Origin of the sequence: Streptomyces sp. NPDC005402, from assembly GCF_040606575.1 — a bacterium.
Classification (GTDB): domain Bacteria; phylum Actinomycetota; class Actinomycetes; order Streptomycetales; family Streptomycetaceae; genus Streptomyces.
Window position 1 is genome coordinate 1 of the sequence record NZ_JBEXFB010000008.1, and the last position, 54,638, is coordinate 54,638.

Annotated in this window: 52 protein-coding genes and 2 pseudogenes (1 of these 54 running past the window's edge); 30 read left to right on the forward strand and 24 right to left on the reverse strand. The window is 71.1% G+C overall.

From position 1 onward, the window contains the following. Positions 1–89: 89 nt before the first annotated feature. Positions 90–1,730, reverse strand: coding sequence for a phosphoglucomutase (alpha-D-glucose-1,6-bisphosphate-dependent) (gene pgm / locus ABZT02_RS17095; protein ID WP_356018658.1), 1,641 nt, complete (start codon positions 1,728–1,730; stop codon positions 90–92). 418 nt (positions 1,731–2,148) lie between these two features. Further along, complete coding sequence (locus ABZT02_RS17100) at positions 2,149–2,559, reverse strand: ATP-binding protein (RefSeq protein WP_356018659.1); 411 nt, start codon at positions 2,557–2,559, stop codon at positions 2,149–2,151. 240 nt (positions 2,560–2,799) lie between these two features. Between ABZT02_RS17100 and ABZT02_RS17105 the strand changes: the two genes are divergently transcribed. Next, positions 2,800–3,174, forward strand: coding sequence for an STAS domain-containing protein (locus ABZT02_RS17105; protein ID WP_356018660.1), 375 nt, complete (start codon positions 2,800–2,802; stop codon positions 3,172–3,174). A gap of 172 nt (positions 3,175–3,346) precedes the next feature. Here ABZT02_RS17105 and ABZT02_RS17110 read toward each other — a convergent pair whose 3' ends face one another. After that, on the reverse strand, positions 3,347–4,540 hold the full coding sequence (locus tag ABZT02_RS17110; RefSeq protein WP_356018662.1) for a PP2C family protein-serine/threonine phosphatase: 1,194 nt from the start codon (positions 4,538–4,540) through the stop codon (positions 3,347–3,349). Between the two features lie 156 nt (positions 4,541–4,696). Between ABZT02_RS17110 and ABZT02_RS17115 the strand changes: the two genes are divergently transcribed. Further along, positions 4,697–5,458 (forward strand): ZIP family zinc transporter, encoded by a 762-nt coding sequence (locus ABZT02_RS17115; protein WP_356018663.1) that lies wholly within the window; start codon positions 4,697–4,699, stop codon positions 5,456–5,458. Positions 5,459–5,471: 13 nt separating this feature from the next. Here the strand turns inward: ABZT02_RS17115 and ABZT02_RS17120 are convergent, their stop codons facing one another. Beyond that, the gene (locus ABZT02_RS17120) at positions 5,472–6,851 is read right to left on the reverse strand and encodes a glycoside hydrolase family 43 protein (protein WP_356018664.1); all 1,380 of its coding nucleotides are present in this window, start codon (positions 6,849–6,851) and stop codon (positions 5,472–5,474) included. Between the two features lie 251 nt (positions 6,852–7,102). Here ABZT02_RS17120 and ABZT02_RS17125 point away from each other — a divergent pair, with 251 nt between their 5' ends. The 3 genes from ABZT02_RS17125 (at position 7,103) to ABZT02_RS17135 (ending at position 10,383) form a co-directional block, all read left to right on the forward strand. Further along, on the forward strand, positions 7,103–8,527 hold the full coding sequence (locus tag ABZT02_RS17125) for an amidase (protein ID WP_356018665.1): 1,425 nt from the start codon (positions 7,103–7,105) through the stop codon (positions 8,525–8,527). 25 nt (positions 8,528–8,552) lie between these two features. Continuing rightward, complete coding sequence (locus tag ABZT02_RS17130) at positions 8,553–8,771, forward strand: hypothetical protein (RefSeq protein WP_356018666.1); 219 nt, start codon at positions 8,553–8,555, stop codon at positions 8,769–8,771. A gap of 133 nt (positions 8,772–8,904) precedes the next feature. Next, positions 8,905–10,383, forward strand: coding sequence for an SPFH domain-containing protein (locus ABZT02_RS17135; protein ID WP_356018668.1), 1,479 nt, complete (start codon positions 8,905–8,907; stop codon positions 10,381–10,383). Positions 10,384–10,435: 52 nt separating this feature from the next. Here the strand turns inward: ABZT02_RS17135 and ABZT02_RS17140 are convergent, their stop codons facing one another. Continuing rightward, a complete protein-coding gene (locus tag ABZT02_RS17140) occupies positions 10,436–10,852 on the reverse strand; it encodes a hypothetical protein (protein WP_356018670.1) in 417 nt (138 codons plus the stop codon). Positions 10,853–10,902: 50 nt separating this feature from the next. Here ABZT02_RS17140 and ABZT02_RS17145 point away from each other — a divergent pair, with 50 nt between their 5' ends. After that, positions 10,903–11,349, forward strand: a complete 447-nt coding sequence (locus ABZT02_RS17145) for a type II toxin-antitoxin system PemK/MazF family toxin (protein WP_031058547.1) — start codon at positions 10,903–10,905, stop codon at positions 11,347–11,349. Between the two features lie 3 nt (positions 11,350–11,352). On the opposite strand, the gene ABZT02_RS17150 is transcribed toward ABZT02_RS17145, so the two are convergent. Beyond that, positions 11,353–12,180, reverse strand: coding sequence for a TIGR02452 family protein (locus tag ABZT02_RS17150; RefSeq protein WP_356018671.1), 828 nt, complete (start codon positions 12,178–12,180; stop codon positions 11,353–11,355). A gap of 290 nt (positions 12,181–12,470) precedes the next feature. On the opposite strand from ABZT02_RS17150, the gene egtA reads away from it, so the two are divergent. Genes egtA through egtD form a run of 4 tightly spaced genes read left to right on the forward strand, consistent with a single transcriptional unit; the run spans position 12,471 to position 16,850 of the window. After that, the gene (gene egtA, locus ABZT02_RS17155; protein WP_356018673.1) at positions 12,471–13,760 is read left to right on the forward strand and encodes an ergothioneine biosynthesis glutamate--cysteine ligase EgtA; all 1,290 of its coding nucleotides are present in this window, start codon (positions 12,471–12,473) and stop codon (positions 13,758–13,760) included. Continuing rightward, positions 13,757–15,112 carry an ergothioneine biosynthesis protein EgtB gene (egtB, locus tag ABZT02_RS17160; protein WP_356018674.1) on the forward strand — a complete coding sequence of 452 codons (1,356 nt, stop codon included), beginning with the start codon at positions 13,757–13,759 and terminating at the stop codon, positions 15,110–15,112. Before egtA ends, egtB begins: the two co-directional genes overlap by 4 nt. After that, positions 15,112–15,891 (forward strand): ergothioneine biosynthesis protein EgtC, encoded by a 780-nt coding sequence (gene egtC, locus ABZT02_RS17165; RefSeq protein WP_356018675.1) that lies wholly within the window; start codon positions 15,112–15,114, stop codon positions 15,889–15,891. Before egtB ends, egtC begins: the two co-directional genes overlap by 1 nt. Then, a complete protein-coding gene (gene egtD, locus ABZT02_RS17170; RefSeq protein ID WP_356018676.1) occupies positions 15,888–16,850 on the forward strand; it encodes an L-histidine N(alpha)-methyltransferase in 963 nt (320 codons plus the stop codon). The genes egtC and egtD overlap by 4 nt, the downstream gene beginning before the upstream one ends. A 54-nt stretch (positions 16,851–16,904) precedes the next feature. On the opposite strand, the gene ABZT02_RS17175 is transcribed toward egtD, so the two are convergent. Further along, a complete protein-coding gene (locus ABZT02_RS17175) occupies positions 16,905–18,086 on the reverse strand; it encodes a MalY/PatB family protein (RefSeq protein WP_356019001.1) in 1,182 nt (393 codons plus the stop codon). Positions 18,087–18,177: 91 nt separating this feature from the next. Between ABZT02_RS17175 and ABZT02_RS17180 the strand changes: the two genes are divergently transcribed. Continuing rightward, positions 18,178–18,393 (forward strand): dodecin, encoded by a 216-nt coding sequence (locus ABZT02_RS17180; protein ID WP_037902226.1) that lies wholly within the window; start codon positions 18,178–18,180, stop codon positions 18,391–18,393. Between the two features lie 63 nt (positions 18,394–18,456). On the opposite strand, the gene ABZT02_RS17185 is transcribed toward ABZT02_RS17180, so the two are convergent. After that, a complete protein-coding gene (locus tag ABZT02_RS17185; RefSeq protein ID WP_356018678.1) occupies positions 18,457–18,945 on the reverse strand; it encodes a hypothetical protein in 489 nt (162 codons plus the stop codon). An 85-nt stretch (positions 18,946–19,030) separates the two neighbouring features. On the opposite strand from ABZT02_RS17185, the gene ABZT02_RS17190 reads away from it, so the two are divergent. The 5 genes and pseudogenes from ABZT02_RS17190 to ABZT02_RS17210 all read left to right on the forward strand — a co-directional run. Then, on the forward strand, positions 19,031–20,236 hold the full coding sequence (locus ABZT02_RS17190) for a right-handed parallel beta-helix repeat-containing protein (protein WP_356018679.1): 1,206 nt from the start codon (positions 19,031–19,033) through the stop codon (positions 20,234–20,236). 55 nt (positions 20,237–20,291) lie between these two features. Next, positions 20,292–20,702, forward strand: a complete 411-nt coding sequence (locus ABZT02_RS17195) for a (2Fe-2S) ferredoxin domain-containing protein (protein WP_356018680.1) — start codon at positions 20,292–20,294, stop codon at positions 20,700–20,702. Between the two features lie 72 nt (positions 20,703–20,774). Continuing rightward, positions 20,775–20,945, forward strand: coding sequence for a 50S ribosomal protein L32 (rpmF, locus tag ABZT02_RS17200; protein WP_356018682.1), 171 nt, complete (start codon positions 20,775–20,777; stop codon positions 20,943–20,945). 7 nt (positions 20,946–20,952) lie between these two features. Next, a pseudogene (locus ABZT02_RS17205) lies at positions 20,953–21,045 on the forward strand (GTP-binding protein); the annotation flags it as partial. Between the two features lie 3 nt (positions 21,046–21,048). After that, a pseudogene (locus ABZT02_RS17210) lies at positions 21,049–21,492 on the forward strand (GTP-binding protein); the annotation flags it as partial. Here the strand turns inward: ABZT02_RS17210 and ABZT02_RS17215 are convergent. Continuing rightward, on the reverse strand, positions 21,474–22,145 hold the full coding sequence (locus ABZT02_RS17215) for a nucleotidyltransferase domain-containing protein (RefSeq protein WP_356018683.1): 672 nt from the start codon (positions 22,143–22,145) through the stop codon (positions 21,474–21,476). The pseudogene ABZT02_RS17210 and the gene ABZT02_RS17215 sit on opposite strands and share 19 nt — an antisense overlap. Before the next feature lie 84 nt (positions 22,146–22,229). On the opposite strand from ABZT02_RS17215, the gene ABZT02_RS17220 reads away from it, so the two are divergent. Together ABZT02_RS17220 and ABZT02_RS17225 are read left to right on the forward strand one after the other, a co-directional pair. Continuing rightward, complete coding sequence (locus tag ABZT02_RS17220; protein ID WP_356018684.1) at positions 22,230–23,228, forward strand: LLM class flavin-dependent oxidoreductase; 999 nt, start codon at positions 22,230–22,232, stop codon at positions 23,226–23,228. A gap of 10 nt (positions 23,229–23,238) precedes the next feature. Beyond that, on the forward strand, positions 23,239–25,587 hold the full coding sequence (locus ABZT02_RS17225; protein ID WP_356018685.1) for an excinuclease ABC subunit UvrA: 2,349 nt from the start codon (positions 23,239–23,241) through the stop codon (positions 25,585–25,587). 497 nt (positions 25,588–26,084) lie between these two features. On the opposite strand, the gene ABZT02_RS17230 is transcribed toward ABZT02_RS17225, so the two are convergent. The 5 genes from ABZT02_RS17230 to ABZT02_RS17250 all read right to left on the reverse strand — a co-directional run bounded on the left by ABZT02_RS17230 (position 26,085) and on the right by ABZT02_RS17250 (position 31,346). Beyond that, on the reverse strand, positions 26,085–26,945 hold the full coding sequence (locus ABZT02_RS17230) for a lysophospholipid acyltransferase family protein (protein ID WP_356018686.1): 861 nt from the start codon (positions 26,943–26,945) through the stop codon (positions 26,085–26,087). Beyond that, positions 26,945–27,715, reverse strand: a complete 771-nt coding sequence (locus ABZT02_RS17235) for a GNAT family N-acyltransferase (RefSeq protein WP_356018688.1) — start codon at positions 27,713–27,715, stop codon at positions 26,945–26,947. The genes ABZT02_RS17230 and ABZT02_RS17235 overlap by 1 nt, the downstream gene beginning before the upstream one ends. Before the next feature lie 270 nt (positions 27,716–27,985). Next, positions 27,986–28,735: a succinate dehydrogenase/fumarate reductase iron-sulfur subunit gene (locus ABZT02_RS17240; RefSeq protein WP_356018689.1), complete on the reverse strand. Its 750-nt coding sequence runs from the start codon at positions 28,733–28,735 to the stop codon at positions 27,986–27,988. Then, complete coding sequence (locus ABZT02_RS17245) at positions 28,732–30,678, reverse strand: fumarate reductase/succinate dehydrogenase flavoprotein subunit (RefSeq protein ID WP_356018690.1); 1,947 nt, start codon at positions 30,676–30,678, stop codon at positions 28,732–28,734. The genes ABZT02_RS17240 and ABZT02_RS17245 overlap by 4 nt, the downstream gene beginning before the upstream one ends. Before the next feature lie 2 nt (positions 30,679–30,680). Then, the gene (locus ABZT02_RS17250) at positions 30,681–31,346 is read right to left on the reverse strand and encodes a succinate dehydrogenase (RefSeq protein WP_356018691.1); all 666 of its coding nucleotides are present in this window, start codon (positions 31,344–31,346) and stop codon (positions 30,681–30,683) included. 120 nt (positions 31,347–31,466) lie between these two features. Between ABZT02_RS17250 and ABZT02_RS17255 the strand changes: the two genes are divergently transcribed. Further along, entirely contained in the window at positions 31,467–32,354 is an 888-nt protein-coding gene (locus ABZT02_RS17255) for a LysR substrate-binding domain-containing protein (RefSeq protein WP_356018692.1), read from the forward strand. 217 nt (positions 32,355–32,571) lie between these two features. Here ABZT02_RS17255 and ABZT02_RS17260 read toward each other — a convergent pair whose 3' ends face one another. The 3 genes from ABZT02_RS17260 to ABZT02_RS17270 all read right to left on the reverse strand — a co-directional run bounded on the left by ABZT02_RS17260 (position 32,572) and on the right by ABZT02_RS17270 (position 36,787). Further along, positions 32,572–34,716 (reverse strand): EAL domain-containing protein, encoded by a 2,145-nt coding sequence (locus ABZT02_RS17260; protein WP_356018694.1) that lies wholly within the window; start codon positions 34,714–34,716, stop codon positions 32,572–32,574. Next, positions 34,713–35,534, reverse strand: a complete 822-nt coding sequence (locus ABZT02_RS17265) for an SAM-dependent methyltransferase (protein ID WP_356018695.1) — start codon at positions 35,532–35,534, stop codon at positions 34,713–34,715. Before ABZT02_RS17265 ends, ABZT02_RS17260 begins: the two co-directional genes overlap by 4 nt. A 284-nt stretch (positions 35,535–35,818) precedes the next feature. After that, complete coding sequence (locus tag ABZT02_RS17270) at positions 35,819–36,787, reverse strand: SCO0930 family lipoprotein (RefSeq protein WP_356018697.1); 969 nt, start codon at positions 36,785–36,787, stop codon at positions 35,819–35,821. A gap of 786 nt (positions 36,788–37,573) precedes the next feature. Between ABZT02_RS17270 and ABZT02_RS17275 the strand changes: the two genes are divergently transcribed. The 3 genes from ABZT02_RS17275 (at position 37,574) to ABZT02_RS17285 (ending at position 39,225) form a co-directional block, all read left to right on the forward strand. Further along, positions 37,574–37,705: a hypothetical protein gene (locus ABZT02_RS17275; RefSeq protein WP_356018698.1), complete on the forward strand. Its 132-nt coding sequence runs from the start codon at positions 37,574–37,576 to the stop codon at positions 37,703–37,705. 21 nt (positions 37,706–37,726) lie between these two features. After that, positions 37,727–38,491 (forward strand): DUF4239 domain-containing protein, encoded by a 765-nt coding sequence (locus tag ABZT02_RS17280; protein WP_356018699.1) that lies wholly within the window; start codon positions 37,727–37,729, stop codon positions 38,489–38,491. 200 nt (positions 38,492–38,691) lie between these two features. Continuing rightward, positions 38,692–39,225 (forward strand): hypothetical protein, encoded by a 534-nt coding sequence (locus tag ABZT02_RS17285; RefSeq protein ID WP_356018700.1) that lies wholly within the window; start codon positions 38,692–38,694, stop codon positions 39,223–39,225. A 105-nt stretch (positions 39,226–39,330) separates the two neighbouring features. Here ABZT02_RS17285 and ABZT02_RS17290 read toward each other — a convergent pair whose 3' ends face one another. Continuing rightward, positions 39,331–39,822, reverse strand: a complete 492-nt coding sequence (locus ABZT02_RS17290; protein WP_356018701.1) for a hypothetical protein — start codon at positions 39,820–39,822, stop codon at positions 39,331–39,333. Between the two features lie 333 nt (positions 39,823–40,155). Here ABZT02_RS17290 and ABZT02_RS17295 point away from each other — a divergent pair, with 333 nt between their 5' ends. Beyond that, positions 40,156–40,827: a class F sortase gene (locus tag ABZT02_RS17295; RefSeq protein ID WP_356018702.1), complete on the forward strand. Its 672-nt coding sequence runs from the start codon at positions 40,156–40,158 to the stop codon at positions 40,825–40,827. Between the two features lie 30 nt (positions 40,828–40,857). On the opposite strand, the gene ABZT02_RS17300 is transcribed toward ABZT02_RS17295, so the two are convergent. Beyond that, the gene (locus ABZT02_RS17300; protein WP_356018704.1) at positions 40,858–41,727 is read right to left on the reverse strand and encodes a polysaccharide deacetylase family protein; all 870 of its coding nucleotides are present in this window, start codon (positions 41,725–41,727) and stop codon (positions 40,858–40,860) included. A gap of 316 nt (positions 41,728–42,043) precedes the next feature. Between ABZT02_RS17300 and ABZT02_RS17305 the strand changes: the two genes are divergently transcribed. Both ABZT02_RS17305 and ABZT02_RS17310 read left to right on the forward strand, forming a co-directional pair. Beyond that, the gene (locus tag ABZT02_RS17305; protein ID WP_355733540.1) at positions 42,044–42,505 is read left to right on the forward strand and encodes a universal stress protein; all 462 of its coding nucleotides are present in this window, start codon (positions 42,044–42,046) and stop codon (positions 42,503–42,505) included. Positions 42,506–42,621: 116 nt separating this feature from the next. Further along, positions 42,622–44,034 carry an amino acid permease gene (locus ABZT02_RS17310; protein WP_356018705.1) on the forward strand — a complete coding sequence of 471 codons (1,413 nt, stop codon included), beginning with the start codon at positions 42,622–42,624 and terminating at the stop codon, positions 44,032–44,034. Here ABZT02_RS17310 and ABZT02_RS17315 read toward each other — a convergent pair. Next, on the reverse strand, positions 44,031–44,834 hold the full coding sequence (locus ABZT02_RS17315; protein ID WP_356018706.1) for an alpha/beta hydrolase: 804 nt from the start codon (positions 44,832–44,834) through the stop codon (positions 44,031–44,033). The two genes, ABZT02_RS17310 and ABZT02_RS17315, sit on opposite strands and share 4 nt — an antisense overlap. Before the next feature lie 72 nt (positions 44,835–44,906). Here ABZT02_RS17315 and ABZT02_RS17320 point away from each other — a divergent pair, with 72 nt between their 5' ends. After that, on the forward strand, positions 44,907–45,389 hold the full coding sequence (locus ABZT02_RS17320) for a MarR family transcriptional regulator (protein ID WP_356018708.1): 483 nt from the start codon (positions 44,907–44,909) through the stop codon (positions 45,387–45,389). Between the two features lies 1 nt (position 45,390). On the opposite strand, the gene ABZT02_RS17325 is transcribed toward ABZT02_RS17320, so the two are convergent. Then, positions 45,391–46,539, reverse strand: a complete 1,149-nt coding sequence (locus tag ABZT02_RS17325) for a CapA family protein (protein WP_356018709.1) — start codon at positions 46,537–46,539, stop codon at positions 45,391–45,393. Between the two features lie 243 nt (positions 46,540–46,782). Here ABZT02_RS17325 and ABZT02_RS17330 point away from each other — a divergent pair, with 243 nt between their 5' ends. The 3 genes from ABZT02_RS17330 (at position 46,783) to ABZT02_RS17340 (ending at position 48,970) form a co-directional block, all read left to right on the forward strand. Continuing rightward, positions 46,783–47,328, forward strand: a complete 546-nt coding sequence (locus tag ABZT02_RS17330; protein ID WP_356018710.1) for a sigma-70 family RNA polymerase sigma factor — start codon at positions 46,783–46,785, stop codon at positions 47,326–47,328. 312 nt (positions 47,329–47,640) lie between these two features. Beyond that, positions 47,641–48,156, forward strand: coding sequence for a hypothetical protein (locus ABZT02_RS17335; protein WP_356018711.1), 516 nt, complete (start codon positions 47,641–47,643; stop codon positions 48,154–48,156). Between the two features lie 160 nt (positions 48,157–48,316). Next, positions 48,317–48,970 (forward strand): zf-HC2 domain-containing protein, encoded by a 654-nt coding sequence (locus ABZT02_RS17340; RefSeq protein ID WP_356018712.1) that lies wholly within the window; start codon positions 48,317–48,319, stop codon positions 48,968–48,970. Between the two features lie 12 nt (positions 48,971–48,982). Here ABZT02_RS17340 and ABZT02_RS17345 read toward each other — a convergent pair whose 3' ends face one another. From ABZT02_RS17345 to ABZT02_RS17355, 3 genes are all read right to left on the reverse strand, one after another. After that, positions 48,983–49,846 carry a DNA-formamidopyrimidine glycosylase family protein gene (locus ABZT02_RS17345; protein WP_356018713.1) on the reverse strand — a complete coding sequence of 288 codons (864 nt, stop codon included), beginning with the start codon at positions 49,844–49,846 and terminating at the stop codon, positions 48,983–48,985. Between the two features lie 41 nt (positions 49,847–49,887). Continuing rightward, complete coding sequence (locus ABZT02_RS17350; protein WP_356018714.1) at positions 49,888–51,975, reverse strand: SpoIIE family protein phosphatase; 2,088 nt, start codon at positions 51,973–51,975, stop codon at positions 49,888–49,890. A 62-nt stretch (positions 51,976–52,037) separates the two neighbouring features. Next, positions 52,038–53,192, reverse strand: a complete 1,155-nt coding sequence (locus ABZT02_RS17355; RefSeq protein WP_356018715.1) for a DUF6777 domain-containing protein — start codon at positions 53,190–53,192, stop codon at positions 52,038–52,040. A gap of 134 nt (positions 53,193–53,326) precedes the next feature. Between ABZT02_RS17355 and ABZT02_RS17360 the strand changes: the two genes are divergently transcribed. After that, positions 53,327–54,638, forward strand: the 5' portion of a protein-coding gene (locus ABZT02_RS17360; RefSeq protein ID WP_356018716.1) for a lipase maturation factor family protein. The gene runs 110 nt beyond the window's last position; only the first 1,312 of its 1,422 coding nucleotides appear in the window; it begins with the start codon at positions 53,327–53,329; the stop codon falls past the right edge of the window.

Sequence of the window (54,638 nt, forward strand, 5' to 3'; positions counted from 1 at the left end):
CGAGTTGGACAGGAAGCTGCCTGAACTCTCCCCCGAGTCGCCGTAGTTCGCGATGGCCCGCGGGCCGGGGATCGAACTCGGACTGCGGGTCAGGCGTTCAGTGCCGCCAGCACCACGGCCCTGGCCTCCTCCTGGACCCGGCTCAGATGGTCCTGGCCGAGAAACGACTCCCCGTAGATCTTGTAGACGTCCTCGGTGCCCGAGGGGCGGGCCGCGAACCAGGCGTTGGCGGTGGCCACCTTGATGCCGCCGAGGGCGGCGCCGTTGCCGGGCGCCTCGGTGAGGACCGTGGTGACGGGCTCACCGGCGAGGGTGTCGGCGGTGACCTGGCGCGGGGACAGCTTGGCGAGCAGGGCCTTCTCCTCGCGGGAGGCCGGGGCGTCGACGCGCGCGTAGGCGGGGGCGCCGAAGCGGTCGGTGAGCTCGGCGTAGTGCTGTGAGGGGCTCTTGCCGGTGACCGCCGTGATCTCGGAGGCGAGCAGGGCCAGGATGATGCCGTCCTTGTCGGTGGTCCACACCGAGCCGTCGCGGCGCAGGAAGGACGCGCCGGCCGACTCCTCGCCGCCGAAGCCGATCGTGCCGTCGGACAGACCGTCCACGAACCACTTGAAGCCGACGGGAACCTCGACCAGCGTCCGCCCCAGGTCCGCGGCGACCCGGTCGATCATGCCGGACGACACCAGGGTCTTGCCGATCCCGGCTCCCGCGGGCCACTGCTGGCGGTGCGAGAACAGGTACGAGATGGCCACGGCCAGGTAGTGGTTGGGGTTCATCAGGCCCGCGTCCGGCGTGACGATGCCGTGCCGGTCGGCGTCGGCGTCGTTGCCGGTGGCGATGTCGAACCGGTCGCGCTGCTCGATGAGCGAGGCCATGGCGTACGGCGACGAGCAGTCCATGCGGATCTTGCCGTCCCAGTCGAGCGTCATGAAACGCCAGGTGGGATCGGTGAGCGGATTGACCACCGTCAGGTCGAGCCGGTGTTCTTCGGCGATCCGGCCCCAGTAGGCGACCGAGGCACCGCCCAGCGGGTCGGCGCCGATGCGCACTCCGGCGGACCGGATCGCCTCCAGGTCCAGCACGTTCGGCAGGTCGGCCACGTAGGCGCCGAGGAAGTCGTGGCGGCCGGTGCCGGGGGCGGCGAGAGCGCGGGCGTAGGGAATGCGTCGTACGTCCTTCAGGCCGCCGGTGATGATCTCGTTGGCGCGGTCCTGGATCCAGGAGGTCGCCTCGGAACCGGCGGGGCCGCCGTTCGGCGGGTTGTACTTGAAGCCGCCGTCGGCCGGCGGGTTGTGCGAGGGGGTGACGACGACTCCGTCGGCGAGCGCCGAGGTCCGGTGCCGGTTGTGGGTGAGGATGGCGTGCGAGACGGCGGGGGTGGGCGTGTAGCCGTCGGCCTGGTCGATGAGGACGGTCACGTCGTTGGCCGCGAACACCTCCAGTGCCGTGATCCGAGCGGGCTCGGACAGGGCGTGGGTGTCGGCACCGAGGAAGAGGGGGCCGTCGGTGCCCTGGGCGGCGCGGTACTCGCAGATGGCCTGGCTGGTGGCCGCGATGTGGTCCTCGTTGAAGGCCGCCGCGAGGGCCGAACCGCGGTGTCCCGAGGTGCCGAAGGCCACCCGCTGTCCCGGTTCCGCCGGGTCGGGGTGCAGCGTGTAGTACGCCGTGACCAGACGGGCCACATCGATCAGGTCATCGGGCCCGGCGACCTGCCCCGCTCGCGCGTTCTGCATTTCCCGCTCCTCCGCAAGGGTCGACCGTTGGGTACGGGCCTCATTCTCCCCTGCCGGGGCGGCGCGGACGCGCGTGGGGGCGCGGTTCCGTCCTCGGGGCAATGGCCCGCATGATGCGGAGAAGGACGTCGTCCAGCGCCGTCGCCGCCGCTGTTGTCGCTCGCGCGTTCGCGGTTCTCACGGCGTGTTCCTCCGGCTCTTCGGACGGGTCCCCCGCCGAGGGCAAGGGCCGGCCGATCGCAGGCGGGAAGGTCGACATGGTCGCCCCGCTGAACGGGTCGGGCTACAGCGTCTCGGGCTGTCGCGGTGGCGGCGCCGTGTCCTCGGAGGGCGGAGGCGGTGTCGGGTTCAGCTGCGGTGAGGGGCCTGTCGCGACCTGGTCCAACGGGCGAGGGACTTCGGGGTGCCTGGTGCGGTGCTACGGCGCATCGCGGTCGCCAGGGTCGGCGGCAGCCATGTCGGCCAGGGCGATGCGGGCGGTGATGCGCTTGCCGACCGTCTGTCGCTGGATGTCGAGGTACTGGGTCACGGCCCTGACGATCTCGAGGCCGTGCTGGCCGACGCGGTCCGCACCGGTGGGCTGCGCCGACGGCATGGTGGGATTGCTGTCCGAGACGACGATCTCCACCCTGGAGCCGGTGATGCGCAGCTCCATGAACACCGGTCCGGGGGCGTACTTGAGAGCGTTGGTGACAAGCTCGCTGACGATGAGCTGGGTCGTCCCCACGGTGCGGGGGGAGACAACCAGGCCGTGCTCCTCCCGGAGCCGGGTGAGGAAGCCGGTGGCGTGGTCCCGGGCCCGGGCGATGCATCCGTCGTCTCCGGTCAAGGCGAAGTTGACGTGTATCGGGTGGGCACCGCTCCCGGTACAGTCCCCGTCCTCGGATTGCGAGCCCACCAGCATCACCCGTTTCCTCCCGTTCTCCCCGCCCGGGTGCCCACCAGGTCGCATCCGCATGCACGCTACAGGCGATGTCCGGGATGTGCGGCCCGGTGCCACCGGCCTCGGTGGTGCGGCACAATCGTCCCCGGACGCTGCCTCGGGCAGCCTGGTCTCAGGTGAGGAACGGTGACCGACATATCGCCAACAGGCCGACCGGAGCGGTTGCACATCGCGCACTCCACTGTCGACGGCATTCGCGTGGTGACCCTGCGCGGAGAAATCGACCACGACGTCAAGGAGGCGCTGACGGCGGCGCTGCTGCCCGAGGGCGGCGCCGACGACGGTCTGGCACCTCGTGTCGTGGCGGACCTCAGCGGCGTGACCTTCCTGGACTCCACCGGCATCAATGTCTTCGTCCATGTCCACCACCAGGTCAGCGCGGCCCGGGGGTGGCTGCGCCTGGCCGCCGCCCGCGAGTCGGTGACACGGGTGGTCCAGCTCGTCGGCCTGGACACCGTCATCGCCTGCCATCCCACGCTCGAGCAGGCCCTGAAGCCCTGACCTACGCCACGGTCGCGAAGGTTCTTCGCCGACCGAGGTCGGCGAAGAACCACCGAGAGGCTGTATCCCCAACCTCTCCTGAGCCGAGTCGCCCTCATCCCGCTGTTCACACTCACCCCGACCGAACTGCGACCCGAGTTCACGACCGACGCGACGACCGGACCGTTGCCGATCAGTGCTGCGGGTCCGGTCTCGTTCCGTCCGGTCTAGGGCGATCGCCGTACCAGTCGAGCATCATGACCGTGGCGTCGTCCCGGAGGCTGCCGTGGCAGGCCTCGAGCACCGCGGCGGTCAGGGCGCGGACGGACTCTCGCGGGTGCAGGTCGGCGGTGTCGCGGATGACCGAGGCCAGATCGGCCGCCGCGGCACCGCGTTCCAGCATGCCGTCGGTGAGCAGGATCAGGCGGTCTCCGGGGCGCAGTTGCAGTGTCTGGAGCTGGTAGGAGGCGGGTGCCGCCACACCGAACGGCAGGTTGACGGCGAGCTTGATCTCTTCGACGATGCCGTCACGCAGCCGCAGCGGCCAGGGGTGGCCGGCGTTGACCAGTTCGCACAGTCCCGATTCCAGGTCGATGCACAGCAACTGCCCGGTGGCCAGCCCGCGGCTGTGGTGCAGCAGGGCCTGGTGGGCGTGGTCGGCCTGCTTGAGGGCGTCGCAGCCGCTGCGGCGCGCCCGCCGCAGCGCGCCGACCAGCAGGGTGGCCAGCAGAGCGGAGTTCGTGTCGTGCCCCATCGCGTCGGTGACGGACAGATGCAGGGTGTCGCGGTCGAGGGTGTAGTCGTAGGTGTCGCCACCGATGTCGTCGGCCGGCACCAGGCCGGCGGCGAGGGTGAACTGGGCCGCCTCGCAGCAGGGGGCCGAGGGGAGCAGCTGGTGCTGGATCTCCGCGGCCAGGCTGGTCTCGGTGGTGCGCCGGCTCAGGTGGTACAGGTCGGTGAAGCGGCCGTCCGTGACGATGATGTAGGCCAGTGCGTGTGCAGCGTCGCCGACCTGCCGCAGCACGGTGTCGTCGGCGGCCTGCAGGCTCACCTCCAGGACGCCGATGCAGTCGCCGCGGTTGGTGACCGGCGTGATGACGCGCTGTCCGCCCTGGCCGTCCGGTTCCACATGCTGGCGCTGGCTGCGCAGCACGGTGTCGTAGACACTGTCCTGCAGGTCGACCGGCTCCGCGTCGTCCGTGACGTCGGCGCCGGCCGCGGCGAGGCGTACCAGCCGCTGACCGATGAGGTCGACGAAGAGGAACGACACCTGCTCGGCGCCCAGCCGCTTCTGCAGATCGCGTGCCACCACGTCCACGGACTCGCTGGGCGGGGCCGCTTCCGCAGCGGCCAGCAGCTCGCCCAGTTCCAGATCTCCACCCTCCACAACAACCTCCCATCGGCTGCCGCACCTTCTTCCCCGCATCTTCGCCCACTCACCTGACCCGGCCGTGTTGCCTGGTCAGAGGCATGCTCACCGCTCAAGACCCCGTAGGTCAGCGGCACCTGTTGATCCACATCCAGAGCGGGTACACGCCTCGGCATGGCTGAATGGGTACAGGCTGGACTGTGGGGGCTGGTGGCGGGCTCGGCACTGCTGCTCGGCGCCGCGCTGGGGTACGGGCTGCGGGTTCCGCAGAAGATGATCGCGACCGTGATGGCCTTCGGCGCCGGAGTGCTGTTGTCAGCGGTCTCCTTCGAACTGGTCGGGGAGGCGTACGACCAGGCAGGACTCACTCCCGCGGCCGTCGGCACCCTCATCGGCGCCCTGGCGTACACCGCGGGCAACGTGTGGCTGGCCCGGCGTGGTGCCCGGCACCGCAAGCGCTCCGGTCACCAGCAGTCCGCGGCGCAGCCCTCGGAGGCCCAGCAGGGCGGTTCCGGGATGGCGCTGGCGCTCGGCGCGCTGCTCGACGGGGTGCCGGAGTCCGCGGTGATCGGTGTCAGTCTCCTCGACGGCGGTGCGGTCAGCCTGGTGACCGTGGCAGCGGTCTTCATCAGCAACGTGCCCGAGGGGCTGTCCAGTTCGGCGGGGATGAAGAAGGCCGGCCGCACCAAGGGCTACGTCTTCGGCGTCTGGGCCGCGATCGCCGCCGCGAGCACCGTGTCGGCCGTCCTCGGCTACACGGTGGTCGGCTCCTTCTCCCCCGCCCTGATCGCCGTGGTGACCGCTGTGGCGGCCGGCGCGATCCTCGCCATGATCGCCGACACGATGATCCCCGAGGCGTTCGAGAACGCCCACCTGGCCATCGGGCTGATCACCGTGTGCGGCTTCCTGGTCTCCTTCGCCCTCTCTCACGCCTGACCAGGTTCCCGGCTCACCCCCAGGCGGCCACCGGCACGAACGAACTGTCCTGCCGGAACAGATCCGTCCCCGCTGTCCGGTCCACCCGGAGCTGGTAGTTGTAGTGGCGCAGGTAGTACCCGGGATAGTTGTACGACTCCCAGCGGATCGCGCCCGAGGACGAACCCGTACGGGCGATGAACGTGGCGTCCTTGGCGAAGGTGGATGTGCCGTCGTTGGCGTCGAAGCGGCCGCGGAAGTCCCAGTGGCGCAGGTAGTTGCCGGAGGAGTCGCGGAAGGAGTAGCCGTTCGAGTCGGCGAGGCCCGCGACGACCGTGAAGGTGGCCGCCGACTTCTCGGCAGCCGTGCTGGAGCCGGTCACCACCGGGAGGTTGAGCAGCGAGGACTGGGTCTGCCAGTACCGCGTGGAGTAGTTGGCCGACTGGAAGGACCGCGTGACGTTCTTGGCGAGCGAGGGGCCGCCGGACACCGTCTCCTTGATGACCGTGAAGTGGCGGGCGGTGCCGGAGACCACCGGCAGGGCGGTCGGGGCCGACCATGTGGCGAACGAGTCGTAGCTGTCGCTGTAGTAGTAGTTCCCGTCGCCATAGCCGTCGAAGAAGATCCGCCAGCCGCCGTTGTCGAGCTGGATCACGGACGGGCCCTCGCGGTAGCTGCCCCAGCCCGCCCAGTCGCCGGTCCTGGAGATCGTGTAGGGGCCCGTCAGGGACGAGGCCGTCGCGTACTCGATGTACTTCGTCGTCTCGTTCTTCGTGAAGGCGTGGTACGTCGAGCCGGTCTTCACGATGTACGTGTCGATGTGGTTGGAGCCGATCCCGGACAGTGCCACCGGTGAACTCCATGCCGTCAGCGCCGAGTTGGCCGCCTTCAGCCGGTACGGCGTGAAGATCCACTCGTTGCTGGTGACCGAGCAGGACACGATGACGTTCACACTGCCGTCGCTGTCGACGAACCACTCCGGCGCCCACGCGCGGGACAGGTTGGCGATCGGGACCGTGTAGTCGTACAGGAACGTCCAGTTGGCCCGGTCGGAGCTCCGCGCGAAGCCGATCTTGGTGCTGACGTCCTGCCAGGTGTGGGTCGTGTAGGTGAGGTAGTAGTAGCCGTCGGTGTGCTTGAAGACGCTCGCGTCGCGGATTCTGTTGCTGGGCGGTGTGTAGGCGGAGGACTTGAGCAGCCGGAAGTCCGTGGCGTCGTCCGACTGGTAGACGTTCACGGTGCCGTCGTTGCTGTTGAGGAACGGCACGATCGTGTAGCGGGTGGCCGAGCCGCTGGGCGGGGCTGCGGCGAAGGCCGCGCCGGGCAGTTCGCCCAGCAGGACGGCTGAGGCGGGCAGGGCCGCCATCGCGCGCAGCAGGGTGCGGCGGGACGGCGTGGGGGGTCGTGTGGTCACGGCGGCTCTCCCTCGAACAGGAACAAGAAGCGACTCTGACGTCCGAACGTCCGGTATCCCGAACGAAGTTCGGAAAGTCGATCAGAAGGTAGAGCTGAGGCATACACGAGTCAATGCTTTACGCAGGAACGGACGGGCCCTTCGAGGCTGCTGTGGCGGCCGAGGAAACGCCGCTCCCGCCAGGGACGTTCCGGCGAAGCGCTTTCCGACGTTACCGTTCGGTAGGCAATGTCGTCCCGGAGGTGCCCCGTATGACGCACGACCGTTCCGCAGGTCTGACGGAGACCACCCACGCCCTCGCCGACGGCACGATCACCTCTCGAGCCCTCGTCGAGCAGACCCTTGCGCGGATCGAGGCGTCCCAGGGCTCCCTCAACGCCTTCCGGGTCGTACGGGCGGAAGCCGCGCTCGCCGAGGCCGAGGCGGCGGACAGGGAACTGGCCGCCGGAGTACGCAAACCGCTCCTCGGAGTGCCCGTCGCCGTCAAGGACGACATGGACGTGGCCGGTGAGCCCACCGCGTTCGGCTGTCAGGGGGAGTTCCCGGCGGTCGCCAGGGACGGCGAGGCGGTGCGGCGGCTGCGCGCGGCCGGCGCCGTGATCGTCGGCAAGACCAACACCTGCGAGTTCGGACAGTGGCCGTTCACCGAGGGCCCCGCCTTCGGCGCGACCCGCAATCCATGGAGCCCGGAGCACACGCCGGGCGGCTCGTCCGGCGGGTCCGCCGCGGCCGTCGCCGCCGGTCTCGTGCCCGCGGCCCTCGGCTCGGACGGGGCCGGTTCGGTACGGATCCCCGCCTCCTGGACCCATCTCGTCGGCATCAAGCCGCAGCGCGGCCGCATCTCCACCTGGCCGCGCGGCGAGTCCTTCCAGGGCATCACCGTCAACGGCACGCTCGCCCGCACGGTCTCCGACGCGGCCCTTCTCCTCGACGCGGCGAGCGGCAACCACGTCCTCGATCCGCACCGCCCACCCGCCGTCGACGCCCTGGCGGCGGTCGGCCGCGACCCGGGCCGGCTGCGCATCGCGCTCGCCCTGAAACCGCCGTTCACCGCGCTACCCGCCCGGCTCCAGCCGGAGGTGCGGACACGGATCGTCGAACTCGCCGGGAAACTCGGCGACTTGGGGCACACGGTCGAGGAGGCGGATCCGCCGTACGGGCAGATCGGACTCACCTTCGTCCCGCGCGCCACGGCCGGTATCGCCGAGCGGGTCCGCGAGACGCCCTTCCCCGCGCTCCTCGACCGCCGCACCCGGGACGCGGCCCGGCTCGGCGGGCTGCTCGGCGGGATTCCGCTGCGGGTGGCGCGGCGCGCGGAGGCGGTCCTGCACCGCCGTATCGGCGGGTTCTTCACGTCGTACGACGTCGTCCTCGCCCCGACCACCGCCGCTCCCCCGCCGCGCATCGGGGCGATGCTGGAGCTGGGCGGGCTGGCCACGGACCGCGCGATGATCGCGGCCTGTCCCTACGCCTGGCCCTGGAACGTGCTGGGGTGGCCCGGGGTCAATGTGCCCGCCGGGTTCGTCGGCGGGGGGCTGCCGGTCGGGGCACAGTTGCTCGGCCCGGCGAACAGCGAGCCGCTGCTGCTGTCGCTCGCGGCGCAGTTGGAGGCGGAGCTGCGCTGGCACGAGCTCTGGCCGGAGCCTCATGTCAGCGCGGATTCACCGGCCGCGTGAGTGTCCCGGCCCGTACCCTGTGACCATGGACGATGCGTCGATGGTCGGGCTCATGGGGCGGGTCACGGGGACGATCGGGCCGGGGCTCGTCGGTGAGGTGATCGTCCGGGTGCGGGGCGGCGCCGAGCACTTCCTCGCCTACCCCGCCACCGGTACGGACCGGATCGACCGGGGCACGGTGGTGATGGTGGTGGAGTACCTGCCGCCGAGGACGGTCTACGTACAGGCGGCGTACGACAGTTGAGCCTGCCGACGCGCAGGTGAGAGGCGTTTGTATCAAGGTTTCGACAAGGATTCGTCAGCGTCTTCACCCCGGCCTCCAACAGGCGCACACTCCCTTCGTTCGGTGCCGAAAGGGCACCATCCAAAGGGGGCGTATGCCGATGATCGTCGGCGTCGTTGCGGGGGTGGCCGTAGCTGCCATCGCCGTTGTGATCGGTCTGTTCAAACTGATGTGGCGTGTCGCGGAACCCAACGAGGCACTGATCATCTCGGGCTCCAACCACAAGACCGAGGGGCTCGAAGCGGGCATGGGATTCCGCATCGTCACCGGGCGCGGCACTCTGGTGCTGCCCGGTGTGCAGGCGGTGCGCAAGCTCTCGCTCGACCTGAACGAGACCGAGTTGCATGTGGACTGCGTGACCCACCAGGGCATTCCGCTCAAGGTGCGGGGCGTGGTCATCTTCAAGGTCGGCGACGACTTCGTGTCGATCGCCAACGCGGGGCGTCGTTTCCTCGACCAGCAGAAGCTGATGTCGGAGCGGGTGCACAACGTGTTCGCCGGTCATCTCAGGTCCATCGTCGGCGGGTTGACCGTCGAGGACATGATCCGCGACCGGGAGAAGCTCACCGGGCAGACCCGGGCCGCCTGCGGCACGGAGATGGAGAAGCTGGGGCTCATCGTCGACTCCCTGCAGATCCACGAGATCGAGGACCCGACCGGGTACATCCAGAACCTGGCGATGCCGCACGCGGCGGCCGTCCAGCGGGACGCCCGCATCGCGCAGGCGGAGGCGAACCGGCTCGCCACCGAGGCCGAGCAGCAGTCGTTCGCACGGATGGCGCAGGCCACCCGGGACAGCGAGATCCTCCAGGCCGGCTACCAGGCCGAGCGGGACAAGGCGGGCGCCAAGGCGCGCCAGGCCGGTCCCCTCGCCGACGCCGCCGCCCGGCAGGAGGTCGTCGTCCAGGAGACCAGGGTCGCCGAACTCGAGGCGCACCGCCGCGAACAGCAGCTCCAGGCCGACGTCCGCAAGCCGGCGGACGCCAAGGCCTACGAGAAGCGCACGCTCGCCGAGGCCGAGCGGGACGCGCGGATCTCCGGGGCCGAGGCCAAGGCGAAGGAGACCGAGCTCGCCGCGGCGGCCGAGGCCACCAGGGTCAAGGCGGCCGCGAGTGCCGAGGCCGAGGCGACCAAGGCCCGCGGTACGGCCATGGCGGCGTCGACCCGGGCCACCGGTGAGGCGGAGGCCGCGGCGGCTCAGGCCAGGGGTCTCGCGGAGGCCGCGGCGGCCAAGGCGAAGGGTCTCGCGGAGGCGGAGGCCATCAAGGCCCGTGCCGCCGCTCTCGCCGAGAACCAGGAGGCGGTCGTCGCCCAGCAACTCGCCGAGAACTGGCCGGAGATCGTCAAGGCCGGCGCGTCCGCGTTCGGCAACGTCGACAACATGGTGGTGCTCAACGGCGCCGACGGCATGGCGGACATGCTCGCCAAGGCGCTGACCATGGGCGGCACCGGGCTGGGTCTGGCACGTCAGCTGCTCGCGTCGATGAACCAGAACGGGCAGACTCCGAACGGGACGTCCCTCAACGGGGTCGCGACACCGCCGCACACCCAGAAGGTGCCGGTTCAGGAGTAAAAAGGCAGGCGGTCCGGGACCTTTGGAGCAAAGGGTCCCGGACCGCCCACGTTCACCGCGCGAGCAGCGTGACACCCAGGGCGATCAGGACGAGGACCTTCGCGCCCTCGAAGACGATGTAGACGAGGTGACCGCGCGAGCGGGGCAGGTCCTCGCCGGCCAGGACACGGTCGGAGCGGCGGTTCAACCGGGGTCGGACCACGGCGAGTTGACCGACGAGAAACACCATCGGAGCCACGGTCCACGCGATGACCCGCGCCTGTGCGTCGCCGACGGCGACCAGCACGACCACCGAGGCCGCCAGGACGCTCTCCACCAGATTCAGGGCCCGGAAGACCAGGCGGCCGATCCCCAGGCCGACTTGAATCGTCACTCCCGGCGCACGGAACTTCAGCGGCGCCTCCAGGAAGGAGATCGCCAGCACCATACCGAGCCACACGAAAGTGACCGCGCCCGCTGCTTCGTTCATCCGACCGACCGTACTGCTCCCCGGTTCGGCGGACACCATAAGGTGCCCCCGTGACTGCGTTTACCGATGAGAACGTCCCCGGCCGCTTCGGCGCCACCGCCACCACCGAGGCCGATCCCCGCGAGGTCGGCCGGGTGCGCACCGAGTACTCCCCCGCGCACGACGGCGACCCCGATCCCGGGGAGATCGTGTGGACCTGGGTGCCCTTCGAGGAGAACGACGGACGCGGCAAGGACCGTCCCGTGCTCGTGGTCGCCCGGGAGGCGGCCGGCAGCTTCCTCGCCGTGCAACTGTCGAGCAAGCGGCACGACGGTGACCGGGAGTGGGTGCCGATCGGCAGCGGTCCCTGGGATCGCACCGGCCGGGACTCCTGGGTGGACGTCGACCGCGTCCTGCGCCTCCACGAGGAGGGCATGCGCCGGGAGGCGTGCGCGCTGGACCGAGGGCGGTTCAACCTGGTCAGGCAGCGGCTGCACGAGCGGTACGGCTGGACCTGACAGCTAGCCCGTCCGCAGCAGTCGCTGCGGAAACGCCCGTACGAACGCCTCTCGGACCACCGCGCCCCGCGTCCGGTCCAGCACCCCGAACACCACCTGCTCGAAGGCGCCGGCGAACCGTCCGCCAGGCTCCAGCAGTGCCCGGAACGCCCCCGCCACCTGCGCGGGGTCGTTCTGGAAGACCCCGCAGCCCCAGGCGCCCAGCACGAGCCGTCGGTAGCCCTCCGCAACGGCCACCGACAGGACCCGCTCGGCGCGCGCCGCGAGGGCCCTCGGCAGCTCGGCGGCCCGCTCGGGTGCCGTGCGCCGCACCACCCCGGCGTTCGGGGCGGCCGCCGTCAGGAAACCCACGAGGTGCGGTGCGTCGAGCAGACGGCCGTGATCGTCACGGAACACCGGCACGGCCGGTGAGTGGATGACCCGGTCCGTGTAGAACGGATCGCGGTGGGCCCGGTGGTGGTCGTAGAACTCGCGGGCCCGCAGCTGGCAGGTGTACAGCGCGGAAGCCCGGCACAGGGCCTCCTCCTGGGCCTGGGCGCCGTTCAGATACCCGCCGCCCGGGTTGCGGGCCGAGGCGAAGTTCAGCACGGCCGTCCGGCCGCCGAGCCGACGGGCCGCTTCCAGGCTGCTCTCCCCCGTGACCTCGAAGAACGTGTCCACCGCGGCGAAGGCCGGCACCTCCACGGGTCCCAGTCCGTACATCCGCGTTCCCGCTCGCGCCGCCTCGACCTCGTCGGCCACGACGACCTCGCGCCCGTCCGGCGCGCGATAGTGCCCCGCCGCGACGATCTGTTCCGTCTCCTGCGCGATCCCGCGCAGACGCGCGCTCATGGCGCCACCCCCGTGAGCGCCATGACCGCACGCCGCGCGGCCTCCCCCGTCGTACCCATGCAGGAATCGTGGGCGATGCGCGTCACGAGGTGCAACAGATTTTCCGGCGCGTGGCACAGCCGGAAAACGCCTCGGAAACCCCGGGAAAACGGAGATCCACGACCCTCGATGGGCGGATGTGCCCCCTTGTGCGGAACGAGATGAGGGTCTTGGGTGGGACGAGCGTTGCCGGTCCGACCCACCCTGATCACCGGACCGGTGGCATGGTGGAATCTCAGGAGGATCCCGACATGTCCGATTCACGAGGCGACTGTACGAAGCCACGTACGTCGCTCCCCGAAGCAGAGCTCGAGGCCCTGGTCCGCGGCATCTGCTTCAAGACCGGCCCGCCCCGCCGCATCGGGGTGGAAGTGGAATGGCTCGTCCACGAGCTGCGCAGCCCGCGGCTCCCCGTCACACCCGAACGACTCGCGGCGGCCTACGCCGCACTGCGGACCGTGCCCCTGAAGTCGGCACTCACCGTCGAACCCGGCGGTCAGCTGGAGCTGAGCTCGCAGCCCGCCGACTCCCTGATGGAGTGCATCGGTACCGTCTCCGCCGACCTCACCGCCGTCCGGGCGGCCCTCGCCGAGCACGGACTCGGCCTCGTCGGCATCGGCCACGACCCCTGGCACCCGCCCCGCAGGTATCTGCACGAACCGCGCTACGACGCCCTGGAGACCTGCCTCGACCGGACCGGCCCGGCGGGCCGCGCGATGATGTGCACCTCGGCCTCCGTGCAGGTGTGCGTGGACGCCGGTCACGAGGAACCCGGCCCCCTCGGTCTGGGACGCCGCTGGTGGCTCGCACACCAGCTGGGCCCGGTCCTGGTGGCCGCCTTCGCCAACTCCCCCCTCGCCGGGTCCGAACCCACCGGCTGGCTCTCCACCCGCCAGCTGCTGTGGACGGAGATCGGCAAGGGCCGGGCCGGCGGCCCGGCCCTGGACGCCGACCCCCGTACCGCCTGGGCCCGGCACGTCCTGGACGCGCCCGTGATGTGCATACGGCGGGGCAGCGGCCCCTGGGACGTCCCGGAGGGGCTCACCTTCCGGGAGTGGGCCAGGTCGGGTGTGCCCCGGCAGCCGACGCGGGAGGATCTCGACTACCACGTCTCGACCCTGTTCCCGCCGGTCCGGCCGCGCGGCCATCTCGAACTGCGCATGATCGACGCCCAGCCCGGCGAGGACGGCTGGATCGTCCCGCTCGCGGTGACGGCGGCACTCTTCGACGACCCGGAGACCGCCGAGACCGCCTACCGGGTGGTGAAGCCACTGGCCGAGCGCACCCTGTCGCTGCCCGCGCCGCACAATCCGCTGTGGATCGACGCGGCCCGCCACGGCCTGACCGACCCCGAGCTGCACGAGGCGGCGATCGCGTGCTTCGGGGCCGCGCTGGAGGCGTTGCCGCGACTGGGCGCCACGCCCGAGGTCACGGACGCCGTCGAAACGTATCTGCACCGCTATGTGATCCGGGGCCGCTGCCCCGCGGACGATCTGCTGGACCGGACGCACGGTTCGCTCGGGAAGGAAATCCGCACATGACCCACCCGTCCGCCGCTTCCTCCGTCACCCCTTCGGCCGATCCTTCCGGCGATCCCGAGGCCTTCCGCGAGCGGGCCGTGACCACCCTGGTCACCGCCCGGGACCGTACGACGCTCCTCACCAGCTGTGTCGAGGACCCCGACCTGACCGCCCAGCACTCGCCGCTCATGTCGCCGCTCGTGTGGGATCTCGCCCACATCGGCAACCAGGAGGAGCAGTGGCTGCTGCGGACCGTCGGCCGGCAGGAGGCGATACGGCCCGAGATCGACGGCATCTACGACGCCTTCGAGCACCCGCGCTCCGAGCGCCCCACGCTGCCCCTGCTCTCGCCCGCCGAGTCCCGGCGCTACGCGGCCGAGGTACGTGGGCGGGTGCTGGACATCCTGGAGGGCACCGCATTGCACGGAACGCGGCTCACCGAGGCCGGGTTCGTCTTCGGGATGATCGCGCAGCACGAACAGCAGCACGACGAGACGATGCTGATCACCCATCAGCTCCGCAAGGGCCCCCAGGCCCTGACCGCCTCGGACCCGGAGCCCGCCCCGCTGTTCACCGGCCCGGCCGAAGTCCTCGTGCCCGGCGGCCCCTTCACCATGGGCACCTCCGACGAGCCATGGGCACTGGACAACGAACGCCCGGCGCACCGGCGGGAGGTGGACTCCTTCTACATCGACACGACTCCGGTGACGAACGCCGAGTACCAGGCCTTCATCGAGGACGGCGGCTACGACGACGAGCGCTGGTGGGCCCCGGCCGGGTGGGCGCACATCCGCGGGCACTCCATCCACGCCCCGCTGTTCTGGAGCCGTGACGGCAAGCAGTGGCTGAGGCGCCGCTTCGGCGTCACCGAGGTCGTGCCGCCCGACGAGCCGGTGGTCCACGTGTCCTGGTACGAGGCCGACGCCTACGCCCGCTGGGCCGGCCGGCGGCTGCCGACCGAGGCGGAGTGGGAGAAGGCGGCCCGTCACGACCCGGCCGGTGACCGCTCGACGCGCTACCCGTGGGGCGACGCCGACCCGGCACCGGAACACGCCAACCTGGGCCAACGGCACCTGCGCCCCGCCCCCGCCGGAAGCTACCCGGAGGGCGAATCCCCGCTCGGGGTACGACAGTTGATCGGCGATGTGTGGGAGTGGACGGCGAGCGACTTCGAGCCCTACCCGGGGTTCCAGGCGTTCCCGTACAAGGAGTACTCGGAGGTGTTCTTCGGCCCCGACCACAAGGTGCTGCGCGGCGGTTCGTTCGCCGTCGACGCGGTGGCCTGCCGGGGCACGTTCCGCAACTGGGACTATCCGATCCGGCGGCAGATCTTCTCCGGCTTCCGCACGGCCCGTTCCGCGGGGGTCCTCTGATGTGCCGTCATCTCGCCTGTCTGGGGCCCGAGGAGCCGCTCGGCCGGCTTCTCGTGGAGCCCCCGCACAGCCTCTACCGCCAGTCGTGGGCACCACGTCGGCAGCGGTACGGCACCGTCAACGCCGATGGTTTCGGGGTCGGTTGGTACGCCGAGGGCGACCCGGCCCCGGCACGGTACCGACGGGCCGGCCCCATCTGGGCGGACCTGTCCTTCGCGGACCTGGCACGGGTCGTGAAGAGCACGGCGGTCCTGGCCGCCGTACGGGACGCGACCCTGGCCGGAGCCGACGCCGAGGCCGCCGCGGCACCCTACGCCTCCGGGCCCTGGCTGTTCAGCCACAACGGCGCCGTGAAGGGCTGGCCGGGCTCACTGGCCCCCCTGACCGCCGCCCTGTCCCCGGCGGACCTGCTGTCGATGGAGGCCCGCAACGACTCGGCGTTCGTCTGGGCGCTGGTCCTGAACCGGCTGCGGACCGGCGACGCGGCCGGCCAGGCGCTCGCGGACACGGTCCTGGAGGTCGCCGAGGCGGCCCCCGGCTCCCGGCTCAACCTCCTGCTGACCGACGGCGAGTCCATCGCCGCGACCGCCTGGGGCGACACCCTCTGGTACCTCCGGCGCCCAGACCTGGGCACGGTCGTGGCCTCCGAGCCGTACGACGACGATCCGCACTGGCAAGAGGTCCCCGACCGCACGCTGCTCGTAGCGAGCCGCACCGACGTCCTGCTCACGCCGCTCAAGGAACCGTCCCTGGAACCACTCGAGGAGTCCCGCACGTGAGTCCGTTCCTGCTGACCCGCACCCTGCCCGAGGACGCCACCGAGGCCGCGCTGCGCGCCGACGTCCTCAAGGGCCTGACGCACACGCCCAAGACACTGCCGCCGAAGTGGTTCTACGACGCCCACGGCAGCGAACTCTTCGATCAGATCACCGAGTTGCCCGAGTACTACCCGACCCGCGCCGAACGGGAGATCCTCGTCGCGCGCTCCGGCGAGATCGCCGCGGCGACCGGCGCCCGCACCCTGGTCGAGCTGGGCTCCGGCTCCTCGGAGAAGACCCGGTATCTGCTCGACGCGCTGCCCGGGCTGCACACGTACGTGCCGGTCGACGTCAGCGAGAGTGCCCTCACTCAGGCCGGTCACGCGCTCATCGCGCAGCGGCCGGAGCTGAGCGTGCACGCGCTGATCGCCGACTTCACGGGCGGTCTGTCCCTGCCGGGGACGCCGGGCCCGCGCCTGGTGGCCTTCCTCGGCGGCACGATCGGCAACCTGCTGCCCGCCGAACGCGCCATGTTCCTCTCCTCCGTGCGCTCCCTGCTCTCCCCCGGTGACGCGCTGCTCCTCGGTACGGACCTGGTCAAGGACGAGAACGTGCTGGTCAGGGCGTACGACGACGCGGCCGGGGTGACAGCCGCGTTCAACAAGAACGTCCTGACCGTCGTCAACCGCGAGCTCGGTGCCGACTTCGATCCCGGTGCCTTCGACCACGTGGCCCTGTGGGACGCCGAGAACGAGTGGATCGAGATGCGGCTGCGTTCCCGTACGGACCAGACCGTGAAGGTCCCGGCGCTGGACCTGGCCGTCGACTTCGCGGCGGACGAGGAGCTCCACACCGAGATCTCGGCGAAGTTCCGCAAGGAGGGCGTCCGTGGCGAACTGTCCGCCGCAGGACTGGAGTTGGCGCACTGGTGGACGGACAGCGAGGGCCGGTTCGCGCTGTCGCTGAGCGTGGTGAAGTAGCGGGACGCTGCACGGGGGGCCGGTTCGCCCCGGCCCCCCGTCAGTGCCGGTCCGTCAGCGTCGGTCCAGGGCCGCGGCCATCCGCCGTACCGCCTCCGTGATCAGCTCGGGCGAAGTCGCGAGGTTCAGCCGGACGAAGCCGGCGCCTCCCGTACCGAAGGGAAGACCGGAGTTCAGGGCGACCCGGCCGCGCTCCAGGAAGACGGCCGCCGGATCGTCGCCCAGTTCCAGCGCGCGGCAGTCCAGCCAGGCCAGGAAGGTGGCCTCGGCCGGTTCGTAGCGCACGGCGGGCAGCGACTCGGTGAGCAGTGCGGCCAGCAGCCGGCGGTTGTCGTCGAGGCCGGTGAGCAGGGCGTCGAGCCAGGCGCCGCCGTCCCTCAGCGCGGCGGTGTGGGCGAGGACGCCGACATGGCTGGGACCGTGGCCGACCTCTTCGGGAAGGCGCGCGAGGTCGTCGGCCGCGTCGGGCCCGGCGATCGCCACGGCGGCCTTGATCCCGGCCAGGTTCCACGCCTTGGACGCCGACATCAGCGACAGCCCGCTCCCCGCGCCGGGAACGCTCAGGTAGGGGACGAACGTGGCGCCCGCCGCGATGACCGGGGCGTGGATCTCGTCGGCCACGACCCGCACCCCGTACGTCCGCGCCAGCGCCGCCACCTCCGCCAGCTCCTCTGCGGTGTGCACGGTCCCGGTCGGGTTGTGCGGGCTGCACAGCAGATACGCGGGCCGGGCCGCGCCCTTGCGGACCCGCGCGAAGGCGTCCTCCAGGACCTCGAAGTCGATCCGGCCGTCCGCACCGAGCGGAGCCTCGACGACCTTGCGGTCCATGTTCCCGACGAACTGGTAAAAGGGCGGGTACACGGGCGAGTTGACGACCACCGGATCACCGGGTCCGGTGGCCAGCTTGAGCATCTCGACAATGCCCAGCATCACGTCCGGGACGATCGCCGTACGCTCCACCGCGAGCCCGTCCCAGCTCCACCGCGCACTCGCGAACGAGGCCAGCGCCTCGGCGTAGGCCGTCCCGACCGGGTACCCGGTGTCTCCCAGCGCCACCGCGTCCCGGACGGCCCGCGCGACCGGTTCGGCCAGGGGGACGTCCATCTCGGCGACCCACAGCGGCAGGACGTCCTCCGGGTACGTCCGCCACTTCATGCTCGTACGACGCCGGAGCTGCTCCAAGGTGAGCCTGCGCAGCGGATTGTCGGTGGTGGGGGCAGGAATGTCTCGCGGCATACCGTCCATGGGCTCAAGATAGGCGGGGTTCGCCCCTCGATGAACCGCCGGACCACTCGCGCTCCGCCGCCGCCTGGGGCACGGTGGAACCATGACGAACCACACCTACCGGGTGACCGAGATCGTCGGCACCTCGCCGGACGGCGTCGACCAGGCGATCCGCAACGGCATCTCCCGTGCCTCGCAGACCCTCCGCAATCTCGACTGGTTCGAGGTGACCCAGGTGCGGGGCCAGATCGAGGACGGACAGATCCTGCACTGGCAGGTGGGACTGAAGGTCGGCTTCCGCCTGGACGAGTCCGACTGACGGCCCGCCGAACGGACGAGTCCGACCGACGGCCCGCCGCGGCGGCTGAAGGCCCTCAGCCGCTCACGTCCGCCCCTCCCGCTCCTGCGCCACCTCCAGCGTCGCGGAAGGGGCGGTCCAGTGCGCCCGTACGACAGCGAATCCGGCCCGTCGAGCGTCCTCGCAGACCAGCTCGTCGTCGTCCACCAGGACCCGGATCTCCCGGGTGCGGGCGAGCTGCTTCAGGATCTCCAGTTTGGTGCGCCGGGCGGGCCGCCGGTCGTCGTTGCGCCGCATGTACACGCGCCCCTCGGGGAGCTCCTGCGCGGTGAGCCACGCGAGCGTGTCGCGTCGGCAGCGCTCGGGCCGTCCGGTGAGGTAGACGATCTCGCACTCCCCGGCGCTCTCCAGCACCAGCGCGATGCCTTCCGGGATGGGCGGGTCCTCGGGCGCGGCCGCGAAGAAGCCGTCCCAGTCGCGCGGCCTGCCCTCCAGGAACCGCTGCCGGTGGGCCGTGTCGGCCAGGGTGTTGTCCAGGTCGAACACGGCGAGCGGGCGCTTGTAGTCGGTCACCTCACCCACCCTAGACCCGGCAACCTTCCCGCCCCGGGTGACCACTGCCTGCCGACAGAGCAGTCGGGCCGAGGCGGGAGACCCCATGCGCGTGAACAGGACCATCTGGACGGCGGCGGCGGTGAGCGCGGTCCTGATGACGGCGTTGCCGGCGACCGAGGCATCCGCGGCGCCGACGACCCTGATCGTGGCGACGAACGGGAACGACACCGCCCCGGGCACCCTCGACCGCCCGCTGCGCACCGTCCAGCGGGCCGTGGACCTGGCGAAACCCGGCGACACCATCGCCGTGCGCGCGGGGACGTACGCCCTCACTGACAACATCACCATCGCCGCCTCGGGCACCGCGTCCCAGCCCATCACCCTCGGCGCCTACCAGGGTGAGCGGGTCGTGATCGACGGCGAGCAGCTGGCCGCGAGCCACACCCCGGTGGGCGGCAGCATCCCGCGGGCCGAGCGCGGGGCGATCCACCAGGAGGCCTCCTACTGGCGGATCTCCGACCTGGAGATCGTCAACGGGCCGTACGGGGTGTACTGCGACGGCTGCAAGGGCAACGTCTTCGCCCGCCTCAAGACCCACGACAACTACGAGTCGGGCTTCCAGCTCCAGGGCGCCTCCAGCGACAACCAGATCCTGGACCTGGACAGTTACGCCAACCGTGACCCGCGCAAGAACGGCGAGAGCGCGGACGGCCTCGCCATCAAGGAGGGTGCGGGCTCCGGCAACGTCGTCCGGGGCGCCCGGCTGTGGAACAACGTCGACGACGGCTTCGACGACTGGAAGTTCACCTCGCCGGTCGTCATCGAGGACACGATCGCGTACGGCAACGGCTTCAACCGCTGGAACTTCCCCGACTTCGCGGGCGACGGCAACGGCTTCAAGCTCGGCGGCGGCAGTCCGGCACCGGCGGTGGCGCACACCCTGCGCAACTCCGTCGCCTTCAAGAACGCGGCGCACGGCGTCACGGACAACGGCAACACCGGCGCCCTCACTCTGACCCGCGACACGACGTGGGCCAACGGTGGCACCGGCTTCGACGCCGACGTCGCGGGCGGCACGGCCCGGCTGACCGCGAACCTGTCCGTCGCCGACACCAAGGCGGCCGCACTGGGCTCGGCGACCGTCTCCAGCGGCAACTCCTGGAATCTGGGCGGTACTTGGAACGCTTCGTCGGCGCTGAGCACGGACCCGGCGGCCGTGACCGGGGCGCGGGCGGCCGACGGTTCGCCGCCGTCGGCTCCGTCCTTCCTGGTGCCTCGGAGCGGGGCGGCCGTCGGAGCGCGCTTCTAGCCCCAGGGGTACCCCGCCCGCGCTCCGTGATCAGTGCAGGCCGCATGCTTCTCCCATGCCTCCGACGCCCCGTACGTTTTTGACCGGCTCCGGCTCCTGCACCCTCGTCGTGTGCCGGGGCTGCTGCTGCGGCGACGCCCGCAAACACCCCGGCACCGACCACGCCTGGCAGTTGGAGCTGCTGCGGGCCGGAGCGGCGGAGCACGGCTTCCAGGTCCGTACGACCGACTGCCTGGGCCCCTGCGACCAGGCGAACGTCATCGTCGTGCGGCCCTCGGCGGCCGGGCGCCGGGCGGGTGCCAAGGCCGCGTGGATCGGGTTCGTCATGGACGACGACGGCACCGAGGAGGTCGTGCGGTGGGCGGCGGCGGGCGGACCGGGGGTGGCCGAGCCGCCGCCGACGCTGGAGCTGCAGTTCATCGAGCCGCCGAGGGAGGCCCGGGTGCGGTCCCGGCGCCGCCGCTGATTGTTAATGGGATCCATTTTCATGTAGCGTCCTCGGTGCTCACCCACCGAGGCCACCGAAGAGGATCCCGCCATGGCTGTCCCCAAGCGGAAGATGTCCCGCAGCAACACCCGCCACCGCCGCTCGCAGTGGAAGGCCACCCCCGCCCAGCTGGTGCCGGTCACGATCGACGGCGTCGCGCATCTCGTCCCGCAGCACCTGGTCAAGGCGTACGAGCGCCGTCTGCTGCGCCCCGAGGGCTGAGGACCGGATGCCGTACGACCGCCTCCTGCCCGTCACGGTTCTCTCCGGCTTCCTCGGAGCGGGAAAGACGACACTCCTCAACCATGTCCTCACCAACCGGGCGGGGCTCCACGTGCCCGAGACCGAGGAGTACGGCGTCTCCTCCACCGTCTTCCGCTCCGAACTCCCCTTCCATGCGGGGCGGTTGTGGGACTTCGTCACCGAGGGCCTGGACAGCGGAGCGTACGGACGGGTCCTGCGCTCGAAGGGTTTCTTCGCGCTCGCCGACCGCCCGCAGGTGACCGGGCTGTGGTCACAGGCCGGTTCGGTGGCCCGGTTCGAGCCGTCGGCCGCGCGGGACGCCGAGGCGCCGTACGCGCAGGAACTCGTCTTCATCGGTACGCAGTTGCGGCCGGATGCTCTGCACCAGGCTCTCGCGGCCTGTCTCATGGCCCCGGGCGAGGACCGCCCGCTCGTGGACCCCTTCCCCGCCTGCAAGACCTACGGAGTCGACGACATCTGCGACCACGAGCCCACGGAAACCCACGCTCACGCGGCCGTGTCGTAGAACTCCGCGCGGACCCGGCGCAGCCACGCCTCGGCCGGTGCCTCGTCGGGCTGGTCCGGCAGCACACTGCGGGTCTCGGCGAACGCGGTCTCGTAGTGGGCGAGCAGCGACCGGGCCGAGGCCGGGTCGGCGGCGACGGCGTCCCCGAAGCGGTGGTAGTCCTCGGGGCCCTCGATCCGCACCGCGAGCCGTCCCGTTGTGTACAGCTCCAGGCCCTGGTGGCAGAGCCGCTTCAGGTGCCGGGCGTGCTTGGCGGTGCGGTGGTCGCCGTCGCGGCTCTCCAGTTTCCGGAACTGCTGGGCGGCGTACCCGAGATAGGCGTCCCGGACCCGCCGGGCGCTCAGGAACGACCCGCGGATGCCGATGAGTTCGTCGCCCAGCGGGGTGCGCACCTCGTACAGCTCGTCCGGCAGCCACACCAGCTCCATGACGGTCGGATTGCCGCCCAGGGCGAGCCGGCACCACTTCGCCGCCTCGTGGAGAGTGCGGTCCGGTGCCGTGGTGACGTGGGACTCCTTCGGCGTGCGCAGGCCGAGCAGGGTCTCGGTGGGCGCGGCGAACATGCCGAGCCGGTCCACGTCGGAGCCCTCGCGGGCGAGTCCGTACGCGGTCGAGCCGACGATGCCGGAGAGCAGGATGTTCTGGACGGTCACGCGGTCCATTGTGCTGACCTGCGGCGATCGCGGTCATCCGGTTTTCCGGGGGAATACCGCCTTCGGTCACGCGTTGAACCCTGTGTGAGTTCCCTGATGGCCGCCACCCGCTTCTCCGTCCTCGACCGCTCCCGCACCCGCGAGGGCGGCACGAACGCGCAGGCACTCCAGGACACCGTCCGGCTGGCGCGGGAGCTGGAAGGGCTCGGCTACCACCGGTTCTGGGTCTCCGAGCACCACGGCGTGCCGGGGGTCGCGGGCTCCGCGCCGACCGTGCTGGCAGCCGCCGTCGCCTCCGCCACGGACACGATCCGGGTCGGCACCGGTGGCGTGATGCTGCCGAACCACCAACCTCTTGTCGTCGCGGAGCAGTTCGGGGTGCTGGAGTCCCTCTTCCCCGGCCGGATCGACATGGGTCTGGGACGCTCGGTCGGCTTCACCGACGGGGTGCGCAGGGCGCTGGGCCGCGGCAAGGACGACGCCGACGACTTCGCCGGACAGCTGGAGGAGCTGCTGGCCTGGTTCCGCGGCACCTCCCCGACGGGCGTGCACGCCCGCCCGGCCGAGGGCCTGACCGTGCCGGCCTTCGTGCTGGCCATGGGCGAGGGCGCCGCGATCGCGGCCCGCGCGGGCCTGCCGATGGTCATCGGCGACCTCAGGAACCGAGAGAAGATGCAACGCGGCATCGACCACTACCGCGCCCACTTCCGCCCCTCCCCCTGGGCGTCCGAGCCGTACGTCGTCATCTCGGGCACCATCGCGGTCGCCGCCACGCCCGAGGAGGCCCGCCGCCTGCTGATCCCGGAGGCCTGGTCGATGGCGTACTCCCGGACCCACGGCACCTTCCCGCCCCTGCCACCCGCCGAGCGCGTCGAGACGCTCCCGATGACGGCCAAGGAACGGGGCTTCTACGAAGCCGGGCTCGCCGGCCACATCGCGGGCACCGAGGAGCAGGTCGCCCACGAGCTGGAGACGGTCCTGAAGGAGACGGGGGCGCAGGAGGTCCTGGTCACGACCAGCACGTACGACCGCGAGGCCCTGCTGGAGTCCTACCGGCGGCTGGCGACGATCACCTCCGGTTAGAGTCGTTCTCATGCACGACCCGAACGGCTCCCACGACCCTTACGTCCGCGTCCGCGGTGCCCGTGAGCACAATCTCAAGGGTGTCGATGTCGATGTCCCACGGGATGTGCTGGCCGTGTTCACGGGAGTGTCCGGGTCGGGGAAGTCGTCGCTGGCGTTCGGGACGATCTACGCGGAGGCTCAGCGGCGGTACTTCGAGTCGGTGGCCCCGTACGCGCGCCGGCTGATCCACCAGGTGGGGGCGCCGAAGGTCGGGGAGATCACCGGGCTGCCGCCCGCGGTCTCCCTCGAACAGCGGCGGTCGGCGCCGACGTCCCGCTCGTCCGTGGGGACGGTCACCAATCTCTCGAACTCGCTGCGCATGCTGTTCTCCCGGGCCGGTGACTATCCGCCGGGCGCCGAACGGCTCGACTCCGACTCCTTCTCCCCCAATACGGCGGTCGGCGCCTGCCCGGAGTGCCATGGCCTCGGCCGCGTCCACCGTACGACCGAGCAGTCGCTGGTGCCCGACCCGTCGCTGTCGATCCGGGAGGGCGCGATCGCCGCATGGCCCGGCGCCTGGCAGGGCAAGAACCTGCGGGACATCCTCGACGCGCTCGGCTACGACGTGGACCGGCCGTGGCGTGAACTGCCCGCCGACCAGCGGGAGTGGATCCTGTTCACCGACGAACAGCCGGTGGTCACGGTGCACCCGGTGCGCGACGCGGACCGTATCCAACGCCCGTACCAGGGCACGTACATGAGTGCCCGCCGCTATGTCCTGAAGACGTTCGCGGACTCCAAGAGCCAGACGCTCCGGGCGAAGGCCGAGCGGTTCCTGGTCTCGGCCCCGTGCCCGGTCTGCGGCGGCAGCAGGCTGCGTCCGGAGGCGATGGCCGTCACCTTCGCGGGCCGCACGATCGCCGACCTCGCGGCACTGCCGCTGACCGAGCTGGCCGCTCTGCTGGTCGGCCGGGACGAGACCGCGCGCTTCCTCACCGACGACCTCAAGTCCCGTATCGCACCCGTCGTCGAGCTCGGCCTCGGCTATCTGAGCCTGGACCGCGCAACCCCCACCCTGTCCGCGGGCGAACTCCAACGACTGCGCCTCGCGACCCAGTTGCGGTCCGGGCTGTTCGGAGTGGTGTACGTCCTCGACGAACCCTCCGCAGGACTCCACCCGGCGGACACCGAGGCCCTGCTCACCGTGCTGGCACGGTTGAAGGCGGCCGGCAACTCGGTGTTCGTGGTGGAGCATCACCTGGACGTCATGCGGGGCGCGGACTGGCTGGTGGACGTCGGACCGCTGGCGGGTGAGCACGGCGGGCGGGTGCTGCACAGCGGCCCGGTGGCCGGCCTCGCGGCGGTCGAGGAGTCCGCCACCGCCCGGTACCTGTTCGACCTCTCCCCCGCGGTGCGGCGTGAAGTGCGGTCGCCTCGCGGCCTGTTGAAGGTGGGTCCGGTCACCCGGCACAACCTGCGCGGAGTGACGGCCGAGTTCCCGCTCGGTGTGTTCACCGCGGTGACCGGGGTGTCGGGCTCCGGCAAGTCCACACTGGTCGGCCAGATCACGGAGGAGTCGGAGGGGGTGGGCCGTCTGGTCTCGGTCGACCAGAAGCCGATCGGTCGCACCCCCCGTTCCAACTTGGCGACCTACACGGGCCTGTTCGACGTCGTGCGCAAGGTCTTCGCCACAACCGACGAGGCGCGTGAACGCGGCTACGGCGTCGGCCGGTTCTCCTTCAACGTGGCGGGAGGACGCTGCGAGACCTGCCAGGGCGAGGGGTTCGTGAGCGTCGAGCTGCTCTTCCTGCCGAGTACCTACGCCCCCTGCCCGGACTGCGGCGGGGCCCGGTACAACCCCGCGACGCTCGAAGTGACGTACCGGGGACGGAACATCGCCGAAGTCCTCGACCTGACGGTGGAGTCGGCGGCGGACTTCTTCGCGGACACCCCGCTCGTGGCCCGCAGTCTCGCCACCCTCCTCGACGTCGGCCTCGGCTACCTCCGCCTGGGCCAGCCCGCCACCGAACTCTCCGGCGGCGAGGCGCAGCGCATCAAGCTCGCGAACGAACTCCAGCGCGTCCGCGGCGCCCACACCCTGTACCTCCTCGACGAACCCACCACCGGTCTCCACCCGGCCGACGTCGAGGTCCTCATGCGCCAACTGCACGGTCTCGTCGACGCCGGGCACACGGTGATCGTCGTCGAACACGACATGTCGGTCGTGGCGGGCGCGGACTGGGTGATCGACCTGGGGCCGGGCGGCGGGGACGCGGGCGGCCGGATCGTGGCGGCGGGAGTCCCGGGCGAGGTGGCCGCGGTGGCGGGTAGCGCTACGGCGCCCTATCTGGCACGGGCACTGAGCACGGACACGTGACTCCGTCGTCCCGACGGTGATCCTGCGATACAGGGTTGCGGCGCGACTCGGAGCTGGGACGGAAGACAGCGGCGCGCCGCGGACACGTTACTCCGCGAGCGCCGGCACAGCGCCCGGCGACGGACTGCCGGGAGACGCGGCCGAGGCGGGAGACTGCGACGTCACGACGCCCTGCATGGCCGGATGCACACCTGACCGGGGCCGCCACGTCGCCCCCGGCACGGGAACCGGCGACAGGACTCCGGGATGACGCGGCCGAGTCCGACATGGCGCCCCGCCTGCTGCGGACGCAGGACGCGGACGCCTGACCCCGGCCCCGGCCCCGGCCCCGGCGCTACGAGACCCGGCCACCCGGCACGGGAATCGGCGACAGAGGTGCGGGAAGACGCGGCCGAGTCCGAGGACAGTGCTGCACGGCGCCTGGCACGGACGCCTGTCCCCGGCCCCCGGCGCTACGAAGCCCGGCGCCTCGGCGCGCGGTGCCGTCGCTCAGCGGATCAGAGGCGATCGGTCTCCGTCGGCGGCGCGGAACTCGGTGCCGTGGCCAACCGGGCGTCAGCCCCCGCGTGCTCCCCCGTCCGCCCGTGGCACGCGCGCAACTGTGCCGCGCGGGCCAGCGAGCGGCGGTCGGGGTGGCTGTCCGGGGTGACCGGGGACGGGACCTCCACCTCGGCCAGCAACCCCCGTGCCGACACCACCCGCCACACCGAGGTGAGCAGCGAGTCGTCGCCGATGAAGGCGGGGGCGGTGCTGGACCCGCCGTCGACGAGCCGGTAGCGCAGGCTCACCGGCTGGACGGGCACCCCGGCGTCCAGGGCCGCCTGGAACACCGCGCGCCGGAAGTGACCCTGGGCGCGGCCGCACCAGGTGCTGCCCTCGGGGAAGACGGCCACCGCGGCGCCCCCGCGCAGCGCTGCGGCGATGCGGGCGACCGTGTCCGGGAGGACACGCAGCCGGTCGCGCTCGATGAACAGCGCGCCGCTGCGGGCCGTCAGCCAACCCGCCACGGGCCACCGGCGGATCTCGGATTTGGCGAGCATCCGGGCAGGGCGTACGGCGGCCAGCAGCGGGATGTCCAGCCAGGAGATGTGGTTGGCGACCAGGAGCACACCGCCCGCGGGTGCGTTGGTGCCGGACATGCGGACCCGGACCCCCGAGGCCCGCACCACCGCCCGGCACCACCACCTGACCGCGCCGGCCGGAATCCACCGGCCGGCCGGCAGCAGGGCGATCCCGGCGAGCAGGACCGCCGTGACCGCGAGGAGCCGCAGCACGGCGCGGGGTACGGCCGTGGCGGACCCCGTCCGCTCCAGGCACGACCCCGGGGTGCAGGGCGCGCTGGGCAGCCAGACGCTCATCAGGCCGGGACGAGCGAGAGGAAGTGCCGAAGATACCGGGCGTTGACCCGGCGCATCGACAGGAGCACGTACATGTCGGCGACCCCGAAGTCCGGGTCGTGGGCGGGCTGTCCGCACACCCAGGCGCCGAGGCGGAGGTAACCGCGCAGCAGCGGGGGGAGTTCGGTGTGGGCGGCGGGCGTGCCCTCCGCGGGCTCCCAGGGCAGCAGGGGCCGTACCCGGAACTCCTCGGGGGCCAGGTACTTGGTGCGCACCCGGTCCCAGGTGCCGGCCGCGAGCGCGCCGCCGTCGGCGAGCGGGATGGAGCAGCAGCCCGCCAGCCAGTCGTGGCCGCGGTCCACCATGTAGCGGGCGATCCCGGCCCAGATGAGGCCGATCACAGCCCCGTCGCGGTGGTCGGGGTGCACGCAGGAGCGGCCGACCTCGACGAGTCCCGGGCGGATCGCGTCGAGCGGCGTGAGGTCGAACTCGCCCTCGGAGTACAGGCGTCCGGCCACCGCGGCGCGCTCCGGGGGCAGCAGCCGGTAGGTGCCGACGACCTGGCCGGTGACGGTGTCACGGACGAGCAGGTGGTCGCAGTGGGCGTCGAAGCCGTCGACGTCGAGGCCGGGTTCCGGGGTGGGCAGGAGGGCGCCCATCTCCCCGGCGAACACGTCGTGCCGCAGCCGCTGCGCGGCCCGTACGTCGGCCTCGTCGCGGGCCAGGGTCACGGTGTAGCGGGTGGGGGCGACGCTCTGCGCGGGTCGGTCGAGGGTGGAAACGCCGGTCATGGCACTCTCCAGGTCACAGGCGGAGGCGGCGAGCGGTGCCGCTGTCCCTGTTCTCCCGACGCCGGTTGGCGTGTACGTGACGGGTTCCGAGAGCCCGGATGTGCGGTGGTTGAACGGCTCGGGCAAGGTGTCCGGGGCCTCCGACTCCGTCGACCGGCCGGTGTCCCGGCGGTGACCGGGGGGAGGCGACCGCTTCTGGACACCCTGGCGGGGCCGGACCTGAGCACCACGTCCGGCCCCACCCGTCCGCACCTTGTCGGCGAACGTCTCTCAGCGCCTGGCGACCTTCCGGGTCGCCCGCAGCCACTCCTTGTTCATGCTGGTGATGGAGACCAGCGGGATCCCCTTGGGACAGGCGGTCGCGCACTCGCCGGCCAGCGTGCAGCCGCCGAAGCCCTCCTCGTCCATCTGCTCCACCATGTCGAGGACCCTGGTCTCCCGCTCCGGTGCCCCCTGTGGCAGCACGTTCAGATGGTTGACCTTGGCCGAGGTGAACAGCATCGCCGCCCCATTGGGACACGCGGCGACACACGCCCCGCACCCGATGCACTCGGCGTGCTCGAAGGCGGAGTCGGCGTCAGGCTTGGGCACCGGCGTGGCATGTGCCTCCGGAGCCGACCCGGTGGGCGCCGTGATGTATCCCCCGGCCTGGATGATCCGGTCGAGGGCCGACCGGTCCACGACCAGGTCCTTGATCACCGGGAACGCGGACGCCCGCCACGGCTCCACGTCGATGGTGTCGCCGTCCGAGAAGGACCGCATGTGCAACTGGCAGGTGGTCGTGCGCTCCGGTCCGTGCGCGTCGCCGTTGATGACCAGCGAGCACGCGCCGCAGATGCCCTCACGGCAGTCGTGGTCGAAGGCCACCGGATCCTCACCGCGCAGAATGAGCTCCTCGTTGAGGGTGTCCAGCATCTCCAGGAAGGACATGTCGGACGAGATGCCGTCCACCTCGTACGTGGACATGGCGCCGTCGGCGTCGGCGTTCTTCTGCCGCCAGACGCGCAGGGTGAGCTTCATGCGTAGCTCCGCTGAGTGGGGTGGACGTACTCGAAGACCAGGTCTTCCTTGTGCAGGACGGGTGCCTCGCCGGTACCGGTGAACTCCCAGGCCGCCGCGTAGGCGAACTCCTCGTCCCTGCGGGCGGCTTCGCCGTCGGGCGTCTGGGACTCCTCGCGGAAGTGGCCGCCGCAGGACTCGGCGCGGTGCAGCGCGTCGAGGCACATCAGCTCGGCGAGCTCCAGGTAGTCGACGACGCGGTTCGCCTTCTCCAGCGACTGGTTGAACTCCGCGCCGGTGCCGGGGACCTTGATGCGCCGCCAGAACTCCTCGCGGATCTGCGGAATGCGCTCCAGTGCCTTGCGCAGACCGGAGTCGGTGCGCGCCATCCCGCAGAACTCCCACATGAGTTCACCGACCTCGCGGTGGAAGGAGTCCGGCGTGCGGTCGCCGTCGACGGCGAGGAGCAGGTTGATCCGGTCCTCGGTCTCCGCCAACACCTCCTGCACCGCGGGGTGTTGGTCGGTCACCGGGTCCTGGTGGGGGTTGCGGGCGAGGTAGTCGTTGATGGTGGCCGGCAGCACGAAGTAGCCGTCGGCGAGGCCCTGCATCAGCGCGGAGGCGCCGAGGCGGTTCGCGCCGTGGTCGGAGAAGTTGGCCTCGCCGATCGCGAACAGGCCGGGGATGGTGGTCTGGAGGTCGTAGTCGACCCACAGTCCGCCCATCGTGTAGTGCACGGCGGGGTAGATCCGCATCGGTACCTCGTACGGATCCTCGTCGGTGATCCGCTGGTACATGTCGAAGAGGTTGCCGTACTTCGCCTCGACGGCCTTGCGTCCCATCCGCTCGATGGCGTCGGCGAAGTCGAGGTAGACGCCCTGTCCGCCCGGTCCCACTCCCCTGCCCTCGTCGCAGACGTTCTTCGCGGCGCGGGAGGCGATGTCGCGTGGGACGAGGTTGCCGAAGGAGGGGTAGATGCGCTCCAGGTAGTAGTCGCGCTCGTCCTCGGGGATCCTGTTCGGCGGCCGGGTGTCGCCCTTGGCCTTCGGTACCCAGATCCGGCCGTCGTTGCGCAGCGACTCGCTCATCAAAGTCAGCTTGGACTGGTGGTCGCCGGTGCGCGGGATGCAGGTCGGATGGATCTGGGTGAAGCAGGGGTTGGCGAAGAGGGCGCCGCGGCGATGGGCCCGCCAGACGGCCGTCGCGTTGGAGTTCATGGCGTTCGTCGACAGGTAGAAGACGTTGCCGTAGCCACCGGAGGCCAGCACCACGGCGTCCGCGAAGTAGGTGTCGATGCGCCCGGTGACCAGGTCCCGGGCCACGATCCCGCGCGCCCGTCCGTCCACGACGATCAGGTCGAGCATCTCGGTACGCGGATGCATCTCGATGTTCCCGGCGGCGATCTGCCTGCTGAGGGCCTGATAGGCGCCGAGCAGCAGCTGCTGGCCCGTCTGGCCGCGGGCGTAGAAGGTCCGGGAGACCTGCACACCGCCGAAGGAGCGGGTGTCGAGGAGACCGCCGTACTCCCGCGCGAACGGCACGCCCTGCGCCACGCACTGGTCGATGATCTCGACCGAGATCTGCGCCAGGCGGTGCACGTTGGACTCGCGCGCCCTGAAGTCGCCGCCCTTGACGGTGTCGTAGAACAGCCGGTGGATCGAGTCGCCGTCGTTGCGGTAGTTCTTGGCCGCGTTGATGCCGCCCTGCGCGGCGATGGAGTGGGCGCGGCGCGGGGAGTCCTGGTAGCAGAACTGGACGACGTGGTAGCCCTGTTCGGCGAGCGTGGCGCCCGCCGAGCCGCCCGCGAGACCTGTGCCCACCACGATCACCGTGTGCTTGCGCCGGTTGGCGGGGTTGACCAGCTTGGCCTCGAAACGGCGTGTGTCCCACCGCTCGTTGATGGGCCCGGAAGGAGCCTTGCCGTCGGTCAGCGGCGCGCCGGTCGGGTAGTCGACGTAGGTCATGTTCAGCTCACCACTCCGGTCATGACACCCACGGGTACGGCGATGAAGCCGGCCGTGAGCAGCAGTGCGAGGACGTTCGCGACGGTCTTGAGGGCGCGGTCGCGGGTGCCGACGCCGAGGGTCTGCGCGGCGCTCCAGAAGCCGTGCCGGACGTGCAGGCCGAGGGCGAGCATCGCGACGATGTAGATGACGTTGCCGTACCAGGTGGAGAAGGTGTCCACGACGTTCTGGTACGGGTGGCCCTCCTGGAAGCCGCCGGAGTGCACGGTGCCGGTCGTCAGGTCGAGGAGGTGCCACACGATGAACAGGCCGAGGATGATCCCGCCCCAGCGCATGGTGCGGGTCGCGTAGCTCGCCCGGGGCCTCCTGTGGACGTACTTGCTGGGCCGCGCCCGGATGTCGCGGCGGCTGAGCTGGTACGCCGAGGTGGCGTGTGCGACGACGGCGAGCACCAGCACGATCCGGATGAGCCACAGCGTCCACTCGTAGTGCATGAACGGTTCGCCGACCGTGCGCAGCCAGTGCGCGTAGTGGTTGAACTCGCCCGCTCCGAAGAAGATCTTCAGGTTGCCGATCATGTGGACGACCAGGTACAGCAGCATGATCAGTCCGCTGACGGCCATCACGGTCTTCTTGCCGACGGAGCTGTCCCACACGGTGCGTGCCATGGACGGCCGTCGGTCCGTCCGCGTTGCCAGAGCCATGGGTCAAGACGCTAGAGCTGAAGGACCCGATCGGTCCAAGACATGGTCCGGCTCGATTCCATAGGGAACAGCTATCGTAGGGGGGTGCAGTTCCAGCAGCTCCAGTACTTCGTGGCGGTCGCCGAGACCCGGCACTTCACCCGCGCCGCCGACCTCGTCCATGTCGCGCAGCCGTCCCTGTCCCAGCAGATCAAGGCGCTGGAGCGGGAGCTCGGGGCCGATCTCTTCCTGCGGGCGCGCGGCAACATCACCCTCACCGACGCGGGCGAGGCCCTGCTGCCGCTGGCCCGCCGCATCCTGGCGGACGCGGACACGGCCCGGCACGAGGTGCAGGAGCTGGTGCAGCTGCGCAGCGGCCGGGTCCGGCTCGGCGCGACCCCGAGCCTGTGCACCGGCCTGCTGCCGGACGTGCTGCGCGCTTTCCACGACCGCTATCCCGGCATCCGGCTGATGATCGAGGAGGGCGGCTCCCACGATCTCGTACGCGAACTCGCACGCGGTGCTCTCGACCTGGCCCTGGTGGTGCTCCCGCTGCCGTCGCCGTCCCCGGCGCTGACGACGGTGGAGCTGTTGCGCGAGGACCTGGTCGTCGTCTCCTCGCCGGAGTCGCCCGCACCCGGTGGCCCGGGCCGCCGTACCGTGCGCATCGCCGACCTGGAGAGCGAGCCGCTGGTGATGTTCCGGCACGGCTACGACCTGCGCGAACTGACGGTGGCCGCGTGCCGTGCCGAGGGCTTCGAGCCGGACTTCGCGGTGGAGGGCGGGGAGATGGACGCGGTCCTCGGCTTCGTCCGGGCGGGCCTGGGCGTGGCCGTCGTACCGCGCATGGTCGCCACGCGCTCCGGGCGGGGGCTGCGGGTCACCCCGCTCGCCCGGCCCGGCCTGCACCGGACGATCGCGCTGGCCCACCGCAGCGATGTGGCTCCGCCGCGGGCGGCACGGGAGTTGCAGCGGATGCTCCTGGAGCGCTGAGCGGTCGCACCGTGAGGTCTTTCCGCACGGGGCGGCGGATCTCGTGGTGGGCGCGGCGCCGATGGTGCCGGCCGGGTGCGCGGGCGCCTGCACGTCCGGCGGATGGCTGAGCGCCGGGCCACCGGAAGGCGACGGCGGATCAGTCCCTCCGCAGGCGGCGGCGCGCCCACCGCACCAGCACCTCCGACCAGGCCGACGCCGCCGCCCGTACGCCCGCTCAGCCCGTCGCGTCCACCAGTGCCAGCTGGTGCAGCCGCTCCGGTGGGCCCGGACGGGCGTAGTACCAGCCCTGGGCCGTGTCGCAGCCCAGTATCCGCAACTGTTCGGCCTGGGCCCCGGTTTCGACCCCCTCGACCGTCACCGCCAGGTTCAGGCCGTGCGCGAGCGAGACGATCCCCTCGACGATCTTGAGGTCGACGGGATCGGCGGGGAACTGCTGCATGCTCTGGGTGAAGGAGCGGTCCAGCTTGAGGACGCTGACCGGGAGACGGCGCAGGTTCGCCAGGTTCGAGTACCCGGTGCCGAAGTCGTCCAGGGCGATGTCGACGCCCATCTCGGCGAGTCGGCGCAGCGGCTTGAGCAGATCGTCGTCGGCGCCGATGAGGGCCGACTCCGTGACTTCGAGGCAGAGCGCGTCCGGGTCGACGCCGGTGCGCTCCAGGATGTCCACCGTGTCCTGGACCAGGCCGGGATGGGTGAGCTGGCAGGGCGAGAGGTTGACGTTGATGCGGAGCGGGCCGCCCGCCGCGTCCTCGCCGTACCGTTCTCGCCACTCACGGGCCTGGCGCACCGACTGCTCCAGGACCCAGCGGCCGAGGGGCACGATCAGCCCGGTGTGCTCGGCGAGCGGGATGAACCGGTCGGGGCCGAGGACGCCGTGCTGCGGGTGCAGCCAGCGCACCAGCGCCTCGGCGCCTCGCACGCTGCCGTCGCCGAGGTGCACCAGCGGCTGGTACTCGATGAAGAACTCACCGCGCTCCAGGGCCGCGGGAAGCTGCGTGGTCAGCCCGTGCCGGGTGATGGCGCGGGCGTCGGCCTCCGGATCGGCCAGCTCGAAGCGGTTGCCGCCCGCCGACTTGGCCCGGTACATCGTGATGTCGGCGCTGCGCAGCACCTCCGCGGGGCCCCGCTCCCCCGCCGGGCCCTCGACGATGCCGATGCTGCCGCGCACGGTCAGCTCCCGGCCGTCGATACGGACCGGGGCGAGCAACACGTTCATGATGCGTGCCGCGAGGTCGTCGACCTCGCTCTCGGTGTCCGGGCCGGTGGTCAGCGCCACGAACTCGTCACCGCCGAGGCGGGCGACCATCTCACCCGGCGCGGTCGCGCAGGACTGGAGCCGGTCGGCGACCTCGACGAGCAGCCGGTCGCCGGCCGCGTGGCCGAGGCTGTCGTTGATGGTCTTGAAGCCGTCCAGGTCGAGGTAGCACAGGCCGAACCGCTGGCCCTCGCCGGCGCTGAGCGCCTTCTCCAGGCGTTCGAAGAACAGGGTGCGGTTGGGCAGCCCGGTGAGGGCGTCGTGCGTGGCCTCGTAGCGCAGCCGGAGGTTGAGCAGCCGGCGCTCGGTGGTGTCCTCCATGAGGGCCAGCTGGTACTGCGGGACGCCGTCGGCGTCGCGCAGCAGGGAGACCGTCAGGTTGGTCCACAGGACCGTTCCGTCCGGGCGGTAGAAGGCCTTTTCGAGGTGGTAGTGCTCGCGCTCGCCGCGGACGAGTTCGTCGTAGAGCGTCCAGGTCTGCGGGGCGTCCTCGGGGTGGGTCCACTCCTGGACCCTGCGGCCGCGCATCGTCTGGTCGGTGATGCCGAACATGCGCAGCAGCGCGCCGTTGACCTGGAGGATGTTGCCGTCCAGGTCGGCGATGCCGATCCCTATGGCCGCGCCCTCGAACACGGCACGGAACCGTGCCTCGGTCGCGTGCAGCGCCTGCGCCACCACGCCCTGCGCCTCGAGGGCGGCCCGCGCGATGGCCTCCTGCTCGGCCAGCGTCCGCTCGCGCAGCGCCTGCGCGAACCCGGCGGCCATGGCGTGCTGGAGGCGGGCGGACCGGGACCGCAGGTCCTCGCGGTCGCCGTCGCCGCCGCAGTAGAGGACCAGATAGGCGTCGACGCAGTCCAGGGACCGGGTCAGTGCCTCCGGATCCGTGCAGTGCGCGTCGACGAGGGCGGCGCCGACCGCCCGGCCCTGGTCCGTGTCGACGGTCCTGGCCGCGAGTGCCTCGCTCAACCGGCGGGCCAGCGGCAGCAGTTGCTTCTCGAACTCAGGCCGGGTCGCGGACGTCGACGTCACCGGGAACACGGCCCGGCTCCAGATCGTCGCGAACCGGCGCAGTCTGTCCTCCGGCCCGTCCGGCTCGGCGATCACGCGGAACGCCCCACGCCGGCGAACCCCGTGAAGGCCCACGGATCCTCGTCGTCGGGGTCCCAGGTCGCCGAATCGGGCCGCCACCGCGGCGGCGACACCAGTCCCGGTTCCACCATGTCGTACCCCTCGAAGAACCGCGCGATCTCGTCGCGCGAGCGCATGATCAGCGGGTTGCGAATGTCCTTGTACACGTCCACCGCGCCTTCGGCCCGCTCCGGCGGAAGCGGCATGCCCTCGTACGAGGCGTGCGTGAGCACCAGAAGGCTGCCGGGCGCGAGCGCGTCGCGCAGCTCGGCCACCGCTTGGTACGGGTCGTCCGCGTCTTCCACGAAGTGCAGTATGGCAACGAGAAGCAGCGCCACCGGCCGGTTCAGGTCGATCAGGCCCTGGACCTCGGGGTTCGCAAGGATCTCCTGGGGCTTACGGAGGTCCGCCGCGACGACGCCCGCGTCCGGGTTGCCCTCCAGGACCGCCTGGCTGTGTGCGACGGCCACCGGGTCGTGGTCGACGTAGACGACACGGGCGCCGGGGCGGGCGCTCTGGGCCACCTCGTGGACGGGGCCGAAGGTCGGGATGCCGGAACCGATGTCCAGGAACTGGGTGATGCCCTCGTCCGCGGCGAACCGCACCGCCCGCCGCAGGAACGCCCGGTTCGCCTGCATGGTCTTCGGCAGCCCCGGCGCGAACTCCATGACCCTGCGGGCCGCCTCCCGGTCGGCCTCGAAGTTGTGCGAACCGCCCAGGTAGAAGTCGTAGATACGCGCGACGCTCGGCACCGAGATGTCGATGCTCCGCGGTGCCCAGGCGGGACGCTCCATGTATCTCTCCAAGGCGTAGGCGATCCGGTGTTCGAGCTGAGGCTACTGATCGCCCGCCAATGGAGCGAGCAGAAACGGAAATTGACCGTCCGTTCCCGGTCACTGCCTGCGGCACGTGCCGCTCGGAGCAGGCTGTGGATTTCCTACGCACCGTAGCCACCCCACTCCGGACGGTTCCCGAACGGGCGTCGAGTCGCGGTGAGTTGGGGGGAGTGACGCCAAAACCGGTCCGACCCCTCCGTGCGGCGCGGAGGGGTCGGACCGGTGGAGCGGTGAGGCCGGTGTCACTTGTCGGAGACGCCGACCATCTTTCCGTCGGGACGGACGGCGTACCAGGTGCCGCCGACGCCCTGGCCGTTGGTGTCGCCGGGCTGCTTGTCGGCCGCGAAGGTGTAGATGGGCGAGCAGTTGACCGTCTGCTGCGCGACGCCGTCGGAACGGGTGAAGCTCATCAGGCCCTTCTTCTGGACGCCCTTGGTGTCGTTCGACGACACGGGGGCGACGGCCGGCCACTTCTCCAGGCAGGCTCCGAGGCAGTTGGAGACGGGCTTGGGCCAGGCCTTGTCCTTGGCGAAGCGGTAGACCGTCATGCCGTTCTTGTCGACGACGATCTCGCCCAGCTTGGGGTCGTTGCGCGTGGACAGTCCGGGCAGGCTGGCGACCGAGGCCTTCTTGCCGTTGGGCGCCAGCGCGTACCACTTGCCGCCCACGCCCTGGCCGGTCAGATCGCCGGCCTTGGTGTCCTTGGCATAGCGGTAGGCCGGCCAGCCGCCGATGGTCAGCTGCTTGCTGCCGTCGGCCCGGGTCACCTCACCGAGCAGCGCCTTGTCGATGCCGGCACCGGCCGAGGCGTCGTCCGCGGGCACCGGCGGCCAGGCCGTCGCACAGTCGCCGTTGCAGTTCGACTTCGGCGGCTCGGCGGTGTCCTCGTCGAAGCGGTAGAGGCTGAGGCCGGTGGCGTCGGTCAGCACGTCCCCGAGCTCGGCGTTCGCGGAAACCTGCAACTTGCCGGCCGAGGCCGACTGGGCACCCAGGTTCCCCTGGCCGACCGCGGGCGAACTCACCGTGGGGCTGGGGCTGGTACCGGTTCCGACACCGGAGCCGACACCGCCGTAACCGCCCGCCGCAGCCGTGGCTCCGACGTTCTGGCTGCCCACGGACGAGGTGCCGCCTTCCTGGCCGCACGCCGTCGTCAGCGCCAGCACCGCCGCGGCGCTTGCCATGAGTGAGGCGCTCCGCCAGGAGGTCTTCATCGTCAACTCCCCAAAATCCAAAAGGGTGTTGCAGCGCCCTGCTGCGCCGCCGCACGACATTGGATACGCACCGGAGCAGGGGTTGTGTTCAACCGTCCCCCACATTTCTTTCCGGAAGCTGTGACCACACCCGCCTCAGACCGCACAGACGTACGCCTTATCGGACGGGCGAGCGCCCGGGATTCAAACATCGAGCGGCCTTTTATCCCTCCTTCGGAGCAATCTCTCCGCGCCCGCGCGTGTGGCGGCGCGGCAGGCCTCATGATCTCCGTCGTGCATCGACCCGAATCACCCCAATCCGGCACCGCCATACGTGCGTTGGCCCTGCTCGCCTTGGCGTGGGCGCTCATCGGCCCCACGGCCGGGGTGGCCGAGGCGGATGCCTGTGCCTACGCCTCGGTCGGCCCCGACGGTGCCGAGGTGGTGGCGGTCGCCGGGAGCCAGACGTGGCCCACTCCCCCGCCCTGCCCGAAACCCACCCCCACCCCCACTCCCACGCCGACGCCCACCCCGACCCCCACTCCCCCAGAGCCCCCTTGCACTCCGACGCCGTCTCCCGAACCCACGCCGAAGCCGCCGCCGACGCGAAAGCCGCCGAAGCCCAGGCCCACCCCGACGCCGGAGCCGCCGCCTCCCCCACCCCCGCCGCCCGCACCTGCACCACAGCCGGCGCCACCGCGGGCCCGCCCGACACCACCCCCCGCGCCCACCCCGACCCCGACTCCCACCCCGCCCCCGACACGGACGCCGCCGCCCAGGCCGGCCCCGGGCCCCTCCGCGCCTCCGGTGGCCTACCCGGCCTACCACCACGCGAAGGCGCCCGACCGGCCCAGGCACAGCACCACCTCGCCCGTGATCTACGTCCTGCTCATCACCGCGCCCGCGGTGGTCGCCGTGGCCGCCCTGCGGCCCCGCTAGTGCCGACCCTGGAGGCATCCCTTGCCGGAATGGCTTGTTCTCATCCTCGCGATGCTGGCCGCGTGCGCGGTGGTGGTCGCCATCACGCTCATCCGCCACAAGGCGGCACCCGTGGACGAGGATCCCAGCGAGACCCCGGACGTCATCGAGTACATGACGATGTGGATCGGGGTGGTGTACGCCATCGTGCTGGGTCTGGCCATCGCGGGCGTGTGGGAGGCCCGCAGCGCCGCCCAGGACCACGTCCAGACGGAGGCTCAGGCACTGCACGAGATCTCGGAGCGGGTCCAGGTCTATCCGTCCGACGTCCGTGACCGCATTCGGGCCGATGTCAACACCTATGTCGGACACGTCGTCACCACCGAGTGGAAGGAGATGGCCGACCACCGCCGGATGACCGAGCGAGGCACCGAGCTCCTCGACCGGCTCCGCACGGACGTCACCTCCTACGAGCCGAAGACCGACTTCGAGGCCCAGGCCTACCAGCCGCTCATCGACCAGGTGGCCGCGGTGGACCAGGCCCGCAACGCCCGGGCGGACTCGGTCGAGCCCACCATGCCCGGGGTGGTCTGGTTCGGTCTGCTGGGCGGCGGTGTCGTCACCATCGGCATGGTCTTCGCGCTGCAGATCCGGCGTACGGCACGCGAGCTGATCCTGGCGGGCCTGTTCTCCGCGCTGATCGCCTTCCTGCTCTTCCTGATCTGGGACTTCGACGCCCCTTACAGCCGGGGCATCACGGCGTCGGCGGAGCCGTTCCTCGCCCTCTTCCCGGGCATCGAGGGCTGACCGCTCTTCACCACGGATGCCGCCGGGGGACGTCCGACACGCCGTCGGCGTCCCCTGAGCGGCCCACACGCGTGCCCCATTCGGAGCCACAGGGATCGCGCAGACGTACACCTGTTCCTAGCGTTTCGGTCATCGAGGTGCATTTCTGACCAAGGCGGAAAAAGTTCCGCAGCTGCTCCTCGGGGACCGGAGGAACCACCATGCGCGCGATAGGCGTCGCTTCGGCCGCACTGCTGGGCGTGACCGCCCTGACCTTCTCCGCGCCGGCCGCCGTGGCGAAGGGCGACACCGACATCACGCCCTTCGGCTTCAGCGTCGTGCCCTCGACCGTCGACGCGGGCAGCCAGGTGGCGCTGCTGCTGGAACGGAACCACGACGGCTGCAAGGGCTCCGCGACGGTCACCTCGGCGGTGTTCGACACCGTGATCATCCCGCCGCGCAAGAGCTACGCCACCGCGGGGGTCGACTGGGACGCCAAACCCGGCGCGGTCTACCGGGTGACGTTCACCTGCGACGGCGTGAGCGGCTCCACGGGCCTGACCATCGCGGGCGGCCGACCGACCGGTCCCACACCGGTGCCGCTCAACCCCCACCGGGGTGTGCACGCCGGTGCGGGCGGCAGCATCGCCGGGTTCGACGCCAAGGAACTCGGCATGGGTGCCCTGCTGATCGCGGGCTCGATCGGGGCGGCGTACCACTTCTCCCGTCGCCGCAGCGGCGACGACGGCGCCTGACGGCTCTTTCCGCCGCACGTGACACGGACCTCCGCCTGGCCTTCCGGGAGGAACCGGGGCGGAGGTCCGTGTCACGTGCGGCGTGCTCTCCGGAGGGGACGGGGATCAGATGTGCCTCTCGGACCGCCTGCGCATCCAGAACACCCCGCCGCCGATGACGGCCAGCGCCACCAGACCGCCGCCGATGGCCATGTCGGTCGGGGTGGCCCCGGTGGAGGTGCTGCCGCCGAGACCGCCGCGGACGCCGCCGATGACGGTGAAGGCCGTGGGGTTGATCACGGTGCCGTTGCTGCAGACCACGCTGATGCTGTGCGATCCGGTGGCCGCGTTGCGGTTGACCGTGGCGCGTCCCGTCGCCAGGTTGTTGGCCCCGGTCCTGAGCCTGATGGTCCGGAACGCGTCCGAGCTCGCGGTGGCGTTGCCGGTGCAGTTGTTGACGGTGATGGTCAGTTGGCCGCCCCGGGCGATGACGTTGGGAAGGGCGACGACATTGCTCGGGCTCAGGTTCATGCCGTCCCGCGCGACGGCCGCAGGGGCGGCGAGTCCGAGCACGGCGACCGCGGCGCCGGCGGCCGCCAGGGCACGAGTAGTACGCATGTGAATCCTCCGCGGGAGACGCCCCGGGAACGGTCCCCGGTGGATCGGCGAGAAAACGCCTCCCAGAAAGACCCTCAGACGCCGTGCGCAGACCCGCATTTCGAGAATGGTCCGTCCTGGTGAGAGGACACGCCGAACGAAAAGCGCACAATCGGATATCTTCGCAGGTCACGGACCGTCAGAAAATTCCTGTTCACGGCAACTCGGATGGCGCACCACCCGCGTTCGGGAGCCACCCGTTCGCCGCTGCCCCGTCGCCGGTTTCGTGCGCGGGACTTAGCGTTCTCGTATGCGCGAATGACGCGGCGACGGCCGCGTCGAGAGGGGAAGTCAATGTCTGCGTCCGAGCTGGCCGAGCTGGCCGAAGAGGAGGAGCAGCGGAAGAAGCGCGCTCCCTGGGGCGTGATAGCGCTTGTTCTGCTGACCGGTCTCGCGCTCATTCGGAACGGTTCGGGGGAGTTCGACGTCGGGCCGCCGCAGCCCGCGTCGGCGGCCGCGGCGGACAGCCGGGTGCACGGCACCGCCTTCGGCAACGCCCCCGCTCCCCTGCCGTACGCAGCGCCCGACCGGGTCTCCATCCCCGCGATCCGGGTCGACGCGCCGATGACGCCGGTCGGCCTGGACCCGGACGGCTGGGTCGGCGCGCCGCCCCCGGACGACCCGAACCTGGCCGGCTGGTTCACCGGCGCGGTGTCCCCCGGCGAGAAGGGCACCGCGGTGGTCGTCGGCCATGTCGACAACAAACAGGGCCCCGCCGTGTTCTACGGACTCGGGGCCCTGAAGAAGGGAAATCGCGTCGAGATCAGGCGCCAGGACGGGAAGACGGCGATCTTCGAGATCTACGGCATCGAGGTCTTCGAGAAGAACAATTTCCCCGGCGACCGTGTCTACGGCTCCAAGGGAACCCCCGAATTGCGGGTCATCACCTGCGGGGGCGGTTTCTCCAAGCAGAGCGGCTACGCAGGCAATGTCGTCGCCTTCGCCCGCCTGGTCGAGGTCCGCTGAGCGGTCCCCGACCGGGCGGGCGTGTTCCGGCTATGCGTACTGCCGTCGCGGGACGGTGATGTGATAGCCGGAATCGAGAAGTTGCGGCAGATAGTCGCGCAGCGCCCGGACACTCTGGGAGCGGTCGCCCCCGGCGTCGTGCGAGAGCACCACGACGCCGGGGGCGGCGCCGTTCTCCACCGCGCCGACGATGCGCCGGGTGCCCGGGGTGGTCCAGTCGAGGGTGTCGACGGTCCAGGCGAGGGGTTCCATGCCGAGTTCGGCGCCGAGTTGGAACGCGGCCCGGTTCCAGGCACCGTAGGGAGCGCGGAACCATGCGGGACGCTCTCCGTAGGCGTCCTCGATGACGTCCGAGGTGCGTTCCATCTCGGAGCGGATGCGGGAGCGGCTGAGCCGGGTGAGCAGCGGGTGGGACCAGGTGTGGTTGCCGACGACGTGTCCCTCGTCGGCCATCCGGGCCAGCAGGTCCTGGTTGTAGGCCGCCATCTCCCCGCACACGAAGAACATCGCGCGGACGTCGTACTCGGCGAGCGTGTCCAGGATGTGCGGGGTGTAGCGGGGGTCGGGTCCGTCGTCGAAGGTCAGCACCATGGTCCGGCCGCGCCCGGACACCTTCAGCAACGGCTCGTGGCGGACGAGTGTCCTCCTGGGAGCGGTGTGCGGCGGACCGAATCCGGTCAGGGGCTGGAGGCGGTAGGCCGAGGGCCTGGCCGCGCGACGGGCCGGGGGGCCGGCGGCGGGGAGCTTCGGCCGGACCGGCTCCTCGCCCGTGAGGGCCGCGAGCACTCCGGCCGTGCCGGCGGCCCCGGCCGCGGCGGCGCCGGCCAGCAGGGCCCGGCGCCGCGTGAGCACCGCCGCCGCCTTGGACGACAGCCGTGTGAGCAACTGATCCTTCGTCATGACTCATCAGTCGCCCGGCGGACGGCCGACGCACCTCAGCAACACCGGTGCGGCGGCACGAATACACCCGGCCGGCCCAGCGAAGACGCTCCGAACGGCATGGCGGAACGTCAGGACGACGTCGTACGGGGCCGATCGGCTTCGGCCCCGGCCTCGTCCCCTCCGTCGAGGCCGGGTGCCGAGGGCGGCGGCGGGCTCCGCCGGCTGCCCGTTCGCGGCCGCCCTTCGGGTGCCCCGTTTCCGCAAAGCTTGCGCACGCATGTCGACGGGGTCCCGAATGCCGCCCGGACCTGCGGCTTCCGATAGCCTCACAGCCGTGACGGAACAGCATGCGCACCAGTTCGAGCGGGGCACGGACGGGCCCAAGGTCATCGTCGTCGGCGTGGACGGCTCCGACTCCTCGCTGCGCGCCGCGGCGTACGCAGGAGGTCTGGCCCGGCGACAGCACGCGCTGCTCGCCGTGGTGTACGTCCAGCCGGTGCTCGCCTCGGGCGCCGCGCTCGGCGCTCCGGTGGCCGAGACCACGGACGAGATCGCCGAGGACCTGGTCGCCCAGATCCGGCACGCCACCGAGCAGAACAAGGGGATATTCGATGTGCGCTGGGAGTTCCACACCTTCCGCGGCGACCCCTACAGCGGGCTGACGAAGGCGGCGGACGAGCTCAAGGCCGACGCGGTGGTCGTCGGCGCCTCGGAGCAGGCCGGGCACCGCATCGTCGGCTCCGTCGCGGTACGGCTGGTCAAGGCCGGTCGGTGGCCGGTGACCGTGGTGCCGTAGCGGGCCGTCGGGGGCGCACCGCCACCGTGGCTCTGCGTGACCCCTTCCTTCCCCGCCGTGCCTGCGCCATCATGACCGGCCGTCAGCCGTTTGCCGAACGCGAAGAGGTGAGGCGCATGGCCCGGCTCCGTATGGGCGAGGGGATTCTCCGGCGCAAACCGATCGAGCGCATCGAGGAGACGGAGGCCGGCGCGGGCACCGGCCTCGAACGGTCGCTCGGGCTGTGGCAGCTGACCGCGATCGGCGTGGGCGGCATCATCGGCGCGGGGATCTTCACCCTCGCGGGCACGGTGGCCAACGGTACGGCCGGGCCCGCGGTCCTCGTCTCCTTCCTCGTCGCCGGGGTCGCGAGCGCCGCGGCCGCGCTGTCGTACGCCGAGTTCGCCGGTCTCATCCCGAAGGCCGGGTCCGCCTACACCTACGGCTACGCGGTGCTCGGCGAGTTCGCGGGCTGGTTCATCGGCTGGGACCTGCTCCTGGAGTACACGGCGATCGTGGCGGTGGTGGCGATCGGCATCTCCGGTTACTTCAGCTTCCTGGTCGGGGAGATGGGCGCCGATCTGCCGCACTGGATGCTGGGGGCGCCCACGACCGGCGACGGACACCGGGTGGACCTGTTCGCGGCCGTGCTGTGCCTGCTGATCGCGTACCTGCTCAACCTCGGCATCCGCAACGCGGCCCGCTTCGAGATGGTCGTCGTGGTCCTCAAGGTGCTCGTCGTGCTGCTGGTGATCGGGGTCGGGGTGTTCCACATCAACACGGGGAACTACCACCCGTTCTTCCCGTACGGCGTCGGCGGGGCGTTCACCGGCGCGGCGACGGTGTTCTTCGCGGTCTTCGGTTACGACGCCATGTCGACGGCGGCCGAGGAGTCGAAGGACGCCCAGCGGCACATGCCGAAGGCGATCCTCTACTCGCTCGCGATCTCGATGGTGCTGTACGTGGCGGCCTGTCTGGTGCTGACCGGCATGCAGGACTACAAGGACATCGACAAGGAGAGCGGGTTCTCCACCGCGTTCAAGTCGGTGGGCCTCGGCGGGCTCGCGGACGTGATCGCGGTGGGCGCGATCATCGGCATCCTCACGGTGATGTTCACGTTCATGCTCGGGGTGACCCGGGTGTGGTTCTCGATGTCCCGGGACGGGCTGCTGCCCCGGTGGTTCGCGAAGACGCACCCGACGCGGCACGTGCCCACGCGTGTGACGTGGATCGTCGGCTTCGCGTCGGCCGCCATCGCCGGTTTCCTGCCGATCGGCGAGGCGGCCGAACTGACCAACATCGGGATCCTGCTGGCCTTCGTGGTGGTGTGCACGGCGGTGATCGTGCTGCGGTACCGGCAGCCGGAACTGCCGCGCACGTTCCGTACGCCGTGGATGCCGGTGGTGCCGGCCCTGGGCGTCGGCTTCTCGATCTGGCTGATCACGTACCTGCAGTGGCAGACCTGGGTGCGGTTCGCCGTGTGGTTCGTGATCGGGTGCGTGATCTATTTCGGGTACTCGTACAAGCGGTCGGCGCTGGCGCGGCGCTAGAGCGAGCGCAGGAAGTCCAGCACGATCGCGTTGAACTCCTCGGGCTTCTCCAGGTTCGGGAAGTGCGAGGTGCCCTCCACCAGGACCGAGCGGCCGTTCTGCGCGGTGTCGGCGTAGCGTTCGGCGTCGGCGAGCAGGTCCGGTGAGTCGAGCGTGCCGTTGACGGTGAGCACCGGGACGTCGATCTTCGGGACGCGGGGCCAGGTGTCGGTCATGGGTACGTGCCAGTTCCGTTCGCCGGGAGTGTGCTTGCTGATGGTGTGCAGGGCCATCTCGCGCAGGTGGTCCAGGATCCGCGGGTCGGTCTCCTCGACCGTGCGGAAGGGGCCCGCGACGGACCGGAGGTACACCTTCAGCCAGCCCTCGATGTCGCCCGAGTGCAGAATCCTCTGGGACTCGGCCACGAACTCGTGGGTGTACTGGAAGTCGCTGACCGAGGCCCCGCTCAGGACGATCCCCCGGACCAGTTCCGGATACTCGATCGCCGTGTCACCGGCGACGGCCCCGCCCATGGAGACGCCGACCAGGACCGCGGGGCCCGCGTCGAGATGGCGCAGCAGTGCGGCGAGGTCGTCGGCCCAGCGGAAGGGCTGGGTCGCGTTGGCGGTCCAGCCGTGGCCACGGATGTCCACGGCGATGACGCGGTGCTCGGCGGACAGCGCCGGTGTCTGGGCCTCGAAGAGGCGGTGGTCGACGTAGCCGGCGTGCAGGAGGACGACGGGGTCCCCGGTCCCGGTGTCGCGATAGGCGATGTCCCCGTCGTGGGATGCGAAGAAGTTCAGTTCCGAAGCAGCTCTCATGACAACCAAGGTGTCATCTTCGGTCGACTTTGACAACCTGGTTGTCATAATGAACCGGTGCATGATGGACGGGTGAACGACATCGACGCGCCACTGCCGCCAGACGAACTTGGCCACCGGGTCAGCGAGGTGTTCGACCTGGTCGGCGCGCTCTACCGGCGCGGCCTGCGCAAGCTGGAGCAGGCCGAGGCGGTCGACGGGGTGTCCGTCGGCGTGCGTTCCGTCCTCGTCCTGCTGCACCGGTACGGGCCCATGACGGTTCCTCAGATGGCTCGGCTCATGGCGCTGACCCGGCAGTTCGTGCAGCGCATGACCAATGACGCGATCGAGCGGGGCTGGGCGGAGGCCACGCCCAACCCCGCCCACCAGCGGTCCTCGCTGATCCGGATCACGGACGAGGGCACTGCCCGCATCACCGCGATCCTCGCGCGCGAGCACGCCCTGAACCGGCAGGTCGGCGGCGGTGAGCTGACCGAGGCCGAACTCCGGGCGTGCGCACGCGTGTTGAAGGAGATGCTGCGGACCTTCGACCATGTGGACGTGGACGTGGAGTGACCTACTGCCCCATCGTGAGCCCGTCCTTCGCCGCGCCCCGGCTCAGCACCACCTCCCGGATCCGGTCACGGACGCCCTGGACGTCGGCGCCCTGCGCGATCGCCTGGTTGAGGTTCACCACCCGGCCGGCGTCCACGTCGAACATCTGCGGCACGAACTCCGCCTTCGCGACCTGCCAGCGCTCACCCGGCCGGGCGGGCGGGGCGAACGTGAAGCGCCCCAGGGTGGACTGGTTGCCGCGCGGGTCCTGGGCGCCCTCGTTGTTGAACATCTCACCTGCGATCTGGTCGCCCATGCCGTAGATCACCCAGGTCCCGTTGACCTTCTCGTACGCCTGCGGGACATGGGCGTGGGTGCCGAGGATCAGGTCGACGTCGGGGCGCCCGCCGGTGCGGGCGGCGGTGAGGTCGCGGGCCAGGGCCACCTGCTGCCCGTCGGGCGCGTCCTGCCATTCGGTGCCCCAGTGCAGCGATACGACGACCACGTCGGCGCCCGCCTTCCGGGCGGTCCGCGCGTCCGCCAGGATCTTCTTCTCGTCCATCAGGTTCACCGCCCAGGGCTGCCCCTGGGGCAGCGGGAGCCCGTTGGTGTCATAGGTGTAGGCGAGGTGGGCCACCTTCGCCGGACCCGCGCGCAGCACGGTGACCGTGCGCGCCTCGCCCTCGGTACGGGCCGATCCGGTGTGCCGTACGCCCGCCTGGTCCAGCGCGTCGAGAGTACGGCGGATTCCGTCGGCGCCGTCGTCGAGGCTGTGGTTGGAGGCGGTGGAGCAGCCGTCGTAACCGGTGACGGCGAGACCCTGGGCCACCTCGGGCGGCGACTTGAAGGTCGGGTAACCGGTGTAGTCGCCGTTCGCGCCGTAGACGGTCTCCATGTGACACAGCGCCAGATCGGCGCGGGAGACGACGGATCGGATCCCGGCCAGCATCGGGCGGAAGTCGTAGCCGTTGCCGCCCGCGTCGAAGCGCGCCCGTTCGATGATCGAACTGTGCGGCAGGACGTCACCGGAGGCGACGAGCGTGAACTCGCGCGGTGCCGCGGCGGACGGGCCCGGATGCCCGGGTGTCGCGTGGTCATGCGCCTGGCAGGCCGCTCCTCCGGCGAGAAGGGCCGTGAGGGCCAGGGCAATCTGCCGTCTGCGTGCAATCATCAGCTCACCCCACTGAGGTCATATTTAGTGACGAATAGGTATGAGCTTGTCCGTGTCCGCAAACGGCCCGGCCGCCTTCTTGACCCGTCCGGGGCGGAAGGGACGCGGAAAGTACGCGGAAGAGACGTGCAAGGGAGGCGGAAGGGACCGTTCACCGAACCGTTCGTCGACGCGATCGACCGTCCGCCGCAGATCCTTGTGCGTGCCCTGTCCCCCGGCCCCGCACTGAGGTGCCATACGGCCATGACGGCCGGAACCACCCTCACGCACGGGACGACCGCCGAGCACGAGCTCGCCGCACTGCAGCGGGAGCACGGCCGGCCCCTCTTCGCGCTCCTGCTCCGGCTCAGTGACGGCGACCGGCAACGCGCCGAGGATCTGGTGCAGGAGACCCTCGTACGCGCCTGGCAGCATCCCGAGGCGCTGCGCGCCGACGACTTCGAGTCCGTACGGCCGTGGCTGCTGACCGTGGGGCGGCGGCTCGCGATCGACGCGCGGCGGGCGCGGCAGGCGCGTCCCGCCGAGGTCGGCGACGCGGTGCTGGAGAACTCACGGGTCTGCGCCGATCACGCCGAACGGGCGGCCGCCGCCCTCGACGTACGCGAGGCTGTGAAGACACTCACTCCGGAGCACCGTGAAGTCCTGGTGCTGGTGTATTTCCAGGGGGCGAGTGTGGCGGAGGCCGCCGAAATCCTCGGGATTCCGCCCGGTACCGTGAAGTCCCGCGCGTACTACGCGCTGCGCGCCCTTCGCCGGGTGCTTCCGGGATACGCGGCCGACCTGCGGTGAAACCAATGGGAAAGTCAAACCTCCGTAAAGCGCCTTGCTGAAGACCCCGGTTGAGTAATCGGCTGTCCTCATCCGTGTTCCGGATGGGGGCCTGGCGCGGGATTCGCACCGTCCGCCCGAAGGGCGGGCAGCGCGGCGTCTGGTGCGTGTGATCGCAAGGCGCCGGAGCGTCCTCGTGGCGGAGCCACGTGGGCGGTTCGGCAACGCCGCGAGCGCGCGTGCCAGACGCCGCGCTGCAGGTGGGAATCCTGCGCCAGGCCCCCAAGGCCCGGGGTCGGGCGACGCGCACGCACCGGAGGAAGGCAGGAAGGGATGCTGCACAGAGGTCAAGAGAGCACGGACGGCACCGGCGGCGGCGAACTCGTCGTCCCCATGGCCTGGTTGTACGCCGAGTACATCGCCGACGAGCTCCTGCGTTCCGGCGATCTGATGCCGCCGACGTCCTTCGAGTTCCGTGCCGGACGGGACGCGCTGGCGCTGACCGTCTTCCTCGCCGACACCGAGGGAGAGCTGTCCGGCATCCAGGTCGTCTCGCAGCTGGAGAACTGGCTGTCCCTGACGGCGTACGACCAGCCGTGGCAGGACTGGGTGTGCGAGCGGATGGCCGCGCTAACCGCCCAGGCGGTCGCCACCGGCGAGCCCGCCGCGGACCTCGAACTCGCGGCCGCGGCCTGGCGCTGGCTGGAGGAGACGGAACTGCTCGCACCCGATCTGAACGCCGTGCCGGGCGGCGGCGCGGGCGTCGGCGAGGACGAGGGTCCGAAGGTGTGGACCCCGGCGTGGCAGCTCGGTCTGCCCCTCGGGCACCTCGCCATCCACCTCTTCTAGCCCTTCAGGATTACTTTCGATTCGGACCAATCCGCGGGGCCGACCGCTCCGAATCCCTTGGTCACGATTCTGCGCATGTCTTGAGTGATTCGGCGGGCTGGTGCGTACGGGTGGGAGCAAGGAGTAACCCCACCCACACCCAACGGCACGAGGTTTCCGCATGAGGTCCTTGGAGAGGCATCGCGACGTCGGCGCGTACGCGCTCGGCGTGCTGGACGAGGCGGAGGCCTTCCGCTTCGAGGACCACCTCATGGAGTGCCCCAAGTGCGCGGCACACGTGACCGAGTTCGGTCCTGTGACCCGTCAGATGATGCTGTACCGCAGGGCGACTCCGCGGGTCGTGCATCCGATGGCCCAGCCCGGCCCCCAGCTCCTGGGCCGCCTCCTCGGCGAGGTCGCGACCCGCCACCGGGCACGGCGCAGGCGGCTGTTGTACGCGGTAGCCGCTTCGGTGGTCCTGACCGTGGGCGGTTCCACCCTCGCGATGACGACGGGCGGCGACGCCGCGGGGAACACCAGCATCGAGGCCACCGACGCCCGGTCCGGCGTGTGGGCCCAGGTCATCACCGAGGACGAGGACTGGGGCACCCAGGTGGAGCTCAAGGTGAAGGACGAGTCCGGCCCCCGCGCGTGTCACCTGGTCGCGATCAGCCAGGACGGCAAGGAGGAGACCGTCACCGGCTGGAACGCCACCGGGCACGCCACCGGCGACAACACCATGATGGGCAGTTCCACCTTCCACGCCGACCAGATCGACCACTACGAGGTCAGGACGTCGGGCGGGGAGCATCTGGTGACACTGGATCCCGGCTGACGACGTACGCGGTCACTTGAGCAGTCGCGACAACCGCCGGTCCGCCAGAAGCTTGCCACCCGTCTGGCAGGTGGGGCAGTACTGGAGGGAGGAGTCGCTGAAGGAGACCTCCCGGATGGTGTCGCCGCAGACCGGGCAGGGATCGCCGGTGCGGCCGTGGACGCGCAGGCCGGACTTCTTCTCCGACTTCAGGCGGCCCGCCGCCACACCTCTCGACCGTTCCACCGCCTCGGTGAGGGTCGTGCGCAGAGCCCGATAGAGGGCCTCCGTCTCCCCGGGAGTCAGGGAAGCCGCCAGTTTGAACGGGGACATTCTCGCCGCGTGCAGGATCTCGTCGCTGTAGGCGTTGCCCACGCCGGCGAGGAGGGTCTGGTCGCGCAGGGCGCCCTTCAGCTGTCGGCGTTCGCCCTTCAGGAGGGCGGCGAGGCTCGCCCCGTCGAAGTCCTCGGCCAGCGGGTCCGGGCCCAGCCGGGCGATGCCGGGGACCTCCTTGGGGTCGGCCACCACGTACACCGCGAGCCGCTTCTGCGTCCCCGCCTCCGTGAGGTCGAAGCCCGCGCCGGTCTCCAACGCCACCCGGAGGGCGAGGGGGCCCTTGCCGGGGCGGGGCGGGCCGTCGGGCAGGCGGTCCTTCCAGTGCAGCCAGCCCGCGCGGGCCAGATGGGTGACGAGGCGCGGGCCGCCGTCCGTCTCCAGGTCGAGGAACTTGCCGTGGCGGTGCACGGCGACCACCTCGCGGCCCTCGACGGCGGTGAGCGGGGGGTCGTACGTCTTCAGGACGCTGATGGCCACCGGCAGCACGCGCACCATCTCGTGGCCGACCAGGTTCTCGGTCAGGAAGTCCTTGAGCGCTTCCACCTCGGGCAGTTCCGGCATACGTCCAGAGTGCCACCGGGGACCGCCGTGGTCAGCTCAGCTCAGGTCTGCTCCCGTACGACGAACTCGCACCACACGCACTTCCCGCCGCCCCGCGCCTCCACGCCCCACACGTCGCTCAGCAGGTCGACCAGGAGCAGGCCCCGGCCCGAGACCCCCGACTCGCCCGCCTCCCGGCGGCGGGGCAGGGCACTGGAGGAGTCCTCGACCTCCACGCGCATCCGCCGGTCGGAACGGGTCATGACCCGCAGGGTGACGATCGCGGCGCCCTCGGTGTGCATCAGGGCGTTGGTGATCAGCTCGTCGGCGACCAGTTCGATCTCGTCGGAGCGCTCCCGCGCGCCCCAGGCGGCGACCGCGGCCCGGATCATGTGCCGGGCCTCGGTGAGGGCCTCGGGGTCTCCCGGCGCCACGTGCTGCTGGAGGCGGCCGCCGGACTGCGGGGCGTCCAGACCGCGGCGGCGCAGCAGGAGCAGTGCCACGTCGTCGTCGCCGCCGCGTTCCTCGGCCACGTCGATGAGCCGGTCGGCGAGCTCCCACACATCGGGAGGACCCACGGCGATGAGGCTCGTGAGGGTCCGCATGCCGTCGTCGAGGTCGGCACCCGGCTGCTCGACCAGCCCGTCGGTGCACAGCAGCAGGGTGCCCCCGGGGTCGAGTTCGAGGGTGGCGACGGGATACTCGAGCTGCCCGAACTCGGCGGACAGCCCGAGCGGCAGTCCCCCCTCGACGGTCACCCGGCGGCAGCCGCCGTCGGCGTGCCGGACCAGCGGGTCGATGTGGCCCGCCCGGACCACCTGGACGACTCCGGTGGCCAGGTCGGCCTCGGCGTACAGGCAGGTCGCGAAGCGGTCGGTGTCGAGCTCATGGAGGAAGACGGACGCCCGGGCCATCACCGTGGCCGGGGTGTGCCCCTCGGCGGCGTAGGCCCTCAGCACGATCCGCAGCTGGCCCATGACGGCGGCGGCGTGGGTGTCGTGGCCCTGGACGTCGCCGATGACGGCACCGACGCGGCCGCCCGGCAGTGGGATCAGGTCGTACCAGTCGCCGCCGATGTCCCGGGCCAGCGAGCCCTCGGTGCTGCCGGCCCGGTAGCGGACGGCGACGTCGGCGCCAGGGACGCTCGGGATGGTGCGCGGCAGCATGGCCTGCTGGAGGCCGGTGGCGAGGTCCTTCTCCTGTTCGTAGAGCATGGCCCGCTGAAGGCTCTGGGCGATGCTGCTGCCGAGGGCGATGAGGACGTTGCGGTCCTCGGGCGTGAAGCCGTAGCGGTCGCTGTAGAGCAGGCCCATGGCGCCGATCGGGCGGGCCTCGGCGATCAGCGGGAGGTAGGCGGCGGAGGTGATGTTGAGGCCGGTGATGTGCGGCCACAGGATCGGGTAGCGGTCCGCGAACTCCTCCGGCGACTCGATGAACCGCGGGCTGAGTGTGCGCACGGCCTCGCTCATCGGGTACGGCTCGTCGATCCGGGTGATGTCGGTGCCGGGTACGAAGCTGCCCGCGGGGCCCTCGGCGATCAGCCGGATGCGGCCCGCCTCGACCAGGCCCATGACCAGGCTGGTCGCGCCGAGGTGGGTGAGGCCGTGGGTGTCCTTGAGGACGTCGATGACGTCCTGGACGGTCCGGGCGTGGGCGAGGGCTGCCGTGGTGAGCTGGACGACATTGGTCTGCCGACGGCGGGCCTGGTCCTGGGCGGCCTGCTCCCGGCGGGCTTCCAGCTCGCCCATCTCCTGGGTGGCGTCACGGACGATCCCGACGATCCGGCGCGGGCGTCCTGTCTCGTCGCGCCGGATGTAGCCCTGGGTGTGGGTCCAGCGCAGGGTGCCGTCGCGGCAACGCAGGCGGAAGTAGGTGCCGTAGTTCTCGCTGCCGTCCTTGATGGCCTGGGCGACCAGGGCGTCCAGGCGGTGCGCCTCGGCCCTCGGGACCCGGACGGCGAGGCCCATCGGGCTTCCGTCGTATTCGTCGGGGCGCAGGTCGAAGACCTCGTGGGCCTGGGCGTCCATGTGGAACAGACCGGTGTCCAGGTCCCAGTCGAAGCTGCCCATGCGGTTGAGCGCCAGGATCGGATCCGGGTGGGCGGGCCAGTCGTCCGGGAGTGACAGGGCGCTCGCTCCCCGATCAACCATGGGCCCACCTTGCCAGGATTTGTCCGATTCTTCGACCGGGAGGGCGGTGTCTTCTGCGGCCGTCAGACACCGAGGACGTCGGCGGGGCTGTCGAAGACGGTGCCGGTGCCGGTCGACCCGGCCGGGTCGTCGGGGATCAGGCCGCCGCCGTCGGGGAGATCGGGGGTGTCCGGGACGGTCTCGGGGCCGATCCCGCTCTCGGGGTCCGAGGGGGCGGCCGTACGGGTGCCGTCCGGCGGGACCGCGGGGGTGCCGGGCCGCGTCGGGGGCGGTGGGGTGAAGGGGACGGTGGGCGCGGGGCAGTCGTCGTACGACTCCTCGGGGGCGGGGGCGGGGGCGGTGGCGGGGGTGCCGGGCGTGACGGTGACGGTCGGGGTCGCGCAGTCGGGCGCGGGTCTCTGCGGGGCGAGGGGCGTGCCGTCGGCCGGGGACGGCGTGAGGGCGGGCCTGGGCGTCAGCGGTTCCGGCGTCGGAGGGGGTAGGACGTGGTCGTGACGGCAGTCGTGGTCGATCCGGCGTTCGATCCAGGAGTGGTCGACGAGGTCGATGATCGTGATCTCGGTGACGACCTGTTCACTGGGGGTCACCACGATCGTCCGGGCGGGCCGGTATGCGGGCCACGACCGCCCGCCCACCACCGCGCCGCCACGCATCGCCACCGGCGGCGTCAAGGGGTTGCCGCAGGCGCAGCGGACCCGCGGGACGCCTCGGTTGTCGACGAGGACGGCCGTGCCCGCCTGAAGCACGGACTGGTGGCCGCTCGCCCGGCCGTCGCGGTAGCCGTGGTCGGTGACCCGGGTGTCGTCCCGGAGGACGACGGGGGCGAGGCCGCGCAGGTAGTCCGGGACCGAGGCCGGGGGGACGCCCGCGACCCGCGCGAACGCGCTCACCCTGGACCGGTCGGCGCTCAGGTCGCCGATCTGCCGTTCCACGTCGCAGCCGGCGACGCGCTCGACGCCGCCGTAGAGGCCGGGCATCCCGCCGGAGACGGTCCGTGGGGCGGTCGGGTCCCGTTGAGGCGTTCGGGTGAGGGGCGGCGGGGTGGTCGCCGCAAAGCGGGTGAAGGGGTTCGGCCCCTGGTCCGTGGCAGGCTGCAGAAAGAGTTCGCCCTTCGCCGCGCCGGTGTTCGCGTCACCACCGTCGACCCCGCATCCGGCGACGAGGAGTGCCGCCGCGAGCGCGCAGGCGGTGACGAGGGCCCTGGTCGGTGTCCGCACCGCGTTCTCCCGTCCATCCCGGGCAGTTCGTCACTATTGTCTGCTTCGCTCACTTGGGTTACGCAAGCGGAGCGGAGGTACACGGAGAGTCACGCTGGGGTTCGGCGGCACAATGGAGGCAGGAGAGCACGGCAGTGGACTGGTTCACCGCACCCGACTACTGGCTGAGCCGGCTGGTCTTCCAGCGGGCTCTGGCCGGGCTGTACTTCGTCGCGTTCCTCGCGGCGGCCCTGCAGTTCCGGGCGCTGCTCGGGGAGCGCGGGATGCTGCCCATCCCGCGTTTCGTGGCGCGGGTGCCCTTCCGGCGGGCGCCGAGTCTCTTCCAACTCCACTACTCGGACCGGTTCTTCGCTCTCTGCGCGTGGACGGGCTGCGCGGTGGCCGTCGCGCTGGCGGCGGGCCTCGACTCCCGGCTACCGCTGTGGGGCGGGATGCTGCTGTGGCTGGTGCCGTGGCTGCTGTACCTGTCGATCGTCAACGTGGGCCAGACGTGGTACGGCTTCGGCTGGGAGTCCCTGCTGCTGGAGGTCGGGTTCCTCGCGGTGTTCCTCGGCAACGACGAAGTGGCCCCGCCGGTCGTGGTGTTGTTCCTGCTGCGGTGGGTCCTGTTCCGGGTCGAGTTCGGCGCGGGGCTCATCAAGATGCGCGGCGACGCCTGCTGGCGGAAGCTCACCTGCCTGGACCACCACCACGAGACACAGCCGATGCCGGGTCCGCTGAGCTGGTTCTTCCACCATCTGCCGAGACCCGCGCACCGGATGGAGGTGGCGGCGAACCATGTCACCCAACTCGTCGTCCCCTTCCTGCTGTTCACCCCGCAGCCGATCGCCATGGCCGCCGCGTCCCTGATGATCGTGACTCAGCTGTGGCTGGTGCTCTCCGGCAACTTCGCCTGGCTGAACTGGATCACGATCGTGCTGGCGACGTCGGCGCTGGACCTCCCGGGAGACGCGCCGGGCCTGCCCGCCACCCCGCTCTGGTACGAGGTGACGGTCCTCGCCGTCGCCGCGCTGCTCCTCGCCCTGAGCTACCACCCGGTCCGCAACATGATCTCCCGGAGCCAGATCATGAACCGCTCCTTCGACCCGCTCCATCTCGTCAACACCTACGGCGCCTTCGGCAGCGTCAGCCGGATCCGCTACGAGGTGGTGGTCGAGGGCACGGCGGACGACGTGCCGCGCAGGGACTCCGAGTGGAAGGAGTACGAGTTCAAGGGCAAGCCGGGTGATCCACGGCGGTGGCCGCGCCAGTTCGCGCCCTACCATCTGCGCCTGGACTGGATGATGTGGTTCGCCGCGCTGTCCCCGGCCTACGCGGGGGCGTGGTTCGGCACCATGGTCGAACGGCTCCTGGAGAACGACCCCGCCACGCTGAGGCTGTTGCGCCACTCCCCCTTCCCGGCTGACTCACCGCCCCGCCATGTCCGGGCCCGTCTCTTCCGGTACC

Bases quoted from the DNA above. Each gene is read 5' to 3' on its own strand.
- ABZT02_RS17345 (WP_356018713.1), bottom strand. From the start codon at position 49,846: ATGCCGGAACTGCCCGAGGTGGAAGCGCTCAAGGACTTCCTGACCGAG.
- ABZT02_RS17240 (WP_356018689.1), bottom strand. From the start codon at position 28,735: ATGAAGCTCACCCTGCGCGTCTGGCGGCAGAAGAACGCCGACGCCGAC.
- ABZT02_RS17295 (WP_356018702.1), top strand. From the start codon at position 40,156: ATGTCTGCGTCCGAGCTGGCCGAGCTGGCCGAAGAGGAGGAGCAGCGG.
- ABZT02_RS17325 (WP_356018709.1), bottom strand. From the start codon at position 46,539: ATGATTGCACGCAGACGGCAGATTGCCCTGGCCCTCACGGCCCTTCTC.
- ABZT02_RS17115 (WP_356018663.1), top strand. From the start codon at position 4,697: ATGGCTGAATGGGTACAGGCTGGACTGTGGGGGCTGGTGGCGGGCTCG.
- ABZT02_RS17290 (WP_356018701.1), bottom strand. From the start codon at position 39,822: ATGCGTACTACTCGTGCCCTGGCGGCCGCCGGCGCCGCGGTCGCCGTG.
- egtA (WP_356018673.1), top strand. From the start codon at position 12,471: ATGTCCGATTCACGAGGCGACTGTACGAAGCCACGTACGTCGCTCCCC.
- ABZT02_RS17340 (WP_356018712.1), top strand. From the start codon at position 48,317: ATGAGGTCCTTGGAGAGGCATCGCGACGTCGGCGCGTACGCGCTCGGC.
- egtC (WP_356018675.1), top strand. From the start codon at position 15,112: ATGTGCCGTCATCTCGCCTGTCTGGGGCCCGAGGAGCCGCTCGGCCGG.
- ABZT02_RS17250 (WP_356018691.1), bottom strand. From the start codon at position 31,346: ATGGCACGCACCGTGTGGGACAGCTCCGTCGGCAAGAAGACCGTGATG.
- pgm (WP_356018658.1), bottom strand. From the start codon at position 1,730: ATGCAGAACGCGCGAGCGGGGCAGGTCGCCGGGCCCGATGACCTGATC.
- ABZT02_RS17195 (WP_356018680.1), top strand. From the start codon at position 20,292: ATGCCTCCGACGCCCCGTACGTTTTTGACCGGCTCCGGCTCCTGCACC.
- ABZT02_RS17300 (WP_356018704.1), bottom strand. From the start codon at position 41,727: ATGACGAAGGATCAGTTGCTCACACGGCTGTCGTCCAAGGCGGCGGCG.
- ABZT02_RS17150 (WP_356018671.1), bottom strand. From the start codon at position 12,180: ATGAGCGCGCGTCTGCGCGGGATCGCGCAGGAGACGGAACAGATCGTC.
- ABZT02_RS17230 (WP_356018686.1), bottom strand. From the start codon at position 26,945: ATGAGCGTCTGGCTGCCCAGCGCGCCCTGCACCCCGGGGTCGTGCCTG.
- ABZT02_RS17130 (WP_356018666.1), top strand. From the start codon at position 8,553: ATGGACGATGCGTCGATGGTCGGGCTCATGGGGCGGGTCACGGGGACG.
- ABZT02_RS17235 (WP_356018688.1), bottom strand. From the start codon at position 27,715: ATGACCGGCGTTTCCACCCTCGACCGACCCGCGCAGAGCGTCGCCCCC.
- ABZT02_RS17285 (WP_356018700.1), top strand. From the start codon at position 38,692: ATGCGCGCGATAGGCGTCGCTTCGGCCGCACTGCTGGGCGTGACCGCC.
- ABZT02_RS17265 (WP_356018695.1), bottom strand. From the start codon at position 35,534: ATGGAGCGTCCCGCCTGGGCACCGCGGAGCATCGACATCTCGGTGCCG.
- ABZT02_RS17315 (WP_356018706.1), bottom strand. From the start codon at position 44,834: ATGAGAGCTGCTTCGGAACTGAACTTCTTCGCATCCCACGACGGGGAC.
- ABZT02_RS17125 (WP_356018665.1), top strand. From the start codon at position 7,103: ATGACGCACGACCGTTCCGCAGGTCTGACGGAGACCACCCACGCCCTC.
- ABZT02_RS17225 (WP_356018685.1), top strand. From the start codon at position 23,239: ATGCACGACCCGAACGGCTCCCACGACCCTTACGTCCGCGTCCGCGGT.
- ABZT02_RS17270 (WP_356018697.1), bottom strand. From the start codon at position 36,787: ATGAAGACCTCCTGGCGGAGCGCCTCACTCATGGCAAGCGCCGCGGCG.
- ABZT02_RS17135 (WP_356018668.1), top strand. From the start codon at position 8,905: ATGCCGATGATCGTCGGCGTCGTTGCGGGGGTGGCCGTAGCTGCCATC.
- ABZT02_RS17190 (WP_356018679.1), top strand. From the start codon at position 19,031: ATGCGCGTGAACAGGACCATCTGGACGGCGGCGGCGGTGAGCGCGGTC.
- ABZT02_RS17175 (WP_356019001.1), bottom strand. From the start codon at position 18,086: ATGCCGCGAGACATTCCTGCCCCCACCACCGACAATCCGCTGCGCAGG.
- ABZT02_RS17245 (WP_356018690.1), bottom strand. From the start codon at position 30,678: ATGACCTACGTCGACTACCCGACCGGCGCGCCGCTGACCGACGGCAAG.
- ABZT02_RS17335 (WP_356018711.1), top strand. From the start codon at position 47,641: ATGCTGCACAGAGGTCAAGAGAGCACGGACGGCACCGGCGGCGGCGAA.
- ABZT02_RS17350 (WP_356018714.1), bottom strand. From the start codon at position 51,975: ATGGTTGATCGGGGAGCGAGCGCCCTGTCACTCCCGGACGACTGGCCC.
- ABZT02_RS17310 (WP_356018705.1), top strand. From the start codon at position 42,622: ATGGCCCGGCTCCGTATGGGCGAGGGGATTCTCCGGCGCAAACCGATC.
- ABZT02_RS17140 (WP_356018670.1), bottom strand. From the start codon at position 10,852: ATGAACGAAGCAGCGGGCGCGGTCACTTTCGTGTGGCTCGGTATGGTG.
- rpmF (WP_356018682.1), top strand. From the start codon at position 20,775: ATGGCTGTCCCCAAGCGGAAGATGTCCCGCAGCAACACCCGCCACCGC.
- ABZT02_RS17330 (WP_356018710.1), top strand. From the start codon at position 46,783: ATGACGGCCGGAACCACCCTCACGCACGGGACGACCGCCGAGCACGAG.
- ABZT02_RS17180 (WP_037902226.1), top strand. From the start codon at position 18,178: ATGACGAACCACACCTACCGGGTGACCGAGATCGTCGGCACCTCGCCG.
- egtB (WP_356018674.1), top strand. From the start codon at position 13,757: ATGACCCACCCGTCCGCCGCTTCCTCCGTCACCCCTTCGGCCGATCCT.